43 protein-coding genes, 7 tRNA genes and 1 other RNA gene (2 of these 51 running past the window's edge) are annotated in these 57,671 nt (G+C 36.6%); 29 read left to right on the forward strand and 22 right to left on the reverse strand.

All coding sequences use genetic code 11. From position 1 onward, the window contains the following. Together aspS and BCF58_RS00555 are read right to left on the reverse strand one after the other, a co-directional pair. Positions 1-553, reverse strand: the start of a protein-coding gene (aspS, locus tag BCF58_RS00550; RefSeq protein WP_121459866.1) for an aspartate--tRNA ligase. It extends 1,202 nt beyond the left edge of the window; 553 of the gene's 1,755 nt are visible here — the first part of the coding sequence; it begins with the start codon at positions 551-553; the stop codon falls past the left edge of the window. A gap of 144 nt (positions 554-697) precedes the next feature. Further along, a complete protein-coding gene (locus tag BCF58_RS00555) occupies positions 698-1,057 on the reverse strand; it encodes an ankyrin repeat domain-containing protein (protein WP_121459867.1) in 360 nt (119 codons plus the stop codon). A gap of 195 nt (positions 1,058-1,252) precedes the next feature. On the opposite strand from BCF58_RS00555, the gene BCF58_RS00560 reads away from it, so the two are divergent. Continuing rightward, positions 1,253-2,647, forward strand: coding sequence for an MATE family efflux transporter (locus BCF58_RS00560; protein ID WP_121459868.1), 1,395 nt, complete (start codon positions 1,253-1,255; stop codon positions 2,645-2,647). Positions 2,648-2,728: 81 nt separating this feature from the next. Continuing rightward, the gene (locus BCF58_RS00565) at positions 2,729-2,890 is read left to right on the forward strand and encodes a 30S ribosomal protein THX (protein WP_121459869.1); all 162 of its coding nucleotides are present in this window, start codon (positions 2,729-2,731) and stop codon (positions 2,888-2,890) included. 35 nt (positions 2,891-2,925) lie between these two features. Here the strand turns inward: BCF58_RS00565 and BCF58_RS00570 are convergent, their stop codons facing one another. Both BCF58_RS00570 and BCF58_RS00575 read right to left on the reverse strand, forming a co-directional pair. Continuing rightward, complete coding sequence (locus tag BCF58_RS00570; protein WP_121459870.1) at positions 2,926-3,579, reverse strand: DUF937 domain-containing protein; 654 nt, start codon at positions 3,577-3,579, stop codon at positions 2,926-2,928. A gap of 122 nt (positions 3,580-3,701) precedes the next feature. Then, on the reverse strand, positions 3,702-4,211 hold the full coding sequence (locus BCF58_RS00575) for a DUF2480 family protein (RefSeq protein ID WP_121459871.1): 510 nt from the start codon (positions 4,209-4,211) through the stop codon (positions 3,702-3,704). A gap of 79 nt (positions 4,212-4,290) precedes the next feature. Between BCF58_RS00575 and lpxB the strand changes: the two genes are divergently transcribed. The 12 genes from lpxB to BCF58_RS00635 all read left to right on the forward strand — a co-directional run bounded on the left by lpxB (position 4,291) and on the right by BCF58_RS00635 (position 25,465). After that, a complete protein-coding gene (gene lpxB, locus BCF58_RS00580; RefSeq protein ID WP_121459872.1) occupies positions 4,291-5,394 on the forward strand; it encodes a lipid-A-disaccharide synthase in 1,104 nt (367 codons plus the stop codon). Between the two features lie 38 nt (positions 5,395-5,432). Further along, entirely contained in the window at positions 5,433-6,527 is a 1,095-nt protein-coding gene (locus tag BCF58_RS00585) for a glycoside hydrolase family 99 protein (RefSeq protein WP_121461000.1), read from the forward strand. 189 nt (positions 6,528-6,716) lie between these two features. Then, the gene (locus BCF58_RS00590) at positions 6,717-8,486 is read left to right on the forward strand and encodes a ComEC/Rec2 family competence protein (protein ID WP_121459873.1); all 1,770 of its coding nucleotides are present in this window, start codon (positions 6,717-6,719) and stop codon (positions 8,484-8,486) included. A 144-nt stretch (positions 8,487-8,630) separates the two neighbouring features. Then, positions 8,631-9,296 carry a succinate dehydrogenase cytochrome b subunit gene (locus BCF58_RS00595; RefSeq protein ID WP_121459874.1) on the forward strand — a complete coding sequence of 222 codons (666 nt, stop codon included), beginning with the start codon at positions 8,631-8,633 and terminating at the stop codon, positions 9,294-9,296. Positions 9,297-9,311: 15 nt separating this feature from the next. After that, a complete protein-coding gene (locus BCF58_RS00600) occupies positions 9,312-11,324 on the forward strand; it encodes a fumarate reductase/succinate dehydrogenase flavoprotein subunit (RefSeq protein ID WP_121459875.1) in 2,013 nt (670 codons plus the stop codon). Positions 11,325-11,348: 24 nt separating this feature from the next. After that, positions 11,349-12,116 carry a succinate dehydrogenase/fumarate reductase iron-sulfur subunit gene (locus tag BCF58_RS00605; RefSeq protein ID WP_121459876.1) on the forward strand — a complete coding sequence of 256 codons (768 nt, stop codon included), beginning with the start codon at positions 11,349-11,351 and terminating at the stop codon, positions 12,114-12,116. A 137-nt stretch (positions 12,117-12,253) separates the two neighbouring features. Continuing rightward, positions 12,254-13,801: a TlpA family protein disulfide reductase gene (locus BCF58_RS00610; RefSeq protein ID WP_121459877.1), complete on the forward strand. Its 1,548-nt coding sequence runs from the start codon at positions 12,254-12,256 to the stop codon at positions 13,799-13,801. A gap of 159 nt (positions 13,802-13,960) precedes the next feature. Continuing rightward, positions 13,961-15,367 carry a 23S rRNA (uracil(1939)-C(5))-methyltransferase RlmD gene (rlmD, locus tag BCF58_RS00615; protein WP_121459878.1) on the forward strand — a complete coding sequence of 469 codons (1,407 nt, stop codon included), beginning with the start codon at positions 13,961-13,963 and terminating at the stop codon, positions 15,365-15,367. Between the two features lie 31 nt (positions 15,368-15,398). Continuing rightward, positions 15,399-15,872, forward strand: coding sequence for a DUF6452 family protein (locus BCF58_RS00620; protein WP_121459879.1), 474 nt, complete (start codon positions 15,399-15,401; stop codon positions 15,870-15,872). Continuing rightward, positions 15,838-16,497, forward strand: coding sequence for a DUF6048 family protein (locus BCF58_RS00625; protein WP_121459880.1), 660 nt, complete (start codon positions 15,838-15,840; stop codon positions 16,495-16,497). Before BCF58_RS00620 ends, BCF58_RS00625 begins: the two co-directional genes overlap by 35 nt. Before the next feature lie 180 nt (positions 16,498-16,677). Next, on the forward strand, positions 16,678-19,593 hold the full coding sequence (locus BCF58_RS00630; protein WP_121459881.1) for a reprolysin-like metallopeptidase: 2,916 nt from the start codon (positions 16,678-16,680) through the stop codon (positions 19,591-19,593). 169 nt (positions 19,594-19,762) lie between these two features. Next, positions 19,763-25,465, forward strand: a complete 5,703-nt coding sequence (locus BCF58_RS00635) for a GEVED domain-containing protein (RefSeq protein WP_121459882.1) — start codon at positions 19,763-19,765, stop codon at positions 25,463-25,465. A 101-nt stretch (positions 25,466-25,566) separates the two neighbouring features. Here the strand turns inward: BCF58_RS00635 and coaE are convergent, their stop codons facing one another. From coaE to ruvB, 4 genes are read right to left on the reverse strand one after another with little or no spacing between them, the layout of a single operon-like run. Next, complete coding sequence (gene coaE, locus BCF58_RS00640; RefSeq protein WP_121459883.1) at positions 25,567-26,196, reverse strand: dephospho-CoA kinase; 630 nt, start codon at positions 26,194-26,196, stop codon at positions 25,567-25,569. 7 nt (positions 26,197-26,203) lie between these two features. Then, positions 26,204-27,070, reverse strand: coding sequence for an MBL fold metallo-hydrolase (locus BCF58_RS00645; RefSeq protein WP_121459884.1), 867 nt, complete (start codon positions 27,068-27,070; stop codon positions 26,204-26,206). 12 nt (positions 27,071-27,082) lie between these two features. After that, a complete protein-coding gene (locus BCF58_RS00650; protein WP_121459885.1) occupies positions 27,083-27,694 on the reverse strand; it encodes an FMN-binding negative transcriptional regulator in 612 nt (203 codons plus the stop codon). A gap of 9 nt (positions 27,695-27,703) precedes the next feature. Then, complete coding sequence (gene ruvB / locus BCF58_RS00655; protein WP_121459886.1) at positions 27,704-28,726, reverse strand: Holliday junction branch migration DNA helicase RuvB; 1,023 nt, start codon at positions 28,724-28,726, stop codon at positions 27,704-27,706. 73 nt (positions 28,727-28,799) lie between these two features. Here ruvB and hutI point away from each other — a divergent pair, with 73 nt between their 5' ends. The 3 genes from hutI to BCF58_RS00670 all read left to right on the forward strand — a co-directional run bounded on the left by hutI (position 28,800) and on the right by BCF58_RS00670 (position 32,595). Further along, a complete protein-coding gene (gene hutI, locus BCF58_RS00660) occupies positions 28,800-30,026 on the forward strand; it encodes an imidazolonepropionase (protein ID WP_121459887.1) in 1,227 nt (408 codons plus the stop codon). Positions 30,027-30,279: 253 nt separating this feature from the next. Beyond that, positions 30,280-31,194, forward strand: a complete 915-nt coding sequence (hutG, locus tag BCF58_RS00665; protein ID WP_121459888.1) for a formimidoylglutamase — start codon at positions 30,280-30,282, stop codon at positions 31,192-31,194. Positions 31,195-31,302: 108 nt separating this feature from the next. After that, a complete protein-coding gene (locus BCF58_RS00670; RefSeq protein ID WP_121461001.1) occupies positions 31,303-32,595 on the forward strand; it encodes an aldehyde dehydrogenase family protein in 1,293 nt (430 codons plus the stop codon). A gap of 95 nt (positions 32,596-32,690) precedes the next feature. On the opposite strand, the gene pyk is transcribed toward BCF58_RS00670, so the two are convergent. The 14 genes from pyk to BCF58_RS00740 all read right to left on the reverse strand — a co-directional run bounded on the left by pyk (position 32,691) and on the right by BCF58_RS00740 (position 52,972). Then, on the reverse strand, positions 32,691-34,136 hold the full coding sequence (pyk, locus tag BCF58_RS00675) for a pyruvate kinase (protein WP_121459889.1): 1,446 nt from the start codon (positions 34,134-34,136) through the stop codon (positions 32,691-32,693). Then, the gene (locus BCF58_RS00680) at positions 34,129-34,602 is read right to left on the reverse strand and encodes an IPExxxVDY family protein (protein ID WP_121459890.1); all 474 of its coding nucleotides are present in this window, start codon (positions 34,600-34,602) and stop codon (positions 34,129-34,131) included. The genes pyk and BCF58_RS00680 overlap by 8 nt, the downstream gene beginning before the upstream one ends. After that, entirely contained in the window at positions 34,580-35,341 is a 762-nt protein-coding gene (gene rnc / locus BCF58_RS00685; protein ID WP_121459891.1) for a ribonuclease III, read from the reverse strand. Before rnc ends, BCF58_RS00680 begins: the two co-directional genes overlap by 23 nt. Before the next feature lie 9 nt (positions 35,342-35,350). Beyond that, positions 35,351-36,595 carry a beta-ketoacyl-ACP synthase II gene (fabF, locus tag BCF58_RS00690; protein ID WP_121459892.1) on the reverse strand — a complete coding sequence of 415 codons (1,245 nt, stop codon included), beginning with the start codon at positions 36,593-36,595 and terminating at the stop codon, positions 35,351-35,353. 35 nt (positions 36,596-36,630) lie between these two features. Beyond that, positions 36,631-36,870 (reverse strand): acyl carrier protein, encoded by a 240-nt coding sequence (locus tag BCF58_RS00695; protein WP_002976354.1) that lies wholly within the window; start codon positions 36,868-36,870, stop codon positions 36,631-36,633. A 1,284-nt stretch (positions 36,871-38,154) separates the two neighbouring features. Beyond that, entirely contained in the window at positions 38,155-38,694 is a 540-nt protein-coding gene (locus BCF58_RS00700; RefSeq protein ID WP_121459893.1) for a hypothetical protein, read from the reverse strand. A gap of 195 nt (positions 38,695-38,889) precedes the next feature. Then, on the reverse strand, positions 38,890-39,318 hold the full coding sequence (locus BCF58_RS00705) for a hypothetical protein (RefSeq protein WP_121459894.1): 429 nt from the start codon (positions 39,316-39,318) through the stop codon (positions 38,890-38,892). Between the two features lie 3 nt (positions 39,319-39,321). Then, positions 39,322-42,888 (reverse strand): DUF6443 domain-containing protein, encoded by a 3,567-nt coding sequence (locus tag BCF58_RS00710; RefSeq protein WP_170148955.1) that lies wholly within the window; start codon positions 42,886-42,888, stop codon positions 39,322-39,324. A 62-nt stretch (positions 42,889-42,950) separates the two neighbouring features. Further along, positions 42,951-45,746, reverse strand: coding sequence for a hypothetical protein (locus BCF58_RS00715; RefSeq protein WP_147461999.1), 2,796 nt, complete (start codon positions 45,744-45,746; stop codon positions 42,951-42,953). A 6-nt stretch (positions 45,747-45,752) separates the two neighbouring features. Further along, the gene (locus tag BCF58_RS00720) at positions 45,753-47,303 is read right to left on the reverse strand and encodes a T9SS type A sorting domain-containing protein (RefSeq protein ID WP_121459897.1); all 1,551 of its coding nucleotides are present in this window, start codon (positions 47,301-47,303) and stop codon (positions 45,753-45,755) included. A 604-nt stretch (positions 47,304-47,907) separates the two neighbouring features. Beyond that, positions 47,908-48,165 carry a hypothetical protein gene (locus tag BCF58_RS00725; RefSeq protein WP_121459898.1) on the reverse strand — a complete coding sequence of 86 codons (258 nt, stop codon included), beginning with the start codon at positions 48,163-48,165 and terminating at the stop codon, positions 47,908-47,910. Continuing rightward, a complete protein-coding gene (locus BCF58_RS00730) occupies positions 48,165-49,112 on the reverse strand; it encodes an NUMOD4 domain-containing protein (protein WP_170148956.1) in 948 nt (315 codons plus the stop codon). The genes BCF58_RS00725 and BCF58_RS00730 overlap by 1 nt, the downstream gene beginning before the upstream one ends. A 231-nt stretch (positions 49,113-49,343) precedes the next feature. Beyond that, positions 49,344-49,745, reverse strand: a transfer-messenger RNA (tmRNA) gene (gene ssrA, locus BCF58_RS00735). Positions 49,746-49,834: 89 nt separating this feature from the next. Continuing rightward, positions 49,835-52,972, reverse strand: coding sequence for a T9SS type B sorting domain-containing protein (locus BCF58_RS00740; protein WP_121459900.1), 3,138 nt, complete (start codon positions 52,970-52,972; stop codon positions 49,835-49,837). A gap of 332 nt (positions 52,973-53,304) precedes the next feature. Between BCF58_RS00740 and rpsU the strand changes: the two genes are divergently transcribed. The 12 genes from rpsU to BCF58_RS00800 all read left to right on the forward strand — a co-directional run. After that, positions 53,305-53,502 (forward strand): 30S ribosomal protein S21, encoded by a 198-nt coding sequence (gene rpsU, locus BCF58_RS00745; RefSeq protein WP_121459901.1) that lies wholly within the window; start codon positions 53,305-53,307, stop codon positions 53,500-53,502. An 84-nt stretch (positions 53,503-53,586) separates the two neighbouring features. After that, a complete protein-coding gene (locus tag BCF58_RS00750) occupies positions 53,587-54,474 on the forward strand; it encodes a tyrosine-type recombinase/integrase (protein WP_121459902.1) in 888 nt (295 codons plus the stop codon). Beyond that, on the forward strand, positions 54,471-54,761 hold the full coding sequence (locus BCF58_RS00755; protein WP_121459903.1) for an HPF/RaiA family ribosome-associated protein: 291 nt from the start codon (positions 54,471-54,473) through the stop codon (positions 54,759-54,761). Before BCF58_RS00750 ends, BCF58_RS00755 begins: the two co-directional genes overlap by 4 nt. A 107-nt stretch (positions 54,762-54,868) precedes the next feature. Then, positions 54,869-54,942: transfer RNA gene (locus tag BCF58_RS00760), tRNA-Thr, on the forward strand. A gap of 19 nt (positions 54,943-54,961) precedes the next feature. Beyond that, positions 54,962-55,042 (forward strand) — tRNA-Tyr (locus tag BCF58_RS00765). Between the two features lie 86 nt (positions 55,043-55,128). Continuing rightward, a tRNA-Gly gene (locus tag BCF58_RS00770) sits at positions 55,129-55,201 on the forward strand. Positions 55,202-55,291: 90 nt separating this feature from the next. Next, a tRNA-Thr gene (locus tag BCF58_RS00775) sits at positions 55,292-55,365 on the forward strand. A 20-nt stretch (positions 55,366-55,385) separates the two neighbouring features. Further along, positions 55,386-55,466: transfer RNA gene (locus tag BCF58_RS00780), tRNA-Tyr, on the forward strand. Positions 55,467-55,552: 86 nt separating this feature from the next. After that, positions 55,553-55,625, forward strand: a tRNA-Gly gene (locus BCF58_RS00785). 40 nt (positions 55,626-55,665) lie between these two features. Continuing rightward, positions 55,666-55,737, forward strand: a tRNA-Thr gene (locus tag BCF58_RS00790). A gap of 191 nt (positions 55,738-55,928) precedes the next feature. After that, positions 55,929-56,609, forward strand: a complete 681-nt coding sequence (locus BCF58_RS00795; protein WP_121459904.1) for a response regulator transcription factor — start codon at positions 55,929-55,931, stop codon at positions 56,607-56,609. Position 56,610: 1 nt separating this feature from the next. Further along, a protein-coding gene (locus BCF58_RS00800; protein WP_121459905.1) for an ATP-binding protein crosses the window boundary here: on the forward strand, positions 56,611-57,671 show its 5' portion. It continues 304 nt past the right edge of the window; only the first 1,061 of its 1,365 coding nucleotides appear in the window; the start codon lies at positions 56,611-56,613; the stop codon falls past the right edge of the window.

A 57,671-nucleotide genomic window follows, 5' to 3' on the forward strand; every position in this document is an offset into this window, starting at 1 on the left:
TTCTGCTTGGAACCACGAAGTCTCTTGCTCCTTCCGGAGTAGATTTGATTAAAACCGGAGTTTCCACTTCGATGAAACCTTCGTCTGAAAGATAATTTCTTACTTTTTGCGCCATTTTGTGACGGAAGATCAATTTATCTTTCACCGGATTTCTTCTGATATCCAGGTAACGGTACTTCATTCTTAATTCTTCACCGCCATCCGTCTCATCTTCAATCGTGAAAGGCGGCAACTGAGACTCATTAAGAATCGTTAATTTATCAACTAAAATTTCAATTTCCCCAGTTGGAATATTGGGGTTTTTGCTTACTCTTTCAATCACTTTTCCTGTCACCTGAATGACAAATTCACGCCCCAGTTTTTTAGCTTCCTCCATCAATTGGGCAGAAGAACGCTCCTGATCAAAAACAAGCTGAGTAATTCCGTAACGATCCCGAAGATCTATCCAAATCATAAATCCTTTATCCCGGATAGTTTGTACCCATCCTGAAAGTGTAACTTCTTCATTAAGATTTTTTAGAGATAGTTCTCCGTTCGTGTGTGATCGAAACATGTGTTTTAGATGTTAGATATTAAACTTTAGATATTAGACATTTATAAGCCTAATTTTTCGTTGGCAAAGATAAGATTTTTAAAAGGTTTTATAAACAAAAAAACTTCCGAAAAGGAAGTTTTAATCATTATATAGCAAGCTTTTTTAATTTTTAACGGCTCCTTTTTTGGTCAGCAATTTGGCGATATCAGCTCTTTGGTACTGTTCTGCCACAGCAAGTGGAGTCAGGTTACCGCAATTTTTGTTAACGTCAGCTTTTTGATCGATCAAAAAGTTCACGATATTTTTTTTGTCATTCAGAACGCTGTATGACAACGGGCTGTAAGAATCTGTTTTCACCTGGAAACATTTGTTATAGTCTTCTTTAGCGAATTGCTTTTTGAATACGGCAACATTATCCGTCTGAATAGCTTTTCTCTGTTCTTTAGTCAATTGCTGAGCAGACATCATGCTTGTGAATACTGATACCCCGAATATTAAGAAAGTAAAGATTATTTTTTTCATAAATTTTATTTTAAGAATATACAAAGCTAATATTTTTTAATCCTTTTTACTAATTATTTATTTGCTCTTTTCAGTTAAAGATTAAATTTTTAATTTTTCTTGTGAACAAATTTAATAAAAACTTCAATTAAAAATGAATCTATTCATTGAAATTTGAATTTGTATTTTAGATGCTCATAAAATTAATCGAAAAAAATGTCAAAATATATCAGCTTTCTTAAGAAGGCATTAAGTGGAGAAGAGGTAGATTATACCAAAGTCAGTATCCGTAATGCGGTTTTACTGCTGGCGATTCCGATGATGTTGGAAATGGCGATGGAATCTGTTTTTGCTTTGGTGGATCTTTATTTTGTAGGACATCTTAAGGAAAGTGGCTTTGCGATCCAAACTGTCGGATTAACGGAATCTGTTCTTACCATTATGTATTCTATAGCGATAGGAATGAGTATGGCAGCCACCGCCATGGTGGCAAGAAGAATTGGTGAAAAGAACCCAGAGCAGGCTTCCAGAAGTGCTGCGCAGGTTTTACTGGTTTCCTGTGCGGTTACTGTTGTCCTGAGTATATTTGGGGTGGTTTTTGCCGAAGAAATTTTAATTTTGATGGGGTCCAAACCTGAAGCAGCAGCTTACGGTAAAGATTTCACAAGAATAATGATGGGAAGCAGTTTGATTATTATGCTTCTGTTTTTAATTAATGGTATTTTCAGAGGAGCGGGAAATGCAGCCATTGCTATGAAAAGCTTATGGATTGCCAATATTGCCAATATTATCCTTTGTCCGATACTGATCAGAGGTTTCGGGCCAATTCCGGCAATGGGCTTAACGGGTGCGGCAATAGCAACAACTATAGGGAGGAGCACAGGTGTTTTATATCAACTTTATCATCTTTTCATTGCGGATTCACAGGTTCGTATCAGAACGGAATATTTTAAACCTGATTTTAAGCTAATCCGATCTGTGATTAAAATAGCGACTCCCGGTATTTTCCAGTTTGTTATTGCTTCCTGCAGCTGGATTATCCTTGCACAATTAGTGGCTACTACCGGGGGTGAAAATGCTTCTGCAGGATATCAGACAGCTTTGAGATTGATGATGTTCTTTATGCTTCCTGCATGGGGATTAAGTAATGCTGCTTCTACTTTAGTAGGACAGAATATGGGTGCCAATGAAATGCTTCGTGCCGAACAGTCTGTCATGAAAACGGTGAAATATAATGTGATCTTTATGTTGGCTGTAAGTTTAATTTTCTTCATTCTGGGAGATGTTCTGGTGAGTTTCTTCACTCAGGAGGAAATGATAAAAACTTTTGCCAGAAATGCATTACATATTATGAGTGTTGGGTTTATTTTTTATGGAATAGGAATGGTAATGATCAATGCTTTCAATGGAGCCGGGGATACCTGGACTCCGACGTGGGTTAATTTTTTTGGATTCTGGCTGTTTCAGATCCCTTTAGCCTATATCCTTTCCAAGTATCTGGATATGGGGCCGAAAGGAGTATTTATTTCTATTCCGGTTGCAGAAACATTGATTACCATTATTGCTTTTATTTTATTTAAAAAAGGAAAGTGGAAAACCATTAAGGTTTAGATTTATAAAAATTTAACATCTTGAGGTATTGAGTTTTATGGCTTATTTTTTTAATTTCGTACTTCATCAAAATACATTATTATGGGAAAAGGAGATAAAAAAACGAGAAGAGGAAAAATAAATTCCGGGAGCTATGGTAAAACAAGACCTAAAAAGTCTTCAAAATCGGTTGTGATATCAGAAAAACCTGAAGTAGCAGAGAAAGCCCCGAAAGCAAAGAAAACAAAAAAAGCCGAAGATTAATCTTCGGCCTTTTTGATAAGTGTATTTGAATTAAATTATTTTCCGCCTAAAATGTTTCCAAGGATATTTCCTAAGCCTCCTCCTTGCTGCTGCTGTCCGCCACCACCAAGAACGCTTCCTAAAATATCATTTAAAGGATTTCCTGAAGATTGCTGTTGTCCGCCTCCCAAAACACTTCCTAAGATATCGTTCAATGGATTGGATTGCTGAGCCTGAGCCTGATTGGAAGCGCTTCCCAGAATTCCGCCCAATAAGTCGCCTAATCCTCCAGCGCCAACATTATTTTGTTGCTTTTCTTTACCTATATATCCCATAATTACCGGAGCAAGCATGGCTAAGATAGGTCCGATTTTGTCAATTGAAATCCCCGTATTCTGTGAAAGTTGATTTTCAACGGTATTTTTTTGACCGCCAAAAATATGATCAAGGATAGAACCTCCCTCACTCTGTCTTGATTCTACCTGAGTAGCATCATCCAAAATACTTCCGTCATGGTCTTTATCTAGTGCATTATTTAAAGCTTCAGCTTCCTGTGCGTCTTGAGACTTGTTTCTAAGGTAAGAAATGATCAAAGGTGCTGCAACCGCTAATAAGGCAATAACCTGATTTCTGCTGATTCCGAATTTGTTTTCAGCTTGTTCTGCAACCTGGTTGCTTGTATTCCCTGTAAGGAGATCGATTAAACTCATAGTTTGTGTTTATTAAATTGTTAAGTGAACCAAATTTATCAAAAAATATTCCTTAACAATTTTTTTAATCTATAAAATATTGTTAAAGTATGTGGGTTTCTATAAGTTGTTGGTTTTCAATATTAATTTTTTAATATCGGAACATTGGAGCATGCCTCCCCAAACATCAAAGATTTTACAAGTGGTTTTAACTGTTCCACCAGTTCTATGTAAGCATTTTCAGGGATTTCTTTATCGGAACACCCTTTCACCAGTACTCTTTTACCTCGGAATTCTTCAAAATCATGAGTCTGAATAGCATTATGCATCAGTATGACCTCCAGATCCTCACGGTCTCCGAAAACTATTTTTTTGGCAACATCCGTAAGTTTAGCGGTAATTAAAAAGTAAGCCCAAAGCGGAACAATAGCATCTGCAGAATTATAAATATAAATGTAAGCATCTCTATATTCTTCCACATCAATTACAGACACTTTTTCACGGAAGTCTTTTTCTTTAAGGATCATTTCCATAAAAAGGAAATCCTTAAGGTCAATCCCTTTTCTTACGCCTTTTGGAACAAGATCGGTAAGATCAAAATTGATTAAACCGCTCTCGGCCACTTTATTCCGGATTTCAAATTCTTCTGACATTTTTTATCATTATCTTTGAACAAATTTACAAATTAAGATTCAACAATATCGTAATTTGTTCTCTATCCTTATTATAGAAATGAAATATTACATTATTGCAGGAGAAGCATCCGGAGATTTGCACGGAAGCAATTTAATGAAAGCTTTAAAGGAAAAAGATCCACAGGCGGAATTCAGGTTTTGGGGTGGTGATTTGATGGAAAAGCAAGGCGGGGTTTTAGTAAAGCATTATCGTGATCTGGCGTTTATGGGTTTCCTGGAAGTAGCAATGAATCTGAGAACCATACTGAATAATATTAAATTCTGTAAAGATGATATCAAAAATCACCATCCTGATGTTTTGATTTTGGTTGATTATCCCGGATTTAATCTAAGAATCGCAAAATTTGCAAAAGAGCTGGGAATAAAAGTGGTCTATTATATTTCGCCGCAACTGTGGGCATGGAAAGAGGGACGAGTAGAGATTATTAAAAAATATGTTGATGAGATGATGGTGATCCTTCCTTTTGAGGAAGATTTTTATAAAAAGCATGGGGTGCATTCACATTTTGTGGGACATCCGTTGCTCGATGCTATTTCAAGCCTTCAGGAAATTGATAAGTATACTTTTAAGAAGGAGCATGGTTTAAATGAAAAAGAAATTATTGCACTTTTACCGGGATCCAGGAAACAGGAAGTAGAAAAAATGCTTGAAATGATGCTTTCTGTGAGACCTCATTTTACCAGTTATCAATTTGTTATTGCAGGAGCGCCAAGTCTTCCTAAAGAATTCTATCAGAAATATGTAGATGATAATGTTCATTTTGTTTCGAATAAAACCTACGATCTGCTGAGATGTTCCAAAGCTGCTTTGGTAACCTCCGGAACGGCTACCTTGGAAACGGCCTTATTAAATGTTCCGGAAGTCGTATGTTACCGCGGGAGTAAAATCTCATATGCGATTGCCAAAAGATTGGTAAAAAATATCAAATATATTTCTTTGGTCAATCTTATTATGGATAGAGAGGTAGTGAAAGAATTGATTCAGAATGATTTGAATACCAGAAACCTTGTTGCAGAATTACAGGCGATTTTAGAGGGCGACAAAAGAAAACAGGTTTTGAAAGATTATGAGCTATTGAGAGAAAAGCTGGGCGGAAAAGGGGCCAGTGAAAAAGCAGCTGAGGTTATTCTGAAAGTCTGATCTTTTATACTTTTATTATTTAATTCAAATTGATGGTAATGGCAAATGGTTTAAAAAAAGTTGTTTTAGTAATTGCATTAACATTTTTTTTCGCAGAAAATTTTGCCCAGAAGAATAACGATCGGGAAAAGGTTCATATCTTCTATTACGGATGGTATGGAAATCCGGAAACAGATCATCATTATTATCACTGGAATCATGATATTTTGCCTCACTGGAGCGACCCGAAATGGAATAACCTTGGAAACTATAAAGGAGGTAATGATATTGGGGCTAATTTTTATCCTGCCCTGGGAAATTATAGCTCCAATGATCCTGAGGTTATTGAAAAACACATGAAAATGATCAAGAAATCTGGTGCCGGAGTTGTTGTGATAAGCTGGTTAGGTAAAGATTCTTATACGGATAAAAGTACAATGAAATATCTGGATATTGCAGATCGTTTCAACTTAAAAATTGCTTTCCACATTGAGCCATTTTATAAAACAATCTCTGAACTCAGAGATCAGCTTTCTTATCTGGTGAAAACCTATTCTTCTCATCATGCTTTTTATAAAAAAGACGGAAAGCCATTATATTATGTTTATGACAGTTACAAGATTTCTCCGCAGGAATGGACAAGACTGCTTTCAAAAAATGGAGAAAATACAGTAAGAAATACAGAACTGGATGCGCTTTATATAGGTTTGTGGGTGGAGAAAGAAGATACACGTTTTTTTGAGACTTCAGGTTTTGACGGATTTTATACCTATTTTGCAAGTGACGGTTTTGTTTTCGGAAGTACAACCTCCAACTGGAACTATCTTTCTCAGTATTCAAAAGACCACCATCTTATTTTCATTCCTTGTGTGGGTCCGGGATATTCGGATACAAGGATAAGGCCTTGGAATGAAGCCAATTTCAAAAGCAGAGATAATGGTGGGTATTATAAGAAAATGTTTGACGCCGCCATTAATGTGAATCCTGATTTTATCGGAATTACATCTTTTAATGAGTGGCATGAAGGAACTCAGATAGAACCTGCTATTCCTAAAGAAATAGAAGGTTTCAGATATGAGGATTATGGGAAAGATCCCTGGATGTATATTAAAATGACTAAAAAGTTAACGGACAAATTTTTACAAAGAAAGTAATCTAAAATCAAAACACAATACTTTGAAAGTTCTTGAATTCATCCCGGAAGTTTAATCTTATTGCCGTTTTTATAGAATAAATTCACGCTTTACTTTTCTCTTTTTAGTGACGTAAAAGCTCTGGTTTAATAATTACAGAATCATTTGGGGATCAATAAATTTATTATTTTGATCCTTAAATTATGGTAATTGAGTAAACAGCCTCTTCTCGTTCTTGTCATTTGCTTTATCCTTGGGATCTGTTTTCAGGATAGATTAATTTTACCCGAAACTTCAGTTTATATCATTGCCGGAATTGGTATGTTGATATTGATTCCCATCTTCTTTCAATCCTATTTTTTATATAAAATAAGACCGTTTTTATTAGGATGTCTTTTTTTCGGGGCGGGAATTGTTTTGCATGGTTTTAATACTGCAAAGACCATTAAGGGTATGGCTGCGTCAAATCCAAATGTGATTTTCAAAATCTCCAAAAAATTAAACTCTACCAGGAAATATAAAAAGTATGAAGCTGTTATTCAGTTGGAAAAAGAATATTTTAATTCTATTGTATATCTTCCTCAACATTATAAAGAACTTGATTTTAATAATTACTACAAGGCAAAAGTTTATCTTACCCGGTTAAAATCAGCATCCTATGATTTTCAGTTTGATTATGCAAAATACCTGAAAAGAAAAGGGATCTATTATCAAGCTTATATATCCGATGAAGTTTCTTCTGTAAAAAGAAATGATATGACATTCGGTGAGAAAGTTTCCCAAGAAAGACTTAAAGTTTTGCAAAGTATTGATAGGATGAAAATGTCTATAAAAAGCAAAGCGTTTTTAAAAGGAATAATTTTGGCCGACAGAACTGAAATCGATCAGGATACGGTAAAGGATTTTAGCAGATCGGGATTAGTTCATTTTTTAGCCATTTCAGGAACCCATATTGTCGTTATTTTCGGGATTTTTTATTTTGTTTTTGTACAACTACTTCCTTTACAATTCAGGAAATCTGCAATTATCCTGAGTTTGACTTTTATCTGGCTGTTTGCGGGATTTATTGGGTTTGGAAATTCTGTTTTACGCTCCTGTATTATGCTGAGCACGTATTTTATTTATATTTTGCTTCAAAGAAAACCCGATTTGTTGCATTCATTGGCGCTATCGGCAGTTATCATATTAATTTCAGATACTAACCAGGTTTTTGATATTGGCTTTCAGTTAAGCTTTGTAGCTGTTCTTGGGATTTTTTGGTTGAATCAGCCTCTTTTGAAGTATTTTCCGAAACAGGATACTTATTTTAAAAGATTAATTTTTAATACAGTTTCCATCTCTCTTTCTGCACAACTTGCCACACTTCCATTGGTCTTATTGTATTTTCATCAGTTTTCATTCATCTCCATTGTGGCTAATTTCTTTATTGTGCCTTTTTCTGAAATAATTATAGTGCTCTCGTTTATCATGACGGCTTTCATTGCGATGGGAATTAATATTCCTGCTGTTAGTATGCTCTATGATATAGTTATTAAGGGACTGTTGGAGATTATACACTGGTTTGCGGATTTTGAAATGCTCTTCTTTGATGACATTTCAATGAATTGGGTTGAGGTAATGATATTATTGGGAATTGTATATTTACTGAGATTTGTAGTTGTCAGGTTTGATTTTAGAAACTCGATGAGATTGATTATGGCTGTTTTGTTTTTTTTCATAGCAAGACTTACTTTCAATATTATTGAGTATCAAAAAACAGAAGTTCTGGTATTGGATTTTTATAAAAATAAAATCTTATTAATAAAGAATGGAAACTCTGCTTGCTTTTGGATAAAGGATCCTTCGGAGAAAGATAAAGTTGTCCAATATATCGTTAAACCTTATATGGCATCCAGAAGGATACATGCTGGTGAAATAAAATTTTTTCCGGAACATGCGCAAAAAGTGATTTATCTTGGCAAAATTTATAAGATAAATTGATTATTAACAAATCTTCTTTTTCCTTTATCTATAATAGTTTGTAATCTTATTTAGAAAGATTACAAACTGGCTAATTGTGAGATTTCTCACTTTTTGATATTGTTAACATTTCTTAATTTTGTGGAAATTCAAATTTAAACTTATATGGCAGGTTTAACGAGTTCTACGATAGGTAGAAAATATGCTATGGCATTGTCAGCTATGTTTTTGCTGATCTTTCTTATACTGCATTTGACGACAAACTTATTATCTGTATTGCCGAACCGTGATATTTTTAATACGGCATCCGATTTTATGGGGTATAATCCGTTTGTGCAGTTCCTGATGCAACCTGTTCTTGGGTTTGCAGTGATTTTCCACTTTGTGATGGGATTCGTGTTGGAGATTAAGAATAACAAAGCGCGTCCTGTAAAGTACGCATCAAACAACGCTTCTGCGAATTCTACATGGATGTCCAGAAATATGATTATTTCCGGTGCGGTTGTTTTAGCTTTCTTAGGACTTCACTTATATGATTTCTGGTTACATGAAATGAATTACAAATATGTAGAAGGAATTGCTCCTGATGCAGAACGTTTCTGGCCGGAACTTCACGAAAAGTTTGCTGATATCTGGAGAGTGGTAATTTATGTGATCGCTTTTGTATTGTTAGGATTACACTTAGCTCATGGATTTCAGTCTTCGTTCCAGTCTGTTGGAGCAAGACATCCGAAATATACTCCGGTAATTAAAGCTATCGGGAAATGGTACTCAATCCTTATTCCTGCAGGGTTTATTTTTATCGCAATCTTTCATTTTGTAACTCAATAATATCAATATACTAGTATGAGTAAATTAGATTCAAAAATTCCAGCGGGTCCTTTAAAGGATAAATGGAAAAATCATAAAGACCATATGAACCTTGTTGCACCCAACAACAGAGATAAGATTGATATTATTGTTGTAGGTACAGGTTTGGCAGGTGGTTCTGCAGCAGCTACTTTGGCTGAGCAGGGGTATAATGTGAAAGCATTCTGCTACCAGGATTCTCCAAGAAGAGCTCACTCGATTGCAGCTCAGGGAGGTATCAACGCTGCTAAGAATTACCAGGGAGATGGTGACTCAACCTATAGATTATTCTATGATACGATCAAGGGTGGTGACTATAGAGCAAGAGAAGCTAATGTTTACAGATTAGCAGAAGTTTCCGCAAATATTATCGATCAGTGTGTTTCTCAAGGGGTTCCTTTCGGAAGAGATTACGGAGGCCAATTAGATAACCGTTCATTCGGTGGGGTTCAGGTAAAAAGAACTTTCTACGCAAAAGGACAAACAGGACAGCAATTATTACTGGGTGCATATTCTGCCATGAGCCGTCAGATCGGTAAAGGTAGAATAAAAATGTACAACCGTCATGAAATGATGGATCTTGTTATTGTTGACGGGAAAGCAAGAGGTATCATCGCAAGAAACCTTGTAACAGGTGAGATCGAAAGACATTCAGCTCACGCTGTTGTTATTGCTTCAGGAGGTTACGGAAACGTATACTTCCTTTCTACCAACGCAATGGGTTCAAACGTTTCTGCTGCTTGGAAAATCCATAAAAAAGGAGCGTATTTCGCAAACCCTTGCTACGTACAGATTCACCCGACTTGTATTCCGGTTCACGGAACACAGCAGTCTAAACTGACTTTGATGTCTGAATCATTAAGAAACTCAGGAAGAATCTGGGTTCCTAAGAAAATTGAAGATGCAGTAGCGATCAGGGAAGGTAAATTAAGACCGGAAAATATTAAAGAAGAAGATAGAGATTACTATTTGGAAAGAAGATATCCTGCTTTCGGAAACTTAGTGCCTAGAGACGTTGCGTCAAGAGCTGCTAAAGAAAGATGTGATGCAGGTTTCGGAATTGAAAATAACGATACCCAGGAAGGGGTTTACCTTGATTTCTCAACAGAGATCATAAAAAAAGGTAAAGAAGCTGCGATCGAAAAACATATTCATAACCCAAGTGAGCAACAGATCTATGACTTAGGTAAAAAATGGGTTGAAGAGAAATATGGTAACTTGTTCGTGATGTACGAAAAAATTACCGCTGATGATCCTTACAAAACACCAATGAAAATCTATCCTGCGGTTCACTATACCATGGGGGGTGTTTGGGTTGATTATAATCTTCAGTCTACTATTCCTGGATGTTTCGTAATCGGTGAAGCTAACTTCTCTGACCACGGAGCAAACAGATTGGGCGCTTCAGCATTGATGCAAGGGCTTGCGGACGGATATTTCGTGCTTCCTTATACAATTGCAGATTATCTTTCTGCAGATATCAGAACAGGAGCGATTCCTACAAACTCGGCAGCTTTTGATGAAGCTGAAAAAGAAATAAAAGAAAAAGTTGATTTCTTCTTAAATAATAAAGGAACCCATTCAGTAGACCATTTCCATAAGAGATTAGGACACATTATGTGGAATAAAGTAGGAATGGGAAGAACTCCTGAAGGATTAAGAGAAGCAATCAAAGAAATCGAAGAAGTAAGAAACGATTTCTGGAAAAACGTAAAAGTTCCTGGCGAAGGAGAAGGCATGAATACTGAGCTTGAAAAAGCATTCAGAGTGGCAGACTTCCTTGAATTGGGACAATTAATGGCTATCGATGCACTTCATAGAAATGAGTCTTGCGGAGGACATTTCCGTGAGGATCACTCAACTCCGGATGGAGAAGCGGAAAGAGATGACGTAAATTATAAATACGTCGGGGCTTGGGAATATCAGGGAAGCGATATCAACGCGGAAGTGTTGCATAAAGAAGACCTGATCTATGAGAACATCGAGGTTAAAACTAGAAGTTACAAATAATCTCCAACCTATAAATATATAATTATGAGTGCAAAAAAAGGCTTACATCTTACGCTGAAAATTTGGAGACAAAAAAATAATAAATCTAAAGGTCAGTTTGAGACCTACAAAATATCAGATGTTTCTACAGATTCTTCATTTCTGGAAATGTTGGACATTTTGAACGAAAACTTAATTAACGAAGGAAAAGAACCGATAGCTTTCGACCATGACTGTCGCGAAGGGATCTGTGGAATGTGTTCCCTTTACATTAATGGTAGAGCGCACGGTCCGGATACAGGAATCACTACTTGCCAGTTACACATGAGAATGTTCAAAGACGGTGAAACTATCGTTATTGAACCTTGGAGAAGTGCTGCTTTCCCTGTTATTAAAGACTTAATGGTAGACAGAAGTGCATTCGACAGAGTAATGGCTGCAGGTGGTTTTATTTCAGTGAACACTTCAGGGAATACTTTGGACGCTAATGCCATTCCAGTACCTAAAGAAGATGCCGATAAAGCAATGGATGCTGCTGCATGTATCGGCTGCGGAGCTTGTGTGGCTACTTGTAAGAACGGATCTGCCATGCTATTTGTGGGAGCTAAGGTTTCTCAGTTTGCATTACTTCCTCAAGGAAGAGTGGAGGCAAAACGTAGAGTTCTTAATATGGTGAAGGCTATGGATGAAGAAGGATTCGGAAACTGTTCAAACACAGGTGCTTGTGAAGTGGAATGTCCTAAAGGGATTTCCCTTGAAAATATTGCCAGAATGAACAGAGAATATATGGCAGCTTTTGTTGACAGAGGATAGAATTGACTTTACATACAGAAAAAAATCGTCTCCATAACGGATGGCGATTTTTTTAGTTAAATCTTTCATAAAAAATACTTTTAAATTGTGTCGGGTATCCCGAAAAACTTATTTTTGTTCAATTATACAATTCAAAAATGAAAAAATATCTTTTATTGTTTATCATTGCAATCTTTGCAATGTCTTGCTCTAAAAAAGTTGAAGTTAAAGGAAAAGTCACAGGCGGATCTCCATTAGAAAGAATCGAATTTATTGAAGCTTCAGGGGTGGCAACACTTCCACTGGCTAATATCGGTTTAAAAAATGACGGTACTTTTTCAGGAACTTTCGAGGCTCCTAAAAATGGGATGTATGTGATTTCTTATGGTGGAAAACAAAACCTGATTTATCTGAAAGGTGGACAAACCCTTAATATTTCAGGAAACGGAGCAACGTTCCCAATGGAATATGTCATCACAGGAGATGCTAAAAAGAATAATGATTTCTTTACGGCAACTCAAAAATATCTTACCAACTATGCTCAGACAGTGAATATGAATGAGCTTATGATGAAAGATGAAAATACCTTTATCAAAGGAGTTCAGAAAGTAGGAGCTGACATCAATAAAAACATTGATGAAAACGTAAAGAAATTCAATCCGGATAAGGAAATTATCAACTGGAAAAAGAATGATGTGTCCAGTACATTGCTATCTATCATGACTCAGTATCAATTGAGACAACAGCAAATGTCCGGAAACCCGTCATACAAATCTTCTAAAGTATTCACAGATTATGAGAATAAACTTCAGGAGAATAAAGAGCAGATGGTGAAAGAAAACCCTGTTTACAGACAATACCTTCTTACCAAAATGAGTCCTGACTTCCAGAAATATGCGGAAGGGAAAAGCAAAGGAAAAACAGATATTACGACTTCAGAATTATTCACTGAATATTTGAAATCTAAAAAAGACCTTTCCCAAACAGCAAAAGATTATCTTTTAGCATTTGTAATGGCTCAGTCGGATATTCACCCGACAACTCCGGAGAAGACAGTAGAAAAAATCAAGAAGATTATTGATGAAGACATCAAAGATGCTACGATTAAAAGCGATCTGAAAAAAATTCAGTTTGCGATCAACGGATTTAAAGTTGGTGAACCTGCTCCGGAAGCTTCCCTGGTAAAGCAGGATGATAAAGCTTACAAGCTTTCAGAAAACAAAGGGAAACCATATATGATTGCATTCTATGCATCATGGAACCCTTACATCGGAGAAGCTACAGTTCCTGTATTGAAAGAAGTGGTTAACTTCTATAAATCAAAAATGAATTTTGTATTCGTTAACGTTGATGATACAAAAGAACAGTTTGTAAAAACAAGTAACTCATTATTAAAAGGAATTACGGGAGCAAATGTTTATGGTAACGGAGGTTTGGATTCTGATATTGCCAAAAAATATGGGGTATATGGATTTAAATTACCTTGCTTTATCGTTGTAGATAAAGACGGTAAAATTGCAAGTAAGCCTTTCTTTAACCTGGGAGATCCTGAATTGGTTACAGTACTGGATAAACAAACCGGGCTTTCTGCTCCGAAAGTTGATCCAAGGGTACAATTACAACCTGGAATGAGCATAGATCCATCGGCAACACAAACGGCTCCGCCGCCACCGCCACCAGCTCAAACTCCGGCTCAGACAAAGTAATAAACTTTAACATAAATAAAGCCCTATCTTCGGATAAGGCTTTTTTATTGTATTTTTGCAGATTGAAATCGATAGGTTTCAATCAACTATATAGAAAAATAGAAATTGCTGAATGAAACCAGGGTTACATTCAACCGTATTAACAATAGAAATTTCTGAATGAAAAAGAAGAAAAACATTATTCTTGAAAATATAAAACTTTTAACTGCAGGGGCTAAAGGAGTAGCCATTGGAAAAACGGAGGAAGGAAAAACAGTTTTAGTTTCAGGAGCCATTCCCGGCGATGTGGTGAATGCAAGAGTAAAAAAATCTAAGTCCAAATATTATGAAGCCGAAGCACTGGAGGTGTTGGAGGAGTCTCCCTTCAGAGTAGAACCGAGATGTATTCATTTCGGAGCTTGCGGCGGGTGCAAATGGCAGAATATGAGTTATGAAAAGCAACTGGATTTTAAGCAGGAAGAAGTGTATAATAATATAAAGAGGATCGGGGGTCTGGATGACTTTGAAACCCTTCCTATTTTAGGATCCGAAGAAGAATATTTCTACAGAAATAAAATGGAATTTTCTTTTTCCAATGCACGTTGGTTAACCGTTGCGGAAGTGAATTCCCAAGATGATATCAATGATAAGAATGCTTTAGGATTCCATATTCCGGGAATGTGGAGCAAGATTCTTGATCTTAAAGAATGCTTCCTTCAGGAAGATCCGTCAAACGCCATAAGATTGGCTGTAAAAGTATATGCAGACGAGAACGGGCTGGATTTTTTTGATGTGAAAAATCAGGAAGGATTCCTGAGAACTTTAATGATGAGACAGAACTCTAAAGGAGAGTGGATGGTTTTATTCCAGCTTTACAGAGAAGAAGAGGAGAACAGAGAGAAGCTTTTTAAATTTTTACTGGAAAAGTTTCCACAGATCAAAACATTAGTATACGCGATCAATCCAAAACCGAATGATTCCATTTATGATCTGGATATCAACATATACGCAGGAGAAGGTTTTTTAATGGAGGAAATGGATGGGCTGAAGTTTAAAATCGGGCCCAAATCTTTCTTCCAGACCAATTACAAGCAAGCGTTGGAGCTTTATAGGAAAACCTTGGAATTTGCAGACCTGAAAGGGGATGAAGTGGTGTACGATTTATATACAGGAACCGGAACCATTGCACAATATGTCGCAAGAAAAGCAAAGCAGGTAATAGGAATAGAATCTGTTCAGGAAGCCATTGATGCAGCTATTGAGCATGCTGAACTGAATGGACTTGATAATTGTACCTTCTACTGTGGGGATATGAAAGATATCTTCAATGATGAGTTCTTACAAAACCATCCAAAAGCTGATGTATTGATTACTGATCCGCCAAGAGACGGAATGCATCAGAAAGTGGTAGAACAGATATTGAAACTATCTCCTGAAAAAATAGTGTATGTAAGTTGTAATTCCGCTACTCAGGCTAGAGATCTGGCTTTAATGAAAGAGCATTACACCCTTGTGAAAATTTTACCGGTAGACATGTTCCCGCAAACCCATCACGTGGAAAATATTGCATTATTGCTTAAAAAATAAATTTACCTAAATTTGAGTATCAAATCTTATTATGAAATATTATAAGTTTCTCATATTCCTGAGCTTCCTCGGACTGCTTTGTTCTTGTGGCGGAGATGACGATATTTGTGAAAGTGGAGAAGGAACCCCCAGAATGATGGTGATGTTTAAAAATGCAGATAATAAAGCTATAACATTGGATTCTTTACAGGTATTTGTAGACTATGGTTCCGGGAAAGTAGATTTAGGCTGGAAAACAAAGGTGGAATCTACTTTGATTCCTTTGCGTGTTGATGATTCTCCATATACAGAAGTATATTTTAAGACTAAAAACAAAGGATCAGAATCGAAAGTTAAAATCGGCTACACCACAAAATCATCTTATGTTTCTCCCGGCTGCGGTATCAAAAAAACGTACGAAGCATTAACTTCGGAATTGCTAATATCAAATCCGGTTCTGGGATTGGAATTGGGACAAAATTTTATACAGAATGAAGACAAGACTAATCTTTACCTTCTTTTTTAGTGTATGGATTACCCTGAGTTTTGCTCAGGATAATAAAAAAGCTGAAAAAGCAAAATGGAAGTATGAGCCCAATTTCATGATAGGTTTTGATGCACTCAATACAGGGGTTTCCTTTTTCTCAGACAGAAAGTTGTATCAGGGATTTGTATCATCCAGAATCAAAGGAAATACGCATGGGATTATTGAAGCCGGTTTTGAAAAAAATATTTATCAGAAAAATGGCTATGATGCCAAAGTAAATGGGCCTTTCGTAAAGTTGGGGGCTTTTTACATGCTCGCGGAAGATGCAGAGAATGAGTTTAATGGCTTCTACGCAGGAGGTAAATTGGCCGGCTCTTTTTATAATCAGGAATATATGTCAGTTCCGGTACGTGGGTTTGGCGGTAGCAATTCTTCTGTATCTTTTCCTTCTTCTTCACAATCGTCCTATTGGATTGAAGGGACTATAGGAGGTAGAGTACAATTGTTTGAATCGAATTTTTATATTGATATCAATCTTCAGCCAAAATATTTAATCTATACCACCAAGCAGGAAGATATTCAGCCGATGATTGTTCCCGGATTTGGAAGGAGTTCATCTAAATTCAATATGGGGTTTGCATGGAATATAGCGTATAAATTTTAAATAGAATTACATAAACTATTGATAAATCACGTCAATGAGAAATCCTTAAGTAATTTACTTGAGGATTTTTATTTTGATATAACTTTTGAAAGATCTGAATGATTTTAATAAGTAATTGAGTGTATGATTACTTATTTAGTATAAAATAATTATCTTTGGAAAATTATATAATAAAAAGTTATGAAGAAAATTTTTACTTCTTTCTTTATTCTTTCTTTATTAGGAACAGCGAATGCACAATGGAGCCAGACTGCTTTTAAGGGAGAAAAAATAAAAGAAGGTTCAGAAATTAGAAATTATTACACCCTGGATCTTTCTATGTTAAGATCCCAGTTAGCCAATGCCTCTGAAATGGGGAACAATGCAAAGCCGGTAGAAGTTTCTATCCCTACATTAGGTGGAAAGGTAGAAAAATTTGCAGTATATAGTTTTCCCGTTGTTGTAAAAGAACTGGCAGACAAATATCAACTGGGCTCTTATGTTGGAGTGGGGATTGATGATCCAACCAAGTATATAAGATTTTCAACGTCTCCAAATGATTTTCAGTCCATGATTATTAAAGATGGAGTATATCAGTTTATTGACCCTGCGGATAATTCCAAAACAGTTTACAGTGTTCATCCTAAAACATTAAAAACAGGTTCTCAGGGGTTTGTATGTACTATGGATGAAGATATCTTATCAAAAGAACAAATTGCTAAGCTATTTAATTCCAATAAATCTAAAGCCTTCACCAATAACCCTACGGATTTCTCAAAAGCTTCTGACAAGAAATACAGAACAATGAGATTAGCCTTGTCTGCTACTGGTGAATATACAACCTATTTCGGTGGAACAATTGCAGGAGCGTTAGCGGGTATGAATAATACGATGACCAGAGTAAATGGAGTTTTTGAAAAAGATTTTGCTTTACATCTCAATATTCAAAACTTTAATAATATCATTTATACTAACGCAGCAACAGATCCTTATACAGGTAACCTTAACTTACAATTGCAGCAAACACTTACTGCAAATGTTGGAAATGATAATTATGATATCGGACACGTGTTTAATGCTGCAGGAGGAAATGGTAATGCAGGATGTATTGGTTGTGTCTGCGTGAACCCTGCCACCAATACTTCATTGCAAAAAGGTTCTGCTTTTACTCAGCATACAACTCCACAAGGTGACATCTTTGATATTGATTATGTAGCTCATGAGATGGGGCACCAATTAGGAGCTAATCATACCTTCTCCCATGCTTTAGAAGGAGCCGGTGTAAATATGGAGCCGGGATCAGGATCTACTATTATGGGATATGCCGGTATTACCAATGCGAATGTTCAGCTTAATTCCGATGCTTATTTCCATGTAGTAAGTATTCTTCAGGTACAAAATAACCTGACAAACAAAACATGTGATGTAGAAACAGTGGTTGCTAATAATCCTCCGGTAATCAGTGCAATGGCAGATTATATGATTCCTAAAGGAACAGCATTCGTACTTACGGGAAATGCAACAGATCCGGAAGGTAATCCAATGACCTACACCTGGGAACAATTTGATAACGCACAGGTAACGGTTCCTGCTATTAACGGGAATAACACTACCGGTCCATTATTCAGATCTATACTTCCTACCGCTTCGCCTACAAGATACTTTCCGAAACTGGCAACAGTAATAGCCGGAAATTTATCTTCAACTGCAGATTGGGAAGCTGTTCCCCTTAAATCGAGAGCAACAGATTTCGTACTTACGGTAAGAGACAACCATCCGAATGTGTTTCAGCAACAAACCAATTCTGCATTGCAGCATATTGATGTGGGCAACGAGGGACCATTCAAGGTAACCTCCACAACCGTTTATAACAATATGCCGGGAGCAATTACCTGGGATGTGGTCGGAACAAACGGAGGCTCTTATAATACACCAAATGTTAAGATAGATTACACTACCGATAATGGACTTAACTGGACTGTTATTACTCCGTCTACTGCTAATGACGGAGCAGAACCGTATTCATTTTCTTCGCTTTCTGCAGGAACGAATGTTAAGATCAGAGTAAGCGCTATCGGAAATGTATTCTATGCTATCGGAAGTGCAACGGTTTCTGCAACTCCAGGAGCCTGTTCTTCAGCAGCGCCTACAGGAGTAGTGGTTACAGGGATTACCATGACTTCTATGAATGTAACATGGACTGCTCTTCAGGGAGCAACGTATTCCCTAAGATATAGAAAAGTAGGATCCGCTACATGGACTACAGTAGCTGTGCCAACAAATTCTTATCAGGTTACAGGTTTAGAAGAAGGAACCCAATATGAGGTGCAGGTAGCCAATGTTTGTGCAGCTACCGTAGGAACTTATTCGGCTTCAACGAACTTTAATACGTTACCTTATGCATTCTGTACAAATAGTGCGGGCAGTGCAGCAGATGAATATATTTCAGATGTTACGGTAACACCATCCGGATCAGCTGCCATTTCAAATCCTAGTGGGGCATCAACCTATACAAACTATACTACTGATTTATCTAAATTGATTACTCTTACACAGGGAACTTCAAATAATAATATCAGTATTGCAAAAGCTTGGACAGCCCAACAATATGCAGAAGGAGTTACAGCTTGGATAGATTTTAACAGAGATGGAAACTTCTCAGATACGGAAATCATTTTTACAAGTTCTCCAAGTGTTACCACACCGGTTTCGGGAACATTCTCAGTTCCTGCAACAGCCTATGCGGGGGGTAAAAATGTGATTATGAGAGTAATGTTGGTATATGCTGGTCAGCCTGGAAATGGCTGCGAAGCTTATGCATATGGGGAGATTGAAGATTATCCGGTGCTTATACAACAAGTATTGGGAACTGAAGATACGATCAAAAATAATGATGGCATCCAAATCTATCCTAACCCGGCAACTGATGTCTTAAACGTTACTAAAGTTTCTGACAAAGCTTCTTATAAAATCTATGCTACTACAGGACAATTGGTAGGAAGCGGAAATATAAGCGGCGGGAAGATCAATGTTTCTGCACTATTGAAAGGCGGATACGTTATCACCATCGAAGAAAAAGGAAAAGATTTATTCAAATCGAAATTTATCAAAAAATAGAATAATAGACTTTTGATTATATAAAACCTCAGGCTTTTGTCTGAGGTTTTTTTATCCTTTAATCATACAAAGAAGTATTGTGGAGTTTCTATAAAAAAAATACTTGTAGCTATAATTTACTAATAAAAAATGATTAGCTTTGTATGATTAATATAATATTGAGAAAGTTATGAAGAAAATTTTTACTTCTTTCTTTTTCCTCTGTCTGTTTGTGGTTACCAGTGCACAATGGAAACCAGCAGCATTCTATGGGGAAAAACTCAGGGCAAGATCGGATATTAAGAACTATTTTGCACTGGATATTTCCGAATTAAGGTCTCAGTTGACAGGAGCACAGGAAATGGGGAAAAACGCAAAACCCGTTACGATTTCCTTGCCGACTTTAGACGGAAAAATGGAAAGATTTGCCGTATATAGCTTCCCGGTTGTGGTGAAAGCTTTGGCAGATCAATATCAATTAGGATCTTATGTAGGAGTGGGGATAGATGATCCCGGCAAATATTTAAGATTTAGTTTGGCTCCCGATGATTTTCAGTCGATGATCATCAAAAATGGCCAATATGAATTTATAGAGCCTGTGGATCAAGCCAAAACAGTTTATGGTGTGCACCCTAAAACGGATAAAAGTAATGAAGGCTTCTTATGCTCAACAAAAGAAGATCCGGCTTATCAAAAAGAATTGGAAAAGCTTTATCAGAATGGTAAGTCTTTTGCCAATCAGTCTAATAATTTTGCCAAAAATTCAGATAAGAAATATAGAACGATGAGACTGGCAATGTCTGTTACCGGGGAGTATACACAATACTTCGGAGGTGTAGCAGGTGCTTTGGCAGCTATCAACGCTACTCTTACAAGAGTAAACGGGGTTTTTGAAAAGGATTTTGCATTGCATTTGAATTTGCAGAATTATCCGGCGTTAATCTATACTGACCCGGCAACCGACCCTTATTCTCCTGCTGCCCAGATGAACAACTGGAATGTACAGCTTCAGCAGACCCTTACCGCAAACGTAGGAAATGCCAATTATGATATCGGGCATTTATTCGGTGCTTCAGGAGGTGGAGGTAATGCAGGTTGTATCGGTTGTGTTTGTGTTAATCCAACAAGTAGTACTTCACAGCAAAAAGGTTCAGGATATACTTCTCCTGCGGATGGTATTCCTCAGGGAGATAATTTTGATATAGACTATGTTGCTCACGAAATGGGGCACCAGTTAGGAGGTAACCATACATTCTCTCATGCCTTAGAAGGTTCTGGAGTAAATGTTGAGCCTGGTTCAGGTTCAACGATTATGGGATATGCAGGGATTACAGGTCCTAATACAGATGTACAGCCGCACTCTGACCCATACTTCCATAATGTAAGTATCAAACAGGTTCAGACTAACTTAATCAACAAGACGTGTGATATTGAGACTGCCATTACCAATAACCCACCAGTAATTGCTGCTTTACCTACTTATAATATTCCTAAAGGAACAGCATTTGTTCTTACGGCTTCAGTTACAGATCCGGAGAATGACCCAATGACATATACCTGGGAAGAGGTAGATAATGCTTCAGTTACTATCAATAAAAATAATTTGGGTACAACAACATCCGGAGCTTCATTCAGATCGTTTAACCCAACTACCAACCCAACAAGATATTTTCCTAAGTTTTCTTCAGTATTGGCAGGAGTATTAAACAATGCCAACAATACTTGGGAATCTGTATCTACCGTAGCAAGAACTTCAAAATTTGCGATAACGGTAAGAGATAATAATCCGGCTGCTAACCAACAGCAAACCCAATATGCTGAGCAGACTATTATTGTAGGAAATGATGGTCCTTTTACTGTCACTACAACTACAGCATATAATAACGGGCCTACAAACGTAACATGGAATGTGGCTAATACATCTGCTGCTCCATATAGTGTTGCTAATGTAAAAATTGATTTTTCTTCAGATAATGGAAATACATGGACCGTTCTTACGGCATCAACAGCTAATGACGGAAATGAAGATTTAAACTTCGGATCATTACCTGTTGGTACTAACATTAAGATCAAAGTAAGTGCTGTTGGAAACGTATTCTATGCTATCGGAAATGCTGTTATGGCAAGCTTAGCAGTTTGTACAAGTGCTCCGCCGGCAGGTGTGGCTGTTTCTGCCATCACACAAACACAGGCAACTGTTACCTGGAACTCGTCAGTGGGAGCTACCTATGTAATTCGTTATCGTCCGGTAGGAAGTGCAACATGGTTACAGACTACATCTGCAACAAACACTGTTGTATTGAGTCCATTAACCCAAGGTACAAAATATGAAGTTCAGGTAGCTAATGTATGTTCAGGGACTCAAGGGAACTTCTCACCTTCTGTAATATTCATCACTGCCTTACAACCTTATTGTCCGGTTACCTCTAATAACTCAAACGGACATATCACAAATGTAACAGTATCTCCTACGAATTCATATTCAATGAGTAATAACTCCGGAGCTAGTTTGTATACAGATTATGCAACTAATCCGGCTACATTAATTACCTTAGTAAGAAATACTGCCAATAATACAGTTTCCGTATCAAGGTTCATTCCTTCAAGTACATATGCTACTTCAATTTGGATTGACTTTAATGGAAATGGTGTTTTTGAAAACACGGCTACGGAAAGAGTAATGAACTTAGGTTACTCTAATACCACTCCGGTAACTGCTACATTTAATGTACCTGCTACTACAGCTACAAGTATTGTAAAAATGCGTGTGATCATGTCATATCTTACAATCAGTAATCCATGTTCCAATCTTACAGGATCTGGAGGTGGAGAAATTGAAGACTATGCTGTAGAGTTTGTTGATATGCAACCTTGTACAACGGCAGCACCTAGTAACATTAACGTAGCTAATATTACAGCTTCCACAGCGACGGTTTCTTGGATCGGAACTACTGGGGCGACTTATGTATTAAGATACAGACAGATTGGTTCTCCTACCTGGATTACAGTAAACCCTGCTACTAATCCATATGTAATCTCCGGTTTAACTGGTCAGACTCAGTATGAAGTACAGGTTTCTACCATTTGTGGAGGAACTCAGGGACCATTCTCAGCATCCACCAACTTTACCACTCCGGCTATAAGCTATTGTAATAGCGGTACTGCAACGGTAACGGATGGCTATATCAATAATATTACCATGACGGGTATCAATACCCCTATCATGAGTAATAACTCAGGTCCTAGTACTTATACGGATTATTCCAATGATCCTGCCAAGCTTATCACTTTAGGACGTAATACAACAGGAAATATACTTTCTGTAGGAAGAACAATCCTTTCCGGTACTTATTCTACGTATGCTTGGATCGACTTTAATGGAGACGGATTATTTAACAACAACCCGTCAACAACACCTGGAGGGGAAAGAATCATGAATTTAGGATATTCTTCCACTACTCCGGTAACCGCTAATTTTGCTGTTCCAGCTAATGCTTATATAGGAGCTAACAAGCTGAAAATGCGTGTTATTGTTTATTACTTAACACCTACTGATGCTTGTTCACCTCTTACAAGCAACGGAGAGGTAGAAGATTACCAGGTTAAATTTGTTGATATTCCTGCATGTACCACGGCCGCACCAACAGGTATTACCATGAGTAATATTGCTGCTACTACTGCTACTGTTTCATGGCTGGGAGCAACGGGGGCTACCTATTATGTAAGATGGAGAACAACCTCCCCTGTAGGAGCATGGATTACTTCACCTCTTGTTACGACAAACAGTTATAACATTACAGGTCTTACAGAACAAACGGCTTATGAAGTACAAGTATCTACCGTATGTGGTGGAACGCAGGGACCATGGTCAACATCTACACTGTTTACCACTACTCCTATCACTTATTGTCCTATGGTAGGTACAGGGACTAATGATCATATCTCGAATGTGACGATTACTCCTGTAAACCCGGGTATTCCTCCAATGAGTAATACTTCCGTACAGACAAATTATATCAGCTATACCACTCCGGCTACCCTTGTTACATTAGACATCGGTTCGAATGGAAATAAAATTTCTGTTGCCAAAGGCTGGACAGGTTCCACTTATAATGATGCGGTATCTGCCTGGATCGATTTCAACAGAAACGGAGTATTCGAAACTACTGAGCAAATATTGAACTCGGCAGCAAGTACTACATCTCCTGTAACCGCATTATTTAACGTGCCGACCACGGCTTATAACGGACCGCTTACCACAACCATGAGAGTGGTATTGAAGCGTACCAGTTCGCCGGTAATGTGTCAGAATGCTTTAAATGGTGAAGTAGAAGATTATGCAGTGAAATTAAGACCGTGTGCAAGCACGACTCCTAATGCCCCTACATTCAATACCATTACTCATAACTCAGCAATTGTAAACCTTACAGGAGCTGCGAACAACATTACGTATCTGGTACAATACAGAGTGGCAGGAACAACGGCCTGGACAGATGTGTATGCATCTACTCTTTTAGGAAATGTTCCGTTGACTTTAACAGGTTTAACACCTGCAACGACTTATGAAGTACAGGTTTCTGCGGTGTGTGGAAATACACCGGGTGCTCCTACAGCGATTAAGACGTTTACCACAAGATGTGATCCGACACCACCAAGTGTAACGATCAGTAATATAACAACCAACTCAGCTCAAATCACATGGACTCCGCTTGCAGCAAGTTCTACCTATGTGATGCGATACAGAGTGGTAGGAACAACCACATGGACAACGGTAAACTTACCGGCTCCACCAATAAATACCTATACGCTTGGCGGACTGTCTCCATATACAACTTATGAAGTTCAGATTGCTAATGTTTGTAACGGTGAAACGACGGTTAATCCATATTCGAATCCTAAGGTGTTTACTACGGAAAGAACATGTGAATTGCCACCTCCGGGATTAACGATTACTACCCTTACTCCGACAAGTGCGGTAGTGGTTTGGGATCCGTTCCCGGGAGCTACCTATATCCTAAGATATAGAAAAGTAGGTATTCCAAGCTGGACTACCATTGCAGTTCCTACCAATACCTATACTCTTACCAACTTAGTTGAGTTAACGAAATACGAAATGCAGGTAGCCAATGTTTGTAGCGGTACACCGGGTAACTTTACACCACCGTACTACTTCACAACACCTACGGTGATCTACTGCCAGATGTCCGGACAAAGTTCAGCCACTGACTATATTTCAAAAGTGACGGTGAAGCCAAACGGCAAACCTAATATGGAGAATGCTTCTGTAGCTTCTAATTACACAGATTATTCTGGTAACCCTGCTACATTCATTGAATTGATCCAGGGCTCTACAGGAAACCAGATCTCTATTGAGAAAACGGTTACCAATGAAGCAGGTGTTGCGGTATGGATCGACTTCGACAGAAGCGGTACATTTGATCCGAATGAAAGAATCGTTGCTGCAGGTCCGAATACCACAACTCCTATTACAGGAACATTCAATGTACCGGCTAATGCATTTGTAAGCATGACAGACTATAAATATGTAGTGATGAGAGTGGCGATGCAGAGAGGAGGTATTCCGGTGAACTGTACAAGCTTCCCATATGGAGAAGTAGAGGATTACACGGTAAGAATTTCCAAACTACCTGTTGCTACCGGACTTAACCAGGATGATATCATGATCTACCCGAACCCGGTAAGCTCAGTATTGTATGTGAAGAATATCAGCAAAAAAGCTCAATATAAGATATACAATGCAGCAGGACAACTTGTAGCCAATGGAATTCTATTGAACAACCAGATCAATGTAAGTAAACTGATCAATGGAGTTTATGTGATAGATATTGAAGATGTAAAAGGCAATGTTCAGAAGAAGTTTATTAAAGAATAATAATTTAACTTCAAAATATAGAATAAGCTCTCAGAAATGAGAGCTTATTTTTTTTAAGCTTAAAAAAGCGCGTCAGATCCTGACGCGCTTTTCATTTTTATTTATTCAATTTCGAAGATTATTTTTTCTGTCTGTTCTTTTAAATCTTCCAGATTGGTGTTATTGTAAATAATGCAATCAGCTAATTTGATTTTCTCCTTTTCCGGCATCTGTTTCTCCATAATGGATTCCACCTCCCTGTATGTTTTTCCATCACGATCCATTACCCTTTTTATCCTTATATTGTCTTCCGCGGTTACTAAAACAGATTTATAACATGCCAGATTAAGCTTTAATTCAAACAATAAAGCTGTTTCCTTAAAAACCAAATATTTGGTTTGCTTTTTTACCCATTCTTCAAAATCAATCCGAACAGCGGGATGAATAATTTCATTTAGTTGCTGGAGCAGATCGTTATTATTAAAAACTTTTTCTGCTACAAATTTTCTGTCATAAAGACCTTGTTCATCATAAGCCTCATTTCCGAGAAGATCTTTGATTTTTGCCTTTACTTCCCCGTTATCATTAACGATGGTTTTTGCCCTGTCATCGGAATAATAAACAGGAAATCCGAATTCCTCTATAAAATGGGCAACAGTAGTTTTTCCCGAGCCGATTCCACCGGTCAGCCCAATTATCTTTGATACCGGTTCCGGTTCCGTTTTTATTGTTTCTGAATGTAATTCTTCCATAGTCTAATTAATATCCAAAAACTTCATTAAAGCTATAGGTCTCATCAAGTCTCACCCCTTTTTCAGTCATTTTAAGACTAGCCAGTTCATGATGGGCATCGTGCTCAAAGAACAACAAATATTCGTTATCAATACACTGCTTTAAAAACTTAGCTTTCTCTTCCATGGTTAACAAAGGTCTTGTATCATATCCCATCACATATACCTGATTGATGTGTCCTGTCGTAGGGATAAGATCCGCGGCAAAAACAATTGTTTTTTCCTGATATTGAATCACAGGAAGCATTTGCTTTTCCGTGTGTCCGTCAACGAAAATCACATCCATTTTCAGATCAGGCGCAAAACCGTAATTTCCTGTAGTGGGAAGAGGCAAAAAGTTTAGCTGACCACTTTCCTGCATAGGAAGTATATTTTCCTTCAAAAAACTAGCTTTCTCTCTGGCATTGGGTTCGGTTGCCCACTGCCAATGGTTTTCATTTGTCCAGAACTGGGAATTTTTAAAAGCCGGTCTATAGCCGGTCTTATCGTCATTCCACTCGATAGCACCTCCACAGTGATCAAAATGAAGGTGGGTGAGAAAAACATCTGTAATATCTTCTTTTACGAAACCGTATTTTTTTAAGTTCTTGTCTAAATTATCGTCTCCCCAAAGAGAATAGTGACCGAAGAATTTTTCATCCTGTTTATTTCCAAGGCCACAGTCGACCAGAATCAGTTTTTTGCCATCTTCAATCAGAAGGGAACGGGTTCCTAAATCAATCAAATTTCTCTCGTCTGCAGGATTGGTTTTTTCCCACAGACTCTTTGGGACGACTCCAAACATGGCACCGCCATCCAGTTTAAATTTTCCACACTGTATAGGATATAGCTTCATATAATATATTGTTTATCTTTTTAATGATCTCATTTTTTCAGCAATTCTCTTTCCATTCTCATCCGATTGTTCAAGATGGGAAATAATGTTTTGAAAATCTCTTTCCTTTCTGTTTTGAGAAAGCTTTTGTTTGATAAATATTTCGGTAGGAATTACTTTTAGTCCAAAAGCACCCTTCATTTCTTTTTCTACAAATTCTTTGCCCATATCTTTTACCAACATGGGGCAACGCTGTGTATGCTCATATTTGTAGGTTAGCTTGTCCAGGTGATTATAAAGTTCTTCCTGATTCATTAATGCCACTTTTCCATAGATTTGAACTGCTTCATAGTTCCACGTGGAAACATTCACATGATTGTACCAACTGCTGGAAATGTAAGTATGGGATCCTAAAAAATCACAAAGGACTTCATTACCGTTTTTTAAAAGTTTAGCCTGTGGGTTTGCCTTTGAAATATGAGTTTCCAGATGTATTTGTTCCGGATCATCTTCATTGAGCATCATCATGGAATGAGTGGCGCGGATTTTATCCACTGAAGATATCAGAAGTGCAAAAGCATTCTCTTTGATAATCTCCTTCATCAAATGATAATCTTCACTTTTATATAATTTTGGAATGTGCATAAACGAATGTTAAAATAGCTCACCAGGATTTTTAGGTCTTGATATATTTAAATGTTTGTACGCTTTTTCGGTGACCTCTCTTCCTCTTGGAGTCCTGATGATAAATCCTTCCTGAATCAGAAACGGTTCGTATACCTCTTCCAGGGTTTCGGGATTTTCACCAATAGAGGTGGCCAGAGCGGAAATTCCTACAGGTTTCCCCTTAAAATTTTCAATCATCACACGCATGATTTTATTGTCCATTTCATCCAATCCAAATTCATCTACATTAAGAGAGTTCAATGCATATTTTGTAATATTGATCTCAATTTCACCATTCCCCTTTATCTCGGCAAAATCCCGGACTCTTCTAAGCAAGGCATTGGCAATTCTTGGTGTTCCACGACTTCTGCGGGCAATCTCAATTGCAGCATCTTCATAAATTTTCACGCCCAACACTCTTGCGCTTCTGATGATAATCATCGATAGCAATTCAATGGTATAGTATTCCAGCCTGCTTTGAATCCCGAATCTCGCCAACATGGGTTTTGTAAGCATTCCGCTTCTTGTGGTTGCTCCTACTAAGGTAAAAGGATTTAAGCCGATCTGAACACTTCTTGCATTCGGGCCGGTTTCAAGCATAATATCAATCTTGTAATCCTCCATTGCAGAATAAAGATATTCCTCTACAACAGGAGATAACCGGTGGATCTCATCAATGAAAAGCACATCATTTTCTTCAAGATTAGTCAACAATCCGGCTAAACTTCCCGGCTTATCCAAAACAGGGCCGGAAGTAACCTTACAATTAACCCCAAGTTCATTGGCAATGATATTTGCTAAAGTAGTTTTACCCAAACCGGGAGGTCCATGTAAAAGGACATGGTCCAGGGCAGAGCCTCGTTTTTTAGCAGCGGTAACGAAAACCTCAAGATTGTCTAAAGTCTTTCTTTGTCCCGCAAAATCCTTGAAGCTCTGGGGACGTATTTGCTCCTCCTGCAAAAGCTCTTCACGGGAATAATTGTCCTTATCTGGATGTAAAAAATCAGGCATTAAATCATTTCATTTACTTCAAAGATAGGATTTTTAAGCCTAATTCTGAAATTGTATTTGTAAATTAGCAAGCATGAAATTGATAGGACCATTTAAGCAAATTGTAACACTTGCCAATCTGCCTTTAAGAGGAAAATTATCTGATGACCAGCTTGAAATCATTGTTGATGGAGGAATTCTGGTAAATGGAGGAAAAGTTCAGAAAACAGGAAATTTTAAAGAGTTACAGGCTGAAAATCGAAATATAGACATTGAATTCATAGAAGGAGAGCAAATAGCTCTTCCCGCATTTGTTGATTCCCACACCCATATTTGCTTTGGAGGCAACAGAGCCAATGATTTTGCCATGCGTAATGCAGGGAAAACCTATTTAGAAATTGCTGAAAGCGGTGGCGGGATCTGGAGTTCCGTACAGCATACCAGAAATGCTTCTGAAGATGAGTTATTAAGAACATTATTAGAAAGGATAAATTTTCTAATCTCTTTAGGGATAACAACCATTGAAATAAAAAGCGGATACGGACTAGATGTTGATAATGAGCTTAAAATGTTGAGAATAATTAAAAAAGCTCAGGGACAAACGAAAGCTACGTTGGTTCCGACATGCCTTTCTGCACATTTAAAGCCGAGGGATTTTGAAGGCAGCAATCAGGAATATTTGCAATATATTATTTCTGAAATCTTACCCAAAGTAAAAGAAGAGAATCTGGCAAAACGGATAGATATTTTTATTGAAAAATCGGCATTTCTGCCAGAAGAAAGTAAAGACTTCCTGCTTAAAACTAAAGACTTAGGTTTTGAAATTACCGTGCACGCAGACCAGTTTACGCCGGGAAGCTCAAGAATTGCGGTAGAGGTAGGCGCTAAATCTGCAGACCATTTAGAGGCAACGATAGATGAAGATATTGATTACATTGCACAATCTGATACGGTGGCTACCGCTTTACCCGGGGCAAGTTTAGGACTGGGGGAGAAATTTACACCGGCAAGGAAATTACTGGATGCAGGAGCTATTGTAGCCATTGCCAGTGATTGGAATCCCGGTTCCGCACCCATGGGAAATTTAATAACGCAAGCTTCCATTTTGGCTACCTATGAAAAACTGACTACAGCAGAAGTTTTGGCGGGGATAACTTTCCGTTCAGCCTATGCACTTGGACTGGAGGACAGGGGAAAATTAGAAACAGGTTTGAAAGCAGATTTTGTAACCTATACAACCCATAATTTCCAGAATATTCTTTATAATCAGGGAAGCCTGAGCGCTGAAAACATCTATATTGATGGTATAAAACAAGGATAAATTAAGGATCAAATAGAGATGAAAAAAGGTATTACTTATTTTGTTTTATTTATAGGGTCGCTCTATTTGATCAATTTATTGACATCCTTCTGGCATTATGTAACTCATAATTGGGTTTCAAAAGAGCATAATGTTTTGGTTGTTTTTATTTGTGGAATAATAGTGATCATGTTCGTTATCATGATTCCGGTTACATTCTGTTTTTTTATACAATGTATTACAAGTATTTTTCAATTAATTAAAAAGATATATAATGATCTGGCAAGGTAGATTTGATGGAGAAGAGCCTCTTTTTCACAGAGTTTTTCAAAGAGTAAGAGAAGAAAATAATTATGATAACATTTCAACGGATGATTTCGTTTTACATGGGTTTGCAGTTGATGAAGGAGTAAAAAGAAACAAAGGGAGAGTAGGAGCAAAAGATGCTCCGGATGTTATCCGGAAGAATATGTCTAACTTCCCGGTTACTCTTCCGGATTTCTCATTACTGGATTTTGGAAATATCACCTGTGAGGATCAAGACTTAGAAAATACACAAAGCATCCTTGCCGAAAAGGTTTCAAAGGCCCTTTCAAAAGGAGGGAAATCTTTAGTTCTAGGTGGTGGTCATGAGGTTACTTTCGCTCATTACTCAGGGGTCAGGAAAGCGTTTCCGGATAAGAAGATCGGGATTATCAATATAGATGCTCATTTTGATAACAGGCAGCCGGAAAATGGAGTAGGGGCAAGTTCCGGGACCGGGTTTTGGCAAATAGCCCAGGAAGGGGATATTCACTCTTTACATATGGCCATACAGAGAAATTCCAATACATTAAAATTGTTTGATACAGCCCATCAGTTCGGAATGAAATATATTTTGGCCGATGAATTATTCTTCGAAAATCTTCCATCTGTTTATCAGCGAATAGATGATTTACTGGACGAAGTAGATGTTGTATATGTTACCATTTGTATGGATGTTTTTAATGCCTCTATTGCCCCGGGAGTCTCTGCCTCTGCCTATAACGGTATTTTTGCAGATGCCACGTTCATGCATTTTTACAGGCATATTTTAAAAAGTCAAAAACTTGTGGCATTGGATGTTGCAGAAGTTAATCCTTCTTATGATATCCAGGACAGGACAGCGAGACTGGCCGCATGCCTTGTTAACGAGTGGCTGATGATTTAAAGACTCACAACAGCCGATAGAGAAAATCAGTATAATATTAATCTGTAAGGAACAAAATTTGTTGCCTTCATCATGCTTTTTATAGAAAGCGCTATCTATTTTTTTAATATGGAACAGTCAATTGAAAATAAACTGATCAAAGCAGATAATGCTTTTCAGATATGGAGAAAAGTGCCATTCGCGGAAAGGCAGCAATTAATTGCAAAAGCTGCTGAAATTCTTAAAGCCCATTCCCAAAAATTTGGTGAAATTATCACCACGGAAATGAATAAACCTATTTCACAATCTGTTGCTGAAGTAGAGAAATGTGCTTTAATGATGAATTATTATGCTCATGCAGAAAATATTTTAAAGCCGGAAAAAATAGATTCCGAATATACTTTTTCAGAAGTTCATTATATTCCGAAAGGAGTGATTCTGGGAGTGATGCCATGGAATTTTCCTTTCTGGCAGGTATTGAGATTTGCTATTCCTGCAATTTTGTCAGGAAATACGGTTGTTTTGAAACATGCTTCAATTTGTTTCGGAAGTGGAAATGCCATTGAAAAAATCTTTGAGGAGGCCGGTTTTCCGGAAGGTATTTTTCAAAATCTCGAGGTCGGGCACAAAGAAGTAAAGGAAATTTTGGAACATGAGGTGGTAAAAGGGGTAAGCCTGACAGGCAGTGGTAAAGCGGGTGGAGAAGTGGCTTCTATTGCAGGAATGAATATTAAAAAATCTGTGCTTGAGCTTGGCGGAAGCGATGCCTTTATTGTTTTAAATGATGCTGATCTGGATGAAGCTGCAAAAGTAGGAGCACAGGCAAGACTCCAGAATTGCGGCCAGACCTGTGTGGCAGCTAAAAGATTTATTATTGACGAAACAATCGAAGCTGAATTTCTACCTAAATTTATAGAGGAATATAAAAAATATGTTCCCGGAGATCCTTTAGATAAAGAAACCAAACTGGGAGGAATGGCAAGGCCGGACTTAGCGGATGATCTGGAAGATCAATTCAAAAGGGCTTTGGAAAATGGAGCCGAAATCATTATTCCTCTGGAAAGGATTTCTCCCAATGAATTTAAACCGGGATTGATAAGAGTAAAAGAAGGAAACCCTATCTTACAGGAAGAACTATTTGGACCTCTTGGAATGGTAATGGTGGCTAAAAATGATGAAGAAGCTTTACAGATAGCTAATGACATTCCTTTTGGATTGTCTAACTCTGTGTGGACTAAAAGTAAGGACCGCCAGCAGTTTTTCATTGAGGGGCTGGAATCCGGAACGGTGAATATCAACAGAATGACAAGCTCTGATCCACGCTTTCCTTTCGGCGGAACCAAAGCTTCAGGATATGGAACCGAACTTTCCTTAATCGCTTTGAAAGAGTTTGTAACACCTAAAACGATTGTAGGAAATTGACCGGCTGTAAGAAGTACAATATAAAGTGTATTAATGATAATAAAAAAAGCTCCCGAAATTTTTTCGGGAGCTTTTGTATTTTATAAGATTTATAATTAAACCGTAGTCAATCTTAAAGTATTGGTTTTTCCGCCTTCGTAAGATGGAGTTGCATTGATGTTGATCACAAAGTCTCCGCTCTCAATATATCCATAATTATGCGTTAACATGTTGACCTGGATGATGGTTTCATCCGTAGGCTTTTTCATATCGTAATAGTATGCATGAACTCCCCAAAGAAGATTCAGCATGGTGATTACTCTTTTATTACCACTGTACACAATGATATGAGAGTTGGGTCTGTGTGCCGCAAGCTGAAATGCCGTATAACCGGAATGTGTTAAAGTAACGATGGCAGAAACATTGGTAGTTTTAGCAATCCTTACCGCAGCTAAACAAACCCTGTTTGTAATGAATCTGTCGTCGATGCAGTTATAATCCTTTTCAATGGGCTCATTTTTATGCTGGTAAAAATGTGTCATTTCAATGTTTTTCACAATTTTAGCCATGTTCTCCACTACCTGAACCGGATACCTTCCTACGGAAGTTTCCCCCGAAAGCATCACTGCATCTGCACCATCCAGTACAGAATTGGCAACGTCATTTACTTCTGCTCTTGTTGGGGTTAAGCTGTTGATCATGGTTTCCATCATCTGGGTAGCGATGATAACCGGTTTGGAATAGAATCTGGCTTTCTCCACTAAAGTTTTCTGAATAGCGGGAACTTCTTCCATAGGAACTTCTACTCCTAAGTCACCACGGGCAACCATCAATCCATCACATTCCAGTAGAATCTGATCGATATTTTTTACTCCTTCTGGTTTTTCAATCTTCGCAATGATCGGAGTTTTGAATTTACCGTTCGGATGACCTTTAATCAGTTCTTTTAAATCGATGATATCCTGCGCATGACGAACAAATGAAAGAGCAATCCAGTCTACTTCCATATCAAGCATGAAGTTGGCATCCTGAATGTCTTTTTCTGTTAAGGCAGGAAGAGAAACGGCAGTATTGGGCAAGTTCACCCCTTTTTTAGAGCTTAATGGCCCCCCTTGAATGGTTTTAGCCCTTACTGTATCTTTTCCATTGGTTTCGATAACTTCCAAAACCAGCTTTCCGTCATCAATAAGGATTCTTTCGCCTTCTTTAACGTCTTGAGGAAACTGCTGGTAGGTCATGTATACCTTAGTGGAATCTCCTTCCATTTTCTCATTGGTAAAGGTAAGAACATCTCCGGGGTTAAGGTAAGAGCCTTCTTTTACAACACCCACTCTTAATTTTGGACCTTGTAAATCTCCCAAAATACCTACTGAGAAACCATGTTCCTTGTTAAGCTCTCTGATGATATCAATATTTTTTCGAACTAAGTCGTAATCTGCATGTGAAAAATTTATTCTGAAAATGTCAACCCCTGCCTTCATTAGCCCCAGCATAACTTCCTTAGAGGATGAAGCTGGCCCAAGTGTTGCGATAATTTTTGTCTTCTTTAAATACTTATTCATAATATTGGATAATTTGATAAAGTTCTTCCTCAGAACTTAAAGTGTACTCTTGCATTGGAAACACAAGATTTTCAGGGAGCAAAATTACGGAAAAATCAGGAAATTGTTCCGAACTATGCAAAATATATTCTACTTCTGCCTGATTATTTAATAAAAACTTAATATTTTCTTCTTCTGAGAAGAGCTCAGTCTGTTGTTTTTTTTGCTTACTTTCAGAAGATCTGTTGGAAATAAAAGTAAAACAAGTCTTGGTAAACTTGTGATAAGCTTCGAATCTCGGAAAATGATAATCATAGTAGGAGCCATGAAAAATAAGATCTTTTATCCTTGAAAATGTAAGATCATTATTCTTGTTTATCTTGTAAAAAAACTCATAATCAGGTATATTTTTCGCCAATCTTACCAAGCCAATGGTAATATCTTCGAATTCTATATCATCTATATCATAAAGTTTTTGGATTTCCAAGTATATTTTCTTTTTTGTTTAAAATATAAAATGCTCTCTGTGCTGCTTTTTCCTCTGCTTTCTTTTTGGACGTTTCTGTGGCATTGGCAATTTTTTCTTCTTCCAGCCATACATGGCACCTGAATACTATTGCTTTGTTTACCTGAACTTCTTCACAGGTTTCATACCGGATGTTCACTTTTTTCTTCTGGCTCCATTCCAGCAGAAGACCTTTATAGCTTACAATTTTGTTTTCAAGCTTGTTAATTTCCGTGGGTGTCAGAAGTCTTTCCAATATGATTCTTTTGCAGGTATCATATTGAAAATCCAGATAAACAGCACCAATTAAAGCCTCAAATAAATTACCGGAAATATTTTCACTTAAAACTACAGAACTTTGTTTTTGTAAAAGATCAGTAAGTTTAAGATCATCTCCCAGTTTATTGAGATTTTTTCTATTAACAATTTTAGATTTCATTTGCGTCAGATATCCTTCATTAGCATGAGGATAGGTTTGAAACAAATGGCAGGAAATAACGGTTCCCAAAACAGAATCACCTAAAAATTCAAGACGTTCATAATTGCTTTCCTGATTTTTAGAAGAATTTTTTAGAGAGAAGGCTTCCCGATAAAGATTAATATTCTGGATCTCAGTACCTAACATGATATTGAGTTGTGTACTGAGGAAATAGTCTCTCTCTGTTAATTTTCTTTTTCTGTGTTTGAGAAGGAATTTAGAAAAGTATTTCTGTAACTCCATTCAGTAAATTTAGATTTTCGTAAACAGAACGCAGGCATTATGCCCACCAAATCCAAAAGTATTACTCATGGCTACTTTTACATCTTTTTTCACAGCATCATTAAACGTAAAATTAAGTCTGCTGTCAATATTTTCATCATCAGTAAAGTGATTAATGGTAGGAGGAACAATACCATGAATAATAGTTCCTAACGCAGCAATAGCTTCAATCACTCCGGCTGCACCTAAAAGGTGACCTGTCATTGATTTTGTAGAATTGATCTGAATGTCATAAGCGTGCTCGCCTAATAATTTCGAAATCGCGTTAGATTCTGCAATGTCTCCTAATGGAGTAGATGTACCATGCATATTGATGTGATCTACTTCATCAGCAGTTAATCCTGCATCTTCCAGGCAATTCTTCATTACTAAGTAAGCTCCTAAACCTTCAGGATGTGGGGCTGTCATATGATGTGCGTCTGCACTCATACCGCCACCTTTTAATTCTGCATAAATTGTTGCACCACGTTTTACCGCATGCTCGTATTCTTCAAGGATGATACATCCTGCTCCTTCACCCAACACAAAGCCGTCTCTGTCTTTGTCAAAAGGTCTGGATGCTGTTTTTGGATCATCATTTCTTGTAGAAAGCGCCATCATTGCATTAAACCCACCAACACCACTTGCTGTAACGGCAGCTTCAGAGCCCCCGCAAACTATTACATCCGCTTTTCCTAGCTGGATCAGCATTTTGGAATCTATAATAGCATTAGCAGAAGAAGCACACGCAGATACAGTAGTATAATTCGGACCATGGAAGCCATATTCTATCGAAATGTGCCCTGGTGTAATGTCCGCAATCATTTTAGGAATAAAGAAAGGATTGAATCTCGGAATATCTGTGTTGGCCCATCCTAAAACTTCAGTTTCAAATGTTTCCAAACCTCCGATACCTGATCCCCAAATTACTCCGACTCTGTTTTTATCTACATTGTCTTCCATAATCCTTGAGTGTGCAACAGCTTCTCTGGCAGCTACTAACCCAAGTTGGGTATTTCGATCCATTTTTTTTGCTTCTTTTTTATCAAAATGCTGCAACGGATCAAAACCCTTCACTTCACAAGCGAATTTTGTTTTGAAGTTTGTGGCATCAAAAAGAGTAATCGGAGCAGCACCGCTCTCACCTTTAAGAAGATTTTCCCAGTATTCTTTTGCATTATTTCCAATTGGTGTTATTGCGCCAAAACCGGTTACAACTACTCTTTTTAATTCCATAAACTTTGTTTAATTTTCTTTTTTGTTGAAGAATATTATTTATTTACTACTTCTTCGATATAAGCGATAGCGTGTCCTACAGTAGTAATTTTTTCAGCCTGATCATCAGGAATCTGAATGTTGAATTCTTTCTCAAATTCCATGATTAATTCAACTGTATCTAGTGAATCTGCTCCTAAATCGTTAGTGAAGCTAGCTTCAGGAGTTACTTCTGTTTCTTCAACGTCAAGCTTATCAGCGATGATAGCTTTTACTCTTGATGCAATGTCTGACATAGTAAATTATTTTTTTAATTGTTAGATGCTGCAAATATATAAAATTCTTTACGATAAAACATTTTTTTGGTCTTTTTTGTCTGCAAGATGGAGGGATTTTGTTTTAAGGTTTCGTTTTCAGGGTTTTATGCTTAAGCAATTAATCGGTTAAATAAAAATAAGGACATTCATATTTACTATAAAAACATTAACATCAAGAAAAATAAAAAAGATTTTAAAAGGAAGTAAACTCTATGAGATGAACATTCAGACCAAAGTTATATATTTATTGATTGGGAAGCTACCGTAAGAAACCCGATCTTGATTACTCAAGTTATGTTACTTAAAATTTTCGTATGTTTTATCAGTATAACTCTTTTGTAACTCTTAAAGCTCAAATATTAATTAAATGCGGACAGTTTTAAAAGTTCGGGTACAAATTTGGTACAAAAAAAGAGAAAATGTAATTATTTGGAAATAAATAAGTTACATCTTCTCTTTAGCTTAAAAAGTGGAGTTGGAGGGACTACTCATTTGTATTGATAATCAATTGTTTATTTGTATTGTTTTGGTTTTGTTACAACATTTGTTACAACATTTGCCATTTTAAAATGTAGATTGGTATGAAACAAGCTTAAAAAAAAACCGGTTCAATTAATGAACCGGGATCTTGTTTTAAATTAATACTATTATATTTTGAATGATAAAATAATCCAAAAAAGATTAATAAGTATCAGAAACCAAAAAATAATTTGATTTAATGTATTCTTATTTCTTAAAAAAGCATTAATAAAAATTGACATTATAAGAAAAAAATAAGTAACATATCTAATTTCTGGAACTTTATAATTAAAGAGATTGTAAATATTCTCGGAAATATTTTGAATTGATGAACTATAAAAAATCCTTAAAATAAAGATAACTACAATAGTTACTGAATGAATTAATCTAATCTTCATACACTACTAAAAAATCTTCTCTTACTATATTATATACAATATTATCTCCTTCTATTGATATTATATTAGGTTGTTTATTTGAGGGGAATACAATAACAAGTAATTAAAAAAAGATTTATCAATAATAAAATTATTAATATAATTGAATTAATTTTTTTGACTGACGTTATAAAAACCATTGCAAGAATTTGATATATATATATTAGCATTTTATCAATTCGTATTCCAAATAGCATATCTAAGTTTTGATTAAAGGTATGAGTTGCTTCCTTGTAAAAAATCCTTATAAAGAATATAATACATATTGTTACCAATACCCAGACTTTTATTTTCATAATAATGTTATTTAATTAAACGTTCCTCCTCCTAAATATCTATGTGTATGTATGTCATAAAAACTATACTGTGACCAAATATAATTTTGAGGACCCATCATAATTGTTTTATTTACTGTTACGCCTTTCATATTAGCAGGATGTTTTGAATGCATATTCAAATAATTGTTCTGCACATCTCTATACATATCAATGAATTGAGATGCTTTTTCACCTTGAATACCTATAACTGTCCCTCCAACAATTATTATTCCTGAGACAGGATTTATTGACTTCCAACCCTCTTTTAAAAAGTCAGTAATACCTTTAAGAGTAGTTATTCCTCCTGTCCATTCTGAAATCTTATCAGCATATTCTGCCGCTTCACTGACATCTTTGATCGTTTTCCCAAACTCTAAAAGAGTATTTTCATGGTCTAATTGATATTGTTCTATTGTTGTTTGATAACCAGACCAACGGTTAAAATTTGTTTCATTTTTCAAATATTTTCTTTTAGGTGTCGGATCGCCTAAAAACTGCGAAAAAAAGTTACCTCCTAGATTAGCCTGCATCCAAGGACTTAAAGAAGATCCTCCACCACTGCCTCCTGTAGCACCAGTTGCATCAATCGAATTAACTTTAGGAGCTATATCCGTTATAAATAATTAGAGTATTGAATTTTCAATACTCTAATTATTATAAATATTTTTAGTAATAAGGAATTATATTTCCAAAGGGAATAACGTTACTTATTTCGGACACTTTCCCTAATCTTTATTTGTGGAAGAAATCCATTTTTTACTAAATTGAAAAATAATTAGTACTATATTTCTGATTTGCAAAATAAATATTATAAAAACAATATAATACATTAAAGTTTCTAATAAGCTAAGAAAATTATTTTTGAAAAAATTATTTTCTTTTGATATTATTGCGTATAATCTTAACCAATAAGAATTATTATGTTCATAATTACTGATAGTAATTATACAATAAATTAATTGTAAAAAAGCAATAGTATAAAAATTAAATCTTTTGATTTTTATACTGCTTAAACTTCCTAAAACACCATTTATTATGGTGCTGATAAACACTATTTTATCAAATGATTTAGTAACATCATTGTGAAAAAAACTAGGAGTTATTAATATTATAATCAATGTTGCTAAGCTGATTGTATAAAAAATTATTTTCATGTTTTATTGTTTAATTGGAATTTGCATATTAAATTTTTGTCTTAAGTAGCTGACTATTTTCATACCACCATCACCAGGACAATAACGAGCATCATTTATTTTTTCAATATGCCCGCCGAGATATTGTATCCCATATTGACTATTTAAATATGATACTAAATTTGTTAATGATTCTCTCATTTTCGTACTTGCCCCACCATTTCCATTAAGATAATTTTCGTATAAGAACTTTTCAAAAGATAATCCTTTGTTTTGATAATCTAAATCTGATAACAAAACAATTCCAATGTTAGACGTATTAGCTCCTGCAGTGTGTGCCCCTTTTACATATATTGGTCTCCCTTCATAAATATTACCAGCGCTATCTATAGCAAAGTGATATGGTATATCTGCATAACCAGATGCCTGTTCTTTTATTTGAAGTTCTTGAATATTCATATAATTTGATTTATTTCCAGAATGATGAATAGTTATCGTGTTATAATATGCTGATAGATCGCATTCCAATTCTTCCCAACTTCTTCCTTTTGTTATTGGAGCTTTAGCACCCCATTCTTGCCTTGATATTATATTAGGTTTTGGATTACCATATAAATTTGCCTGCATCCAAGGACTTAAAGAAGATCCTCCACCACTGCCTCCTGTAGCACCAGTTGCATCCATAGCATTTACCTTAGGAGCCGGAACTTCTCCATTGGAGTTACTATTATAGCCATAGAAATCTTTTATTGCATTAAACATGTCTATAGCATCTTGTCCTGTATATTCTACATCACCTTCGAAAGTATTTCTTGCTGCCATACCATCCGGATCAGTAAATTTCATGGGGTTATTTACCGCGTAGTTATATGGAGAATGTCTTCTGAACATTTCTGCCAATGGATCAATAACTCCCCATCTTCCAATATCCGGCATATAGAATCTTGCTCCATAATCATACATCCCAATTTCCCACTGCTTTTCTTTACCATTATATTCATAATTGTAATTAATTCCGGAACCATCAAATCCATCTCCACCATGTCTTAGGCCAAAAGCATAATAGTCATTCTGCTCTAAAATTTGAGGGATACCTCCATTTTTGGTGTAACTTACTCTTACATTTCCCAAATGGTCAACATAGTTGTAAATATACCTATTATTTTGGTAATCATAATATCCTTCAGAAGTGTTGAAAAACTTTAAGGTTGGGACTACTAAAGAAAAAGTTTCAGCACTGTATTGAAATCCATCAATATATTCCGTAGTAACAAAAGCATCGTTATTTTGTCTGCCTGAGAAATAATGGAATTTCTTTTTCACCTTCACTCCATCTGCCCGGTAAGAATACTGTACATTACTGTAAATATCTTCCCCGTTTCTAGATACAAAATTGTTGAATTTAATGTAAGAAGGAAGGTTCAGGTGATTATAGTTTATTTGAAGAATATTCTTATCCTCATGCTTGGTCATATTCCCATTATCATCATAGGTAATGTTATTGCCGGAAGTATCGGGATAACCATTGTAATTATACTTTTGATCTACAACTGTTGACAATCTGTTACCATTATAAGTATAAACCAGCTCATCAATCTGTTCTGCAAAACCGGAATAAGACTTCTGGTTTCTGTTCAGAGTCATAATATTACCATTCGAATCATAAGTCATGTTTTCATTGTAGAACCCGTTTTGTGGAACTGTAGTTTCCGGTTCCTGATAAATAGCATTAGTGAGCCTGTTGTAACCATCATACTGATAACTGTACCTTTTCAGTATTCCGTCATTGGCACTTTTCCAGTTCATTTCCGTAATATTTCCATTATAATTAGCCTGCGCTACAGAAGCATTTGATGTTGAACCAAACTTCAGTTCATACCCAAATAATTTACTCCCTAAATTAGACGGATCATTTAGTTTGGTAACCCATCCTCTGGTATTATAGGTGTATTCTACATTCTGAAGGTTGTTTCCTACTTTTTTGCTTGTTACTTGCCCTAACTCATTGTAAGTATAGTCTGCTAACAATTCTTCTGTAAGATTGTTTACCTGATGAAAATGCTGTTTAAGCCTGAATAGATTGTCATAAACAAACCTTTCCTTTACTGCCACTTCAAGATCTGTATCGGTCTTTTTGTGATAGGTGTTGGCAAAAAGAACCGCTCCTGAAAAATCTAATTGTTTTTCGGTTTTGGTATAGCCTCCCAAATGGTTTTTTCCCTGACTACCAATTGCCCTGCCCTTAAGGTCATACCAGATATGAGTGGAAGACCAATTGTCATCATCCAGATTTTTCACCAAAGTAGCGGTAGGCATTGTTTTGGTACTTCTGATACTGTTGATCCCGTTTACTGTTACACTGGAAGAATTGGTGAGAGTAGACTGGCTTAGGATAGTTCCCGGCTGCGAAACATTGGTCCCGGGATAGGTGTCATAATAATTTAAAGATAACAAAGTTACCCATTTGGTAGAATTAGGATAAGTACTGTCAGGAGTATCATAATAAACATCCATTCCCTGTCTGTTAAAGAATATATAATTGATTCTGTTGACATTGTTAGGAGCTAAGCCATCCACTTCTGCTTGTTCTACACTTCTTACAGAGCCTGTGGAAATACCTGTAATAGCAACCCTGTTAAACTTATCATATTTGGTATACAACCATTGTCCTTTAGCTCTTAAATTAGCATCCTGAGTAGCCACTAATCTATTTTGCTTGTCATAGAGCATGTGTTCCCATCCTTTTCCGGGAAGCTTTTTCTCTACAAGTCTGTACCTGTTATCATATACATATTGGTAACACAGATCGTTCAAAATCTGCTGGGATACAACATTACCATTCGCTACTATATTTTCTACCGCTTTAGGAGAAATTACAAAAGCAAGCTGATTGAAATCATTATAAATATAATAAGTATCCTGTTTTCCTGAACTACTTTCTTTTCTTAACAATATGATTTTTCCCTCAGAGTTTTTGAACTCAATGGTTTTGTTTCCATTTTCATCTGTGATAATAGTTTTGGAAAGTTGGTTAACATTGTATGTGGAAATACCTGTTATAGATGTTGTCAGCGTTGCATTGCTCCATACAGCATCTGTATTGAATTTTTTGACTTGATCCGATGTTGTATTGGTCAGATACTGTGTTTTTACCGTATGACCAGAACTCATTGCCCATTCTGTTCCCGGGTTAGCAGCTTCCAATACTCTTGCCAAAGGAGATGCTTCTAGCTTTTGTTCAGTATAGGCATTCGCTACACCATAATAAGCATTGGCTGAAGCCTCAGAAACATTCTGCATTCCCAAATTGGCAGTCGGCATAGGAACAGGAAGAATTGATTTTGTCTGCCTTCCTAGATCGTCATACACTATAGGAATAGCAAGATCCTGCCCTAAAGGTGTGGCTTTTACCTGCACTACTTGTTTGGGCCTTCCTAAACCGTCAAAATATTGTACGGTTTCAGTTTTCTTGCTTCCATCTTCGGAAAGGTATACCTTCGTATAAATATAGTTTTCGGAAGCTGTAGGTGTTGTTTGAGCCATTGCAAAAGGCATCAAACCTAAAGCTAAAAGAGAAAAGTTTTTTTTCATTTTTAGCTCATGTATGTCAATTAAATTTTTATATAGAATTTTATAATTTTTCATCTTTTGTTTTAGTTTTTATTGTTATACTGATGCTCTTTCACCGTATTCCCATTAACATCAACTACTTTTTTTAATCTGTTATAACCATCATACTTATAGAACTCCATTATTCCGTTGGGAGGAATAACTGTGGTTGTTCCAATCAGAGGATTATAGGTATAACAGGTCACCATAAAATTCTGAAGAGCTGCATCGTTCTTAAAAGTATTTAAAGCATCTACCAACGTCTTTTCCAATGTTTCTTCTTGTGCTGTCGAAGCATTCGCATCATTATTGGATGCATTGACTATTGCTGTGATCAATGAAACAGGAATATCAGATAGCTTAGCTCCTTCTATTTTAGCAATAGGCATCGTTTTATTATAACCCCAGATAATGGTGGTAGAAATAGCTGTAGAACCTGCTTCCGGGAAAACTGTATACTGTACCGGATTTCCTTTATCATCATAAACATCAAAAGACATATTTTTGATAGACTGGGTAAGATTGTCCGGAAGATAGCTTACTTGTGAGGTTGGATAAAAGTGATTGGTATTCTCAAATTTTGTTTCAGATTTTGAAACTATTTTACCATTTCTTTTACTCTCAACTACTAATGGAATAGATATGATCCCTGCGTTCCAAAGCCTTGAGTCAGTAAAATACATTCCCCATGGGTAAGTGATATTTTGTTCATTGATTGTACCATCAGATTCTGTCATCTTTTTATAAACAACATTGAAGTCCTTGGTATCTCTTAGGGTTTCAGTACTTATTGTTAAGACATCAGATCCTGTATGGCTGGTTGTAGTTAAATAGTGTTTTTTAATCATGGAATTTTTTCCTGTACCTACATTTTTCTGATAAAATTCGTATTCATTGGTTTCTTTGGTAACCAGTGCATCATTCTTGTCATATACTTCCGTTTTATCCACTATACCGTTCATCAAAAGATTATAATAGTTCAGGTCATCTAAATACTTTAATGTCCCATCCGTGTTCAGGTTTTCAGGGTAATCATTTAAGGATTTAAAATAATATTTGGTGTATCCTCCATTTTGTCCAAGCGTTTCCCTAACATTTTTATAAATAACCCCTGCATCGTCATATTCATTAAAAAATCCACTTGTCTTGGTATTATCAGTAAACTTTTGGTAGTCATAATTTCTTGTCTGTGAAGGAATCAATGTACTTCCGTCATAATATTCAATTTTTTTGATACGAACGCCTTTTCCGGTTGAATAGTTAGGAAGTGGTTTGGATTGATAACGGATACGTTTCACTACAACGGTCCCTTTTCCTCCTGTACCGGAAATCTTGAGCGTATTGTATCCCGGCATATATTTCTTGTATCCATCAGGAGTTGAAATACCTGATGTAATTTCTGCGTTAATATAAGGGTCTGTACCAGAAGGCAAAGAAGGGTCATTATAATACTCATCTACGTTGACCCAATATTCCAGATAACTCGAGCCTTCCGTATTATCAGGGTTTACCGGAATATTAAAAAGGTAGTTATTTCCGCCGTTAGTATCAAAATTAATCGTTTCAACATCTTCATAATATTGTGCTTCCCTGTCCTTTAATGTATGAGGAGGGGCGTACATTGTTAAATAATCATTAGTATTTTTATCAACAAAATATTGATTAGGCTCATACTCATACTTAATGGTATTACCCGTTGGAAATTTAATACTTGTCAAGAGCCCCATTCCAAGATATTTAGGATTCTCCGCTTCGTTTTCAAAGCAAAGCTTATATGGGTTTACAGCATCTATCCAATTGGGATTATCAAAAGGAAGTTGACTATAGAAAAATTCTGTCGTTTGATACCCTGAAAGGGAGATGTCATATTTAAGAATTTTATTCAATATTCTTTTGCTCTGGGTCTCACTATATAAACATGGGGTTTGACCAATAGGAATATATCCATAAGGATAGGTATAGCCCCCTACCATAGTTTGAAACCCATATTTCTGAACTGTTCTTCCTGCAGAATTTTTTAGCTCAATACTTTCCAGTTGAAAAGGGTCATAATAAGATTTTCTTTTAGTAGCATCAAAAGAATAATTTAAATTAATCTCACCATAGTCAGGAGAAACTACTTTTTTCAGTTTAAGTCCTTTAACAGGTTTTTGTATACTGGTTGCAGGAGGGGTTACCGTGTAGTTATCTTCCTGATACTCAAAGCTGAGTAATTCTAAGCCATTAACATCAACTATTTTAGATAAGTAATAACATGCTGTAAAGTTTTTAGGGAAGCTATTGATATAGGCATATGAAATATCCAGTTTATCAAAGAAAAATTTGTTTCCCGCTTCATCAATGATAGTGAAATTATATTCGCCATTAGGTTCTGTAAAATTAATAACTAATTTATCATAGGTAATCTTACTTAAAAAGCTGACGCCTGAAGCATCTTTACTTAAGGAAAATTTCCCGGTGCGTCCCAAAATAGTATAATAAAAGGTATCTCCTTCAGGGAAACCATTATAAGGATTAATATTTTGATAAATAAGAGCTGTCAATCCATACGTTGACCAACCTAATCCAACATCTGAGGCTTTATTATATCTCCCGGAATTGTTAGGGTGATAATTTATCCCACAATTGATGGAAATACTCTTATTATGGGTGGGTAAAGAAAAAAACGGAATACTGGTGTCAGGAATACCAGAGGATATAGCAACCGGAGTTTTTACAAAACTAGGCAAAGAAGATACCGATGGTGCTGATAAGAAGTTTTCTTCAATGGTAGTTAACTGGGCTGAAATAAAGCTTATGGAAAGCTTTGCCACGAGTAATAATGTTATAATTTTTTTCATCTTAGTTTATTTCTTGATTATTTTAGCACTTGCATTTTTGTTTGTATCCGTTTTAATTGTAATCAGATAAGCTCCCTGAATCAATGGTTGCGTGTTGATCTTGGTTACCTTATTCTTGGTTTTGGTTTGTTGCAGTAGCTTACCACTCATATCATACAACAAAATATCCGCTTCCTTAAATTCATATCCGATCTCTACATAGGTGTAATCCGATACAGGATTCGGATAGACTTTGATGTCCTGCTTTTCGATCAGCTGATCAACCTGTCCGTCTCCTAATTTCACGATCTTCCAGTTCTCCTTTCCTAATTCCTCTGCACTGGTTCCTGCTAAAATAATCGAACCATCCCTGTTGAGTTTGATATCCGATAATCTTTCCTCCTTCTTTCTTGATTCTCCCTTTACATGTTTTCTCCACTGTTCCTTCCCTTCCTGATTCAGATACAGCATCCAGAAGGTTTCATCATCACTCTCTATTCTTCCTTCTGCCTGAGTATAACCACCCAATAAGATTCCTTTAGTTGACAGGGTAGAGTTGTCAGTTGAGAGATGATTAATCACACTCATTCCCATAAGTACATCCCTGTTCTTAAAGTTGTATGATTTCTGCCAGATTTCTTCACCTCTTTCATTTAAAGCAATTAACCATAAATCGGTTCCTTCTTCTATTCCTGTCGTTTTGTTTCCTGATCTTTCTGATCTTGATTCTCCGCCAATCACATATCCCATGGAAGTTAAAGCCAATGTTCTTAAGTGATCATCTGCTTTTCCTCCGAAGTTCTTTTCCCATTCAACTTTTCCGTCTTTATTTAGCTTAATAATCCAGTAATCGCCTTCACCGAAGTTTTCTGTTTTCTTGAATCCTCCGATAGTGCTTCTGGAATAGATTCCTAATAATGCACCTCCATCTTTGGTCGGAATCATTTTCTCCACTTCATCGAATCCTTTTCCTCCTAAGATCAGTTCTGAAGTTTGTTTTCCTGTTGTATCAAGCCTGATAATCCATATATCTTTAGAACCATAGCCTTTAGCCGAGTTCTGTACATTTCCCGCCACAAAGTAACCTAAGTCTGTGGTTTGAATCACGGCTCTAGCTTCTTCATCGGAAGCTGTCCCCAATGTCTTCTGCCACTGTTCTTCTCCAAATTCATTGATTTTGATTAACCAAATATCCGAGCCTCCTTTAGACTTTTCTTTCTTATCCAAAGATTTTCCTGAAAATGAAGTTCCAGCCAGAAGAAAGCCTCCTTCCTGGGTGTTCACTGTGGCAGACAGGAAATCATGGTTCTGTCCTGAGAAGTATTTTTTCCAGACTTCTTCGCCTTGCTGGTTGAGCTTGACCAAATGGAAGTCGTAACCGTTGTTCTGTTTGCTTTCTGTTTGTTTTGAAGCCTGAATACTGCTTCCTGAAATAAGATACTGTCCGTCAATAGTAGTGGTCACTTGTGAAAGGAAATCCTGAGTATTGGATTTAATATCTCTCTGCCACAATACATTTTGAGAATACAGCAGACCAGTAGTGCATAAGATTAATGCACTCATGTAGATTTTTCTCATCTAATTTGTATTTTAGTTAATATTAGCGTTTATTTCAACGCTCGAATTTATATTTATTTTTCATATTTAATATCCGTAAAAAACCCATTTTTACATAGATATTTTTCTATTTGGATGTAATATTTATTTAACCTCATCCATATTGCAAAAATACATCTTCGTAGCGACAAACCGTGTCGTATTATATTTATAGATACATTTTATTCAATTGGTTGCAATGATTTTGAAAATAAGAAAGGCATAGGACTATATCTATTGTTAGGAGGTACTGGCATACCCGAACACAAATAGAAAATAACCTACGCCCAAGCGAAGGCATTACTATTCCTGTGTTCTTGAAAAGTGCCAGTTTTCCTAACAAGAAAAGCGAATGCTTTTATATTTTTTCGTTAAAATCAGCTACTAAGATATAAATATTTTTAAAATCATATTCACTGATAATAGAAATAAAAATGTTTTAAGAAACAAAGCTCTGGAATTTCTTACGTGCGAACAGATAGGGAGATATTCGGCTCAAGTACTTATTTTAGGTTGTTTTTTGAAAGTATAATGGAGCTAAGGATTGACAATGAAAAGTTTCTTACCAAAGGGAGAATTACTATAATTATTTGTTTTTAGTTAATCTTTTACAGTCAATCTTTTTTTGATTAACTAATAAGCTGAATGAACGTAAGGAAAGTTTTGAAACGTCTATCTCCCACATAGGATCATTTTGGTTATCTATAACCAGTGTTCTATCATTCATATCAAATTGTTCTACAAAGCAATAATAAAGCAAACGAGGGATCATGAATAAAGTCCTTTTCTCTTTACGGTTTAAACGAATATAGAGATAATGGTTTTTACTTTCTGCTTTTCCCATTAGATTAAGGGACATGATTTGTTCTTCTCCAAAAAAAAATTATTATCAGAAGTCCAGCCGCTTAATCGCTTTACTCTTCCTTTGTTAGAAATAGCATATTTACCCTCAAAGTCAGGTATAGGGTTCCAATATTCATCTCTTAGGTTTTCAGTTGATAAATTGAGACAGGCTGGTGGATTCTTTTTATCAATAGAAGGCTTCCCTAGCTTTATCCAAAGGGAAGTGTTGAATAATGTATTCGGGTTATGCAACTTATTTATTACGGGGGATATAAAATCTTCTTTTTTAGGGATATAGTCTTTCAAAAACCAGCGGAATCCTCCTGCCGTAAAGTATTTTTTCTGCAATACAAACAGAATATTATTTTTACCAATACAGAGTGCTTTATCCGCCGCATCAATACTTCCAAACGTACCTATCAGTTTACCATCAACGGAGTATTGACTTACAGATTTTTGATATTCGATTTTTCGGTTTTTAGCTCTGTTCTTTTGAATTGCTTTAATCGTTTTTTCCCTTATTGAAAGTTTCTCTAAATTCTTATAATTCAAATGAAGGCTATTACTGTCTTTATATGAAATGGCAATAGAACGATTATTCAAATCAAACTTTTCAACAAAATGATAATAGACTAAACGTGCTATGGATTTAGTATATCTAGTCCCATTGAATGACAAAGCACATTGTGCGACATAAAAAGGACAGTTAAGATATTTATTAAAATATTTTCTAAAATATATTTTTATAATCCGCTCCGGTTCTTTCCGGCTTTTTCCGTAAGGGAAATACGTCCAACGCTCCAAACGTTTCAAACGACCATAATTGGAAATGGCATAGTTATCAAAACCTTCAACGGATTTCCATTCTTCTTGAGGTAGATCCCTTAAAGAAGTATTGTAGAGTACTTCAGTCAAATATTTATCTTCTATTTTAAGAGGTTTATTCATATAACAAATATAAAATAATGTTGCGTTGTAAAAGTCTCCAACGAAGAGCATTCCAATCGATGAAAGAATACAAACTGGCTTTATCTCTTTTTCAACTGTGATGTTAAAACTATTTTAGCAAGTGTAAATAGACCAATATGAGTGAAGGAACCATTATTTTTTATTATATAATAATAATTAAAAATAAAAAACCTTAAATTATTAGTTTTTCAATAATTTAAGGTTTTGTTTTAGTGGAGTTGGAGGGATTCGAACCCTCGTCCAAACAAGCAACACATAAGCTTTCTACATGCTTATTCTGCTATTGATTTTCGACTGAAAGCAGAGAACAGACACCCAACTTCCAGCTTATCTTCTACAATTTTCGAGTTTCAGCCGAAGCCTCTGAAACCTTATTTCCGCATTCCTATATCTCAGGATCAAACGCCGCAGAACAGAGCATTTGTGAGATATCTTGCTTCCCTACTAAAATCTTCGGGAAAACGCTTGATCTACTATACTTCGATATTAAGCTGCAAGAGCGAACTCTTCGTTGCCAGTTAAAATTTTGTAGCAAGGGATTATAGAGATCGCGCTACGGTTCTCTGCATGCTTACTTACCCATTGATCTTGCTGTCGAAACCAGTCAACCCCATGAATAGTGGAATGCAAAAATAGAACTTTTTGTTCAGATTTGCTTATTATAGCTATAGCTTTTTTGAATGTGTGTTATATTAAAATTTTTATTCTCTATTTTTTAGCAATATCCAGCCGGATAATTCAACCGGTTTCTTACTGATACTGTCAATCCAGGATAAGCTGTACCAATAAGTATCTGTTGGTAATGGTCTTCCGATATATTTTCCATCCCAGACAGGATTTTTAGAACTAACAGGGAAAACTACCTTACCATATTTATCAAAGATATTTCCTTTAAAGCTTCCAAACTTACTAATCACACTGAAATCAATGGTATCATTAATACCATCACCGTTAGGAGTGATCGTGTTGGTCATTAAGAATGTATAATATTCAGTATGCGTGTCACAAAATACCCCTCTTTTTCTTACCCTGATAGAGTATTGGGTGTTTTTAAGCACATTCTTGAAAATGTTGGATGTCTGCCAGGTTACCCCGCCGTCAATAGAATATTCCAGTGGCTCGTTGGCAGGATTTTTTACATTAATCGTTAAAGTGTGATCCTGATAAGTGATAGTAATAATTTCAGGAGTTTTAATATAAGAAACCACTGCGGTGAGGATTTTAGAACAAGAACCATTGTTAATAGTGACAGTATAAGTTCCGGGTACACTTGTGGTGATTGTTTGCGTAGTTGCCCCTGTACTCCAGCTATAAGAATAATTAGGACCTGCCCCTGCATCCAAAGTTGCTTGATCTCCGGGGCATATCTCTACATTAGGTAATGAGGCCGTTATTTCGGGAACTACATTAATTGTAATGGAAGCACTTGCCTGAGCAGGACAGCCATTAGCGCCTACTCCTGTTACAATATAAGTTGTTGTTGAGGTAGGAGAAACAATTTGAGAATTCCCATTACCAGGTAAGCCTGTCCATGTATAAATGGCTGCGCCTGATGCCGTGAGAACAACAGAATCTCCTTTACAGATGTTAAGAGAAGAAGCATTAAGTGTTATGGTTGGGGGTGTGATATTTTTAACTACAGTCACGGATCCTTGTTTTGTACAACCCAATGCGCTGGTGATAGTAAGGGTATAAGTTCCGCCATTATTGACTACCGGAGTTAAAGTTGTACCTCCCGATACAATATTTCCTCCGCCTGTAGCTGCCCATGAGAAAGTTGAACCGGGTTGATATGTTGATGCAGAAGCATTTAAAGTAATTTGTGTGTTGGTACAGGTAATTTCAGAAGGAGTAGCAATATTTACAATAATAGCAGGATCCATAGTTACGGTTGCCGAATTTTGATATTGACATCCTAAAGGAGTGGTTACGGTAACCGTATAAGTTCCCGGGGTTGTTACTGTATTCGTAGCACTTGTAACACCATTAGACCACGAAAAAGTATTTCCACTGCCTGTTGCCGTTGCCGTTAAAGTAGTTGAAGATCCCCCGCAGAATGTTAAATTCCCGGTGATCTGAACATTCGGATTAGGACTGTTGGTAATGGTAATCGAAACCGGATCACTTGTACATAACCCATTATTATGGGTCAACGTATAAGTACCTGCTGTGTTGACAGTGATACTTTGAGTTGTCTGTCCGGTTGACCAGTTATTCCCCGTAGCAAAATTTGAAGTCAGGGTTACATTTCCGTTATTACAGATCACATTGGCGGAAGCGGTAATCACGGGAACCGGTTTTTGATTCACGATTAATTGCAGATTCGCGACTTTTGAGCAGGTTGTTGATTTTACCCGCACATATATGGTAGCATTTCCTGAAACATAAGTGGTTGGCATTGAAATGGTGCTGGCATTTCCTGCAATGGCGTCTGCCTGATTAAGATAATAATCAAAAGTTACCCCTGGTGTGGTGCTGATACTATTTTGCGCTGATGTTAAATCAAAAGTGGCTGTGGAAGTGCCTGAACATACACTTAAGCTCGTATTTTGAACAACCGGAACTACACCTTGTGTAACAGTAACGGATTTTTGGTAAGTACAATTGGCAGGAGTTTTAACGGTTACGGTATACGTTCCGGGAGAGGAAACTGAAATGCTGTTTCCGGTAGCTCCTGTAGACCAGGTGTATATATTTCCAGTTCCTGTAGAAGAAGCGGTTAGTTGTGTTGGGGTGTCACACAGTAAAAGATTACCGGTAATCTGTACATTCGGATCCGTATCAGCGGTAATTGTTACTGATGCTTGCGGGCTTGTACAGGTTCCATTGGCGCTTATGAGAGTATAGGTGCCCGGAGTTGTTACAGTAATGGATGGAGTGGCTGCCCCTGTAGACCACGTATTGCCTGTAGGATTGCTTGATGTTAAAGTAACACTTCCGCCGGGGCATAATGTAGTGGATGAAGCAGTGATTGAAGCAGTTAAGCTCTTAATTACAAAAATGAATGAGCCGGTTTGTTTACATGAATTAAGACTGCTTCCTGGATTATTCGGATCATTGTAATTAATGTTATAATAATAGGTAGAGCCGGGTGTTACTATTACGGGACCTGTAATAGGATTACTTCCGGTAGCGGCATCATTGGCATCATTAAAATAAGTTACTGTGAAATTGGTATTTCCGTTTAATATTCCGGAAGATAAGGTCGTGAAATTAAAGGGAGTACTATTATCACAGATTGCTATTTCTCTTGGAGAATTCGGGTTTGGGCCTGCAACACCCGGAGGTATGAACGGGTTAGGAGCAATGGTGGAATTTGAAAACGGAGAGACAAAAGTAGCGGTTCCTCCCCAGGTCAGATTAAAAGTATAAACCGTACTTGACCAGTTATCTATATATAAATAATAGGTTTCTCCGGCAACTACATCCATGTATTTGCAATAGGGCGATGTAGGCCCTCCTGCAGAGGTTGTGTTGGTGTTGGTCATGTTCATGCCTGTGCTGCTTAGAGCTCCTGAGGCATTACATCTGATAGGAAACCCACGATTTGCGCATGTTACATTCGGGCCATATATAGCCCAGTCATAATCAACAGGTCCTGTAGGGGTAAGATTGAAGGTAAGGGTTCCGCTTGTGGCAATGGTAAATTTATACCATACAGAATGATGTTCTCCTGAAGACAGGCAGCCTCCAAGACTTTCATAAGTATTACCAACTCCTGAAGGCGTATAGTTGATGTTCGAATTTCCGCATACGGTAATTGCTGAAATGCAATCTTCCTGCGCGGAAAGGGAGATATAAAAGATGGATAATAAAGAAAAGAATAGTTTTTTTATCATATCCTGGTTATGTTTTTATTGGTAAATAGCTTGAGCAGCTTAATGATGTAAAATAAGAAGAAGTGAAACACTGAATTCTGCCAGATTAGCTTTTGGGGACAAGCGATGAAAAAGTTTCCATTTGTTTGATTTTTAGTTTTTTGCAAATCTAACCAAATATTTGTAATAAAAATCATTAAATGCCTGTAATATTACTGAAATGTGCTGTTGATTTTGAATATTTTACATTTTTTTTATATCGTATGTAGTTGAAAAATTAGAAAAACATTGATTCAGAGTTTGGAGTTTAGTAAAAAATGTGTACTTTTGCAATCCAAAATGAGATGTAAAATATGTTAATAATTCCTGTAAAAGATGGTGAATCCATCGATAGAGCGTTAAAAAAATATAAAAGAAAATTTGACAAAACTGGAACAGTTCGTCAGTTAAGAGCCAGACAACAGTTTGTTAAGCCTTCTGTAACTTTAAGACAAGCTAGATTGAAAGCTGCTCACAAACAAAGAGCACTTAGCAAAGAAGAGCAGGCTTAAGATATTTTCTTAAACACATACTAAATTCACTTCTTAAATTCTTATATTTGAGAGGTGAATTTTTTGTTTATACCTCTATACTATATGTTGGATAAATTTTTAGAATATTTACAATTTGAGAAGAGGTATTCTCCTCATACCATTACAAGCTATAAAAAAGACCTTGAAGATTTTTCATATTTCTACCTTGCAACAGAATCTTCCGAAGATATTTCCAAAGCAGATAAAAAAATAATCAGGAATTTCATTGTAGAACTCAGTGAAAAAGGTATTTCAAAAAGAAGTATTAATAGAAAACTTTCTTCCCTTCGCAGTTTTTATCTTTTTCTCCTCAAAATAGGCGAGATTACCGTTTCTCCTACAGAAAGCATCTCTTCCCTGAAGTTTTACCCGGAGAAGCAGATTCCTATGTCTAAAGAGGAAATGCAGACGTTAAGCGATCATATCTTTGAAGAAGTGCATGATGTGCTGGAGAAATGTATCATGGAGGTCTTATACCAAACAGGAATGCGGAAAGCTGAGCTTTGTGGTCTGATATTTGAGAGTGTAAATATAAACGGAAAAGAATTGAAAGTAATAGGAAAAGGAAATAAGGAAAGGTTTATTCCAATATCCGGAAACCTTGCCAATCTGCTGACGGATTATTTAAAAATAAGGAATCCCCAGCACGAATATCAATCCTATTTTTTTGTAAATAAAAAGGGGAAAAAACTCACCGAAAAATTTGTTTATGTGGTAGTTAATAAGTACCTTAGTCTTATAACTTCTAAACAAAAAAGAAGTCCCCATATTCTGAGACACAGCTTTGCGACACATGTTTTGGATAACGGGGCTGAGATCTCAAAAGTAAAGAAAATACTAGGGCATTCCAGTCTTGCAAGTACTCAAGTCTATACGAATGCTAATATCGAACAATTGAAAAAAGTGTTTAATCAGGCTCATCCAAGAGCCTCAAAAAAAGAAGAATTATGAAGATCACAGTACAATCAATTGGTTTAACTCCTCACGAACCATTAGAATCTCACATTGACAAAAAAGTAAACAAACTTGAGACCTTTTATGACAAAATTCAGGAGTGTAAAATCTTCTTGAAAGTAGAGAATAATACAGATAAAGCAAATAAAACTGCTGAGATTATTTTGGCGGTTCCGGGGGATGACATCGTCGTTAAAAAGACAACCACAACTTTTGAAGAAAGTTTAGACCTTTGTGTTGATGCTGCTAAAAAGCTATTAATCAAGAAAAAAGAAATGGCCTAGGAAAAAAGTTAAAAAAAAGTTATTGAAAAATTTGAGAATTCAAAAAATCCGTTCTATATTTGCACTCGCAAAAAGGAACAGTGATCTTTTGAATTCTTTTTTTAATTGCCTCCATAGCTCAGTTGGCCAGAGCACGTGATTTGTAATCTCGGGGTCGTGGGTTCGAATCCCTCTGGAGGCTCATTTTAATATAAACATGAGGGGAGATTCCAGAGTGGCTAAATGGGACTGACTGTAACTCAGTTGCTTCGGCTTCGTAGGTTCGAATCCTGCTCTCCCCACATTTTATATTAAAAAATAAAGTTGCAGATTTAAAAGCTTTTTTATAAGTTTGCACAGCGTTACCAATAGTTTTGGAAACAAAATTGCGGAAGTAGCTCAGTTGGTAGAGCGTCAGCCTTCCAAGCTGAATGTCGCGGGTTCGACCCCCGTCTTCCGCTCAATAAATCACCCAATAGGCGTGATTTTTTTTTACACCTGATATAGCGTAGGGTAGAGTTTCCCTGAAAGCTTTCAGTCCTTTTAAAATTGCCTCCATAGCTCAGTTGGCCAGAGCACGTGATTTGTAATCTCGGGGTCGTGGGTTCGAATCCCTCTGGAGGCTCAATTTTTAATATAACATGAGGGGAGATTCCAGAGTGGCTAAATGGGACTGACTGTAACTCAGTTGCTTCGGCTTCGTAGGTTCGAATCCTGCTCTCCCCACATTTATATTATGAAAGAAAAGTTGCAGATTTAAAAGCTTTTTTATAAGTTTGCACAGCGTTACCAATAGTTTTGGAAACAAAATTGCGGAAGTAGCTCAGTTGGTAGAGCGTCAGCCTTCCAAGCTGAATGTCGCGGGTTCGACCCCCGTCTTCCGCTCAACAGAAATCACGCAGACAGTGTGATTTTTTTGTTTGACGCCGACTTAGCTCAGCGGTAGAGTGCTTCCTTGGTAAGGAAGAGGTCACGGGTTCAAGTCCCGTAGTTGGCTCTCATTGTAATCCCGGAATTCTTCCGGGATATTTTTTTACCTGAATCCTGATAGATCCTTTTTCATAAAAGGAGTAGCTGCTTTTACAATACATTAAAATTTAATTAAAATCATCTCCTGAATTGCTGTATGGATCATAGTTTGATTAAAACCATTAAAAAAATCTTTAAATTCGTGTAAAATTATTTTCGATGAATATTCTTTTATTGGAAGACGACCTTATCCTTTCTGCAGAACTGTGTAAATTTTTGGAAGCTAATCATTTTACCTGTGATAAGATCTATGATGGAGAAACATTTCTTCGGCAGATTAAAAACAATACCTATGATATGTATTTGCTGGATATCAATGTACCTAAAATAAACGGACTGGATGTATGCCAAACCATTCGTTCTTTCGATAAGAATACCCCCATCATTATTATTTCGGCTTATGGAGACCTTTCGGATAAAAAAGATGCTTTTAACAGGCTGGCCGATGACTATCTGGTAAAACCTTTTCAGTTTGAAGAATTACTTTTACGTATCAATTCCCTGATGAGGAGAAAAGGACCGGCAGATAATTCAGACCAGGACATCATAAGAGTTGATGATCTCATCATCAATAAAACCGAGCAAAAAGTGTACAGAGGCAAAAATGAGATCAGCCTTACCCTGAAAGAATTTCAATTGCTGGTGTATCTGGCCGAAGCACAGGGAAGAACTGTTTCCAAGCAACAGATCACAGAACATGTCTGGGAACATAATTTTAATACCAACACCAATACGGTAGAGGTGTACATCAATTTTTTAAGAAAAAAGATTGATAAGGATTTTAAAGTGAAGCTCATTCATACACGTTCCGGTTTCGGATATTACCTAAGTCCGTTGTAAAATGTCCTTAAAACGAAAGATAGCATTAACGATCAGTATTGCCTTCTCATTATTATTCGGTATAGTGATGGCGGTTATTTATATATCTTTCAACGATTTCAGGAGGGAAGAATTTAAGGAGAGATTCAAGCAGAGACTGGAATTCACCTCCCACTTCATTTCTAAATCAAAAGATTTTGGGGAAGAAGCTCCCGTTTTTTTTAATGAGAACTCAGATAATATTCTCTTAAATGAAACTATCCTGATTTTTAATGAACGGAAAGAGCTTATCTACAGTACTATAAAAGACAGGAATGTTACCTGGGATAATGCCCTGCTGAAAGAATTGGATGAAAAGAAAGCTATATATTCGGAAGAGACAGTTCCGGAAATATATGCGGCTCTAAAAACCATTAACGGAGAGAAATATTATATCCTGACCAGTGCATTTGACAGCAATGGAAAATCTAAACTGGCCTATCTGAAATATCTTTTAATTACGGCCTACGTGATGAGTGTGCTTTTGATAGGCTTTTTCAGCTATTACTTTATGGGAAGGTTTCTGCGTCCTTTGGAAAATTTGAATAAAGAAATCTCAGAAGTTACTGCTCATAAGCTGACAACCCAAATCCCGGTTCAGGAATCTGAAGATGAAATCAATATACTGGCGAAATCTTTTAACACAATGATCGTGAGATTAAATGATGTATTCCAGTCACAGAAAGACTTCACAGCAAGTGCTTCCCATGAAATCAGAACACCTATTACAAGAATGGCCTTTCAGCTGGAAAACCTGATCAAACTGGAGCAGCATCCTCCGGAAACATTGTCTTCTTTGAAACAGATTCAACGGGATGTCTACCAACTTTCGGATTTAACGAACTCTTTGCTGTTACTTACTAAATTTGACAAGGAAAACATTCAGAGTATTTACGAAGAAGTAAGAATTGATGAAGTGATCTTTGAAGCTTTTGAAGCTGTGGAGAAAAGTTACCCGAACCTTAAAATGGATTTCCTGATCTCTGAGGATACTTCTGAAAATGCTCTTCTGATAATTAAAGGAATTCAATCTTTACTGGATAT

This window comes from Chryseobacterium defluvii (assembly GCF_003634775.1).
In the GTDB taxonomy this organism is placed as follows: Bacteria; Bacteroidota; Bacteroidia; order Flavobacteriales; family Weeksellaceae; genus Chryseobacterium; species Chryseobacterium defluvii.

What these genes read in the sequence shown, in the direction of transcription:
- BCF58_RS00630 (WP_121459881.1), top strand. Translation starts at nt 16,678, where the DNA reads ATGAAGAAAATTTTTACTTCTTTCTTTATTCTTTCTTTATTAGGAACA.
- hutI (WP_121459887.1), top strand. Translation starts at nt 28,800, where the DNA reads ATGAAATTGATAGGACCATTTAAGCAAATTGTAACACTTGCCAATCTG.
- BCF58_RS00605 (WP_121459876.1), top strand. Translation starts at nt 11,349, where the DNA reads ATGAGTGCAAAAAAAGGCTTACATCTTACGCTGAAAATTTGGAGACAA.
- fabF (WP_121459892.1), bottom strand. Translation starts at nt 36,595, where the DNA reads ATGGAATTAAAAAGAGTAGTTGTAACCGGTTTTGGCGCAATAACACCA.
- BCF58_RS00595 (WP_121459874.1), top strand. Translation starts at nt 8,631, where the DNA reads ATGGCAGGTTTAACGAGTTCTACGATAGGTAGAAAATATGCTATGGCA.
- hutG (WP_121459888.1), top strand. Translation starts at nt 30,280, where the DNA reads ATGATCTGGCAAGGTAGATTTGATGGAGAAGAGCCTCTTTTTCACAGA.
- lpxB (WP_121459872.1), top strand. Translation starts at nt 4,291, where the DNA reads ATGAAATATTACATTATTGCAGGAGAAGCATCCGGAGATTTGCACGGA.
- ruvB (WP_121459886.1), bottom strand. Translation starts at nt 28,726, where the DNA reads ATGCCTGATTTTTTACATCCAGATAAGGACAATTATTCCCGTGAAGAG.
- BCF58_RS00705 (WP_121459894.1), bottom strand. Translation starts at nt 39,318, where the DNA reads ATGAAAATAATTTTTTATACAATCAGCTTAGCAACATTGATTATAATA.
- coaE (WP_121459883.1), bottom strand. Translation starts at nt 26,196, where the DNA reads ATGGAAGAATTACATTCAGAAACAATAAAAACGGAACCGGAACCGGTA.
- BCF58_RS00715 (WP_147461999.1), bottom strand. Translation starts at nt 45,746, where the DNA reads ATGAAAAAAATTATAACATTATTACTCGTGGCAAAGCTTTCCATAAGC.
- BCF58_RS00625 (WP_121459880.1), top strand. Translation starts at nt 15,838, where the DNA reads ATGAAGACAAGACTAATCTTTACCTTCTTTTTTAGTGTATGGATTACC.
- BCF58_RS00720 (WP_121459897.1), bottom strand. Translation starts at nt 47,303, where the DNA reads ATGAGAAAAATCTACATGAGTGCATTAATCTTATGCACTACTGGTCTG.
- BCF58_RS00700 (WP_121459893.1), bottom strand. Translation starts at nt 38,694, where the DNA reads ATGCAGGCTAATCTAGGAGGTAACTTTTTTTCGCAGTTTTTAGGCGAT.
- BCF58_RS00670 (WP_121461001.1), top strand. Translation starts at nt 31,303, where the DNA reads ATGGAACAGTCAATTGAAAATAAACTGATCAAAGCAGATAATGCTTTT.
- BCF58_RS00755 (WP_121459903.1), top strand. Translation starts at nt 54,471, where the DNA reads ATGAAGATCACAGTACAATCAATTGGTTTAACTCCTCACGAACCATTA.
- pyk (WP_121459889.1), bottom strand. Translation starts at nt 34,136, where the DNA reads ATGAATAAGTATTTAAAGAAGACAAAAATTATCGCAACACTTGGGCCA.
- BCF58_RS00695 (WP_002976354.1), bottom strand. Translation starts at nt 36,870, where the DNA reads ATGTCAGACATTGCATCAAGAGTAAAAGCTATCATCGCTGATAAGCTT.
- rlmD (WP_121459878.1), top strand. Translation starts at nt 13,961, where the DNA reads ATGAAAAAGAAGAAAAACATTATTCTTGAAAATATAAAACTTTTAACT.
- BCF58_RS00570 (WP_121459870.1), bottom strand. Translation starts at nt 3,579, where the DNA reads ATGAGTTTAATCGATCTCCTTACAGGGAATACAAGCAACCAGGTTGCA.
- BCF58_RS00650 (WP_121459885.1), bottom strand. Translation starts at nt 27,694, where the DNA reads ATGCACATTCCAAAATTATATAAAAGTGAAGATTATCATTTGATGAAG.
- BCF58_RS00635 (WP_121459882.1), top strand. Translation starts at nt 19,763, where the DNA reads ATGAAGAAAATTTTTACTTCTTTCTTTTTCCTCTGTCTGTTTGTGGTT.
- BCF58_RS00575 (WP_121459871.1), bottom strand. Translation starts at nt 4,211, where the DNA reads ATGTCAGAAGAATTTGAAATCCGGAATAAAGTGGCCGAGAGCGGTTTA.
- rnc (WP_121459891.1), bottom strand. Translation starts at nt 35,341, where the DNA reads ATGGAGTTACAGAAATACTTTTCTAAATTCCTTCTCAAACACAGAAAA.
- BCF58_RS00585 (WP_121461000.1), top strand. Translation starts at nt 5,433, where the DNA reads ATGGCAAATGGTTTAAAAAAAGTTGTTTTAGTAATTGCATTAACATTT.
- BCF58_RS00565 (WP_121459869.1), top strand. Translation starts at nt 2,729, where the DNA reads ATGGGAAAAGGAGATAAAAAAACGAGAAGAGGAAAAATAAATTCCGGG.
- BCF58_RS00750 (WP_121459902.1), top strand. Translation starts at nt 53,587, where the DNA reads ATGTTGGATAAATTTTTAGAATATTTACAATTTGAGAAGAGGTATTCT.
- BCF58_RS00620 (WP_121459879.1), top strand. Translation starts at nt 15,399, where the DNA reads ATGAAATATTATAAGTTTCTCATATTCCTGAGCTTCCTCGGACTGCTT.
- BCF58_RS00740 (WP_121459900.1), bottom strand. Translation starts at nt 52,972, where the DNA reads ATGATAAAAAAACTATTCTTTTCTTTATTATCCATCTTTTATATCTCC.
- BCF58_RS00710 (WP_170148955.1), bottom strand. Translation starts at nt 42,888, where the DNA reads ATGAAAAAAAACTTTTCTCTTTTAGCTTTAGGTTTGATGCCTTTTGCA.
- rpsU (WP_121459901.1), top strand. Translation starts at nt 53,305, where the DNA reads ATGTTAATAATTCCTGTAAAAGATGGTGAATCCATCGATAGAGCGTTA.
- BCF58_RS00555 (WP_121459867.1), bottom strand. Translation starts at nt 1,057, where the DNA reads ATGAAAAAAATAATCTTTACTTTCTTAATATTCGGGGTATCAGTATTC.
- BCF58_RS00645 (WP_121459884.1), bottom strand. Translation starts at nt 27,070, where the DNA reads ATGAAGCTATATCCTATACAGTGTGGAAAATTTAAACTGGATGGCGGT.
- BCF58_RS00560 (WP_121459868.1), top strand. Translation starts at nt 1,253, where the DNA reads ATGTCAAAATATATCAGCTTTCTTAAGAAGGCATTAAGTGGAGAAGAG.
- BCF58_RS00600 (WP_121459875.1), top strand. Translation starts at nt 9,312, where the DNA reads ATGAGTAAATTAGATTCAAAAATTCCAGCGGGTCCTTTAAAGGATAAA.
- BCF58_RS00725 (WP_121459898.1), bottom strand. Translation starts at nt 48,165, where the DNA reads ATGGGAAAAGCAGAAAGTAAAAACCATTATCTCTATATTCGTTTAAAC.
- BCF58_RS00610 (WP_121459877.1), top strand. Translation starts at nt 12,254, where the DNA reads ATGAAAAAATATCTTTTATTGTTTATCATTGCAATCTTTGCAATGTCT.
- BCF58_RS00730 (WP_170148956.1), bottom strand. Translation starts at nt 49,112, where the DNA reads ATGAATAAACCTCTTAAAATAGAAGATAAATATTTGACTGAAGTACTC.
- BCF58_RS00795 (WP_121459904.1), top strand. Translation starts at nt 55,929, where the DNA reads ATGAATATTCTTTTATTGGAAGACGACCTTATCCTTTCTGCAGAACTG.